Genomic DNA, 55,358 nt, shown 5'->3' on the forward strand with positions numbered 1-55,358 from the left:
GCGGCAAAGTTGCCCGGGTATTCAGCGAGCACTGCGTTGACCGCATAGCCGCCATACGATCCGCCCATCACCGCCGCGCGGTCTCCGTCGATCAAGCCATCGGCGGCAAGCGCATTCTTCATATCGACAAGATCACGAACCGAATCGAGCCGGTTCTCGCGGTCGTCGAGTGTCGTGTAGGTTCGCCCTAGCCCGGTGCTGCCCCGCACATTGGGCTCGAACACCGCAACGCCGCGCGCGACATGATATTGTGCGATGGGATCGTAGGTCGCCTGCGATTGTGCTGTCGGTCCGCCGTGTACCGAGAACACAACCGGAGGCGCGTTCTCGCCAATGCTTGCTCCGTCGGGCAGATAGAGCAGCCCCTGTAGCTCCACGCCATCACGCGCCCGATAACGCACCACTTTCGGGCGAACCAGACGGTCGGGATCGAGCCCGGCATAGTTGGCCGCAAACACCTTCTCCGCAGTACCGGCAATAGGATTGGTCATCCAGATTTCACCTGGCGTCTGCCAGCCGTTCACGCGTACCAACAATTGCCCATCGCCCTCGCAATCGAGCGCATAATTACCCTCAGGAAGCTCAGGCATGGTGATAGGGCGCTTTTCGACTGTGTGCCAACCGCGCAGGACGTCAAAGCCGTCTTCGTTCTGCGTCCAATAGAGATACTGGCCACCTGGTCCGCCGCCGCACAGTTCCAAGTTCTCGACGTCGCTTTCGGTTTCGAAGACACGCGCGAAGGTTTCGCTTCCCAGCCGATAGAATGAGAGCGTACCGTATTCGCGATCAACATTGGTCGAGAAGTAGAAGCCGGATGAATTCGGCATCCACTCAAACCCGCCCAGAGTATGGCTGGCGCGATCCTCTGCCGGCGGCTTGGAAATGGTGGTCATCGCTTTGGTCGCGAGATCAAGCAGGAAGAGATTGTCGGCATCTTCGCCCACCGTCTCGGTGACGAGTGCAAATTTGCCGTCGGGCGAGATCGAGCGGGGAGCGAGGCCAAGCTCCGCCTCGACGATCAACTCGCTTTCGCCGTTCAATGTGCCGCGATAGACATCGAACACGCCCGTTCCGCGTGCGGTAGAGGCATAGACGAAACTGCCATCAGCCGCGAAATCGCCAAACTGGCGAAAGTCGCCGCGCGCGGCGGGCAGCACCTCGATTTCGGCCTGACCGTCTGGCGTAATGGCAAAGTAGCCCGGCTGCTCATTGCCATCGCGATCTGCTGAGTAAAACAAGGCGGAGCCGTCAGGCGTCCAGACCGGAGCGCGCACTCCTGTCCTGAAAGTTACTTGCTTCGGCACGCCACCGCCGGATGGCATGACCCACAGCTCGGACTGGCCCGTAACATCCCAAGAAAAAGCAATCGTCTTGCCGTCGGGCGAAAGGTTGGCGGCGCCCGGACCGCTGGCGAGCAAATAGCGCGCAATGTCGGCAGGGTATTCGCCCGCGCGGCCAATCGTCACATCGCTGCCGTCGGGTTCCATTGCCTCGATTGAAAGATCAGCGCCCTTGGCTCCGCCGAAGCTTTCTTCTGTGTCCTGAGCAAGTGCAGCGACAGGCAGCGCCGCGAACGCAGCGGTAGCCAACCAAAGGGAGCGTGGGGTCATAGGATACCTCTGTAAGATCAGCGGGAGATGCGCTGAACCTTAGAGGATCGAAGAGTGCTTGCAATCCTGCGCAGCGCGGCAGGCGCAGCGAATTACTTGCCGGAGAGCTTGGCTTCCAGCTCCGCGACCTTGGCTTCAAGCGCATCAGCCTGTTCGCGCGCTTTTTGCGCCATGGCTTTGACGGTATCGAATTCTTCGCGGCTGACGAAATCCATGCCGCCCATCGCCGCACGCATGCGTTCACGGGCGCTCTCACGCGCCTCGCGGGTCATGCCCGCCATGGTGCCAGCGGCGCTGTTTGCGAGCTTGACGAAGTCGGCGATGATCGGGTTTTCGCTTTGCATGTTCTATATTTGGCAATGCTCACCCTGAAGGGCAAGCATCTTTGTTCCGCACTCGCATCCGCGAGCGCGATTTCCTCGCTCACGCGACCTAAAGGTCGCATCGCTGCGGGCGGCCGGTCGGCCTTGCGACGCCTATGGCGTCGAGCCAGTGCAACATGGCGATCGCTTCGCGGAGCACGGCTGCGCAGCAGCCGCAAGGGCGACCGCCCGCCCGCAGGCCCGATAGGGCCGAGGAAGTCGCAGCCCGGATGGGCTGCGCCAAACTAAAGCACCACTTCCACCGCAGCGCCGCTGTCGCCGGTCAATCCGCCGTCCGGATTTTCGACAATGAACATGTAGTTGAGCGCCCCGGCAAAACACAGCCATCCGAGATACGGCACGAGAAGCAATCCTGCGCTCCGCCTCACTCGCCAAAACGCCGCAATTACGACGAGCAGCGTCACAATCGCCGCGCCGATCACGATCAGTCCGCCTTGCATATTTTGCGCGCCGAAGAACACTGGCGTCCATGCCAGCGTGATCGGGAAATGCACCGCGAACACGACCAGGGCGAGCGGGCGTCCAAACGCTCCCCAAGCGCTGGCCACCAGCGCGACAGCAAACCCTATCATCGCAAAGAGAATGCCCCAGACAATACCGAACGCCGCGGTCGGCGGAAAGATCGACGGCTTTGTAAGGCTATCGAACCAGACCGTATCGGGGCTGCCGAAACGGCCGGACAGGAAGCCCAGCAAAACAATCAGGGGAACCAGAAACAGCGACCAACGCAGGAAGCTGGCGCGAAGTTGCGCCTTTGATGCCAGGAAATTCATTATCTCTCCCGATAGCACGAAACCACGCTTTGCGCGCATGATTCGCCTGAAGCAGCATTCGAGCGGCGAGATACACATTCCATGGCGCGGGACCAAACGCGCTGGCTTGGCTCACCCTCATTTCGGCGCAACAAACGCCAGAATCCCCAGCCAAATTCGAAAGTTCGGTAAATGGACGTGCGTTTTGCAATCATTGTGTTAGCTTCGCCACATTCTTGCCGCGATTCGGGACGCTACACGGCAAGGAATCATCCATTCGCGCGTCCTGCCCGATCAAGGGCCCAATTTGGGGAACGAGTTACATGAAAAAGACCAACTTCGCTTCGATGCTCGCAGTCGCTGGCGGTCTCGCTGTTGCAACCGCCGCTTGCTCGGCACCTGCTGAAGACGGCGCTACCGACGCCGATACCACTGCTGTCGCTGAATGCGCTGCAGGCTGCTGTGCAGCTGCATGCGAAGGCGCTGGCTGCTGCGCTGCTGCCTGTGAAGGTGCTGCATGTGCCGCTGCATGCGAAGGCGCTGGTTGCTGCGCTGCAGAAGGCTGCTGTGCCGCTGCTTGCGAAGCTGCCTAAGCTTTAACGCTTCAAAGAATGCTGACGGCCGATCGCAACTCCATGTTGCGGTCGGCCGTTTTGCTTTGCGGGCGGAGCCGCCTATAAAACTCGCTTTGACAGTAACCTTCCGTGCTTCGTCACAGTAACTGGATATTATGGACAAGCTTCAAGCCGCGCAGACCGTTATCGAGACAATCACGCAAATGGCGCAGGAGCAGCGCCCGCTGATGCTTCGTGTCGTGCCCGAAGATGGTGCGAATTTCTGGACTCACTATCCGGAAAAGGACGCCCGCGACGAGTTCTGCAAAGCGCGCTGGTATTACCATGTGCATGCTCCGGGAAACCGCGATGCCGATGAGCACGGCCATTTCCATCTGTTCCTGCACCGGACGCAGCTGCCCGATGGGTTGGAGCCGAAGGTTTGGCCGCCTCAGGGTGAAGAAGCGAAAGCTCACGTGACCCACCTGATCGCCCTGTCGATCGACACGCTCGGTATCCCGCGCTCGTGGTTCACCGTGAACCGCTATGTGACCAACGAATTCCTCTATCCCGCCGAGACGATGATCGAGCATCTCCCGGCATTCAACGTCGATCACACCAAGGAAGACGACCTCGTCAACCGCTTCGTCACTGCGATGGTGGCGCTTTACAGTGAAGAGATCGAAGACTTGCTGCGCCAACGCGATACAAGGCACGCTGCACTGGTCGAAGAGCATGGCGACAAGGCGTATGAGCTGGCCTCTGGTGAAGAGGTGCTGTCACAGATCCCAATCGATCTGGATGCCAAGATCAATTCGCTCGACTGGCCCGAGGAAGCAGAGGCGTAGCTCTCAATTCGTCATTGCGAGGAGCGCAGCGACGAAGCAATCCATGGCCTAACGGTTAAGCTCAAAGAACAGGTCTCGCCAATCCGGATCGGTGGCTTCGATCAACGCGATCTTGGCCTTTCTCGACCCACCTTTGATCTGTTTCTCTCGTTCAATAGCAGCTTCCATCGTTGAATGTAGCTCAAGCCAAACGAGAAGCTTGCATCGATACTTCTTCGTGAATCCTTCGACCAGGCTCTCGCGATGCTGCCACGCTCGCTTTGGCAGGTCAGACGTGACTCCGGTATAGATCGCGCCATTCTTCTGGTTCGCCATCATATAGACGGCTGGCTGAAAGTTGGATGATCGGTCCATGGATTGCTTCGCCTCCGGCTCGCAATGACGAGTTCCTTCTTAACCCCGCCTCGCCGAAATCAGGAATTCCACATTGCCTTGAGGTCCGGTGATCGGACTTTCAACAATTCCTTCGATATCCCAGCCAAGTCCCTCAAGCCATTCGCGAACTTCGCGGCACACGCGCTGATGCAGAACCGGATCGCGAACGACTCCGCCCTTGCCGACCTCTTCACGCGCAACATCGAATTGCGGCTTAATCAGCGCAACCAAACGGCATTCCGACGCGGCCAGTTCGAGCGGGCGCTCGAGCACTTTTGAAAGGCTGATAAAACTCGCATCGCACACAACCCAATTACTCGGGCGGTTTATCTGCTCGGGCGTCAGAATTCGTGCGCTGGTCTGTTCCAGCACTGTCACACGATCATCCTGGCGCAGTTTCCACGCAAGCTGATTAGTGCCGCTGTCGACCGCGAACACATGGGCAGCGCCCTTGGTGAGCAGCACATCGGTGAAACCGCCGGTCGAGCTCCCGATATCCATCGCCACCGCACCGCTCGGATCGAGTGCGAAGTGCTCGATTGCATGCGCCAGCTTGATCCCACCGCGACTGACCCAAGGGTGGTCGCGCCCGCGCACTTCAAGCGGCGCATCCTCGGCCAATTGCTGGCCCGGCTTGGCGATCTTGGATTCGCCCGAAAACACCGTTCCCGCCATGATGAGCGCCTGCGCACGCGTGCGGCTTTCGGCCAGTTCCCGCTCGACCAGCAGGTGATCCGCGCGGCGCTTAGCCATCGGTCGGATTTTCTGCGGAGAGCGGCGAATAGGTCATGGACGCACCCGCCGTTAGCGCGCATTTAGGCGACATGAAAGCAATCCATTTCAAGCTTGTCAGCGCCATGGCACTCGGCGTGTCAGCCTGCGCATGCGTTCCAACCGCAGAAGCGCCAGCCGCTCCATCCGCACCGATTGCAACCCCTGCACCGGCTCCGACACCCACTCCCGCTCCGCCGCCGCCTCCTCCTGCTGTGGAGGAGCCGCGCTTCGAAAACTATCTCGATGCGCCGCAGACGGTCGGAACTTGGGGTTACGGCGCCGACCCCGACACGACGATGGCGTTCTTCGGCACTGGAGAGAACGAACTTGCCGCGTCCTTCGTCGTACTCTGCCGCGTTGGTACTGGTGAAGTCTGGCTAGGACGGCGCGGGGCGAACTCCCCGCGTACGATGGAAATCAAGACCGAAACGGTGACGCGCGTGCTTCAAGCCGATTTGATGCGCCGCGAAGGCAGCATTGTCGTCGCCAAACTATCAGCGCGGGATCCGCTGCTTGATGCGATGGCAATTACGAAAGGGCGCTTTGCAGTCGGCGTGGAAGGTATGCGGACACTATACCTACCAGCTTGGGCCGAAGTGACGCGCGCGATTGAAGATTGCCGGTAAGATTCGTTTCCCGCTTTCCACAGCCATGCGATGATTGACATGCCTCAAAGGCACTAAAACAAGAAACGCCCAAGGTTTCCCCTGAGCGCGTTCCAATATCGTCTGAGCGAAGGCGCATTATTCTGACGTGGGAAAAGTTTTTTTCAAGTCTTGTCTTGGCACCTCTTCTGACTCAGATTGGTTGGTGAGGTTAGCGGTGAACGCGAACTTCGGCCCCCGGTGATACGGCGAGGTCTTGGCTTTCAAGCGCGAAAGGAGGTGATCCGATGTCTCATGGTTCAGTAGCGAGGTCGGTGAAGATCCCTACGGAGCATATTCGGTAATCTCCTTACCGAGTGAGGTTTCGTGAGCGGCACTTCCGGCCGCTGACCATGAAAGGGCGGTTCCCCGACGGGCGGAGCCGCCCTTTTCATTTGGTTTTTTTGTTTTGCGCACGCCATCCGGCGCGCGATTTCCTCGACCCTGACGGGTCTGCGGGCGGGCGGTCGCCCTTGCGGCTGCTGCGCAGCCGAGCTCCGCGACCAAGCCAGTACCTTGGAATGGTTCGGACCCGATAGGGTCCGCAAGCCCGACCGGGCGCCCGCAGCGACGCGCCCGAAGGGCGTATGAGCGAGGAAATCGCGCTCGCGGATGCGAGTGCGCAAAGAAAGACTCAAATCTTGCCCTTCGTTTCTTCCGATACTAATCGCTCCCCCATGCACTTCACCCGTATTCCCCACCCTGCCCCGACGCATGACAACGTCCGCAAAGCCGCCATCGCCGATCCCGGCTTCGGCACCGTGTTCACCGACCACATGGTCACGATCGACTATGATGAAGCCAAGGGCGGCTGGCATTCAGCCCGCATCGGCCCGCGCGAGGCGATCTCCCTCGATCCTGCCGCCAGCGTGCTGCACTACGCGCAGGAAATATTCGAGGGGATGAAGGCCTTCACGCATGAAGACGGCGGCCTGGCACTGTTCCGTCCGGAGGAGAACGCACGCCGCTTCAATGACAGCGCGCGGCGCATGGCGATGCCGGAAATCCCTGAGGAGCTGTTTCTCGATGCGGTGAAGCTGGCGGTCGAGACCGACGCCGACTGGATGCCTCCAGTTGAGGGCGGCTCGCTCTATATCCGCCCCTTCATGTTCGCTTCCGAAGCGTTTCTTGGTGTGCGCCCGGCCAAGCAATACAAGTTCGTCGTGATCGTTGTGTCGACCGGCAACTACTTCAAGAAGGGCGTGAACCCGGTCAAAATCTGGGTCAGTCAGGACTACGTTCGCGCGGCCCCCGGCGGCACCGGCGCGGCCAAAACCGGCGGCAACTATGCCGCCTCTCTGGTTCCGCAGGCCGAAGCCATTTCGCATGGCTGCGATCAGGTCGTCTTCCTCGACGCAATTGAGCACAAATGGGTCGAGGAATTGGGCGGCATGAACCTGTTCTTTATCCGCGACGATGGCAGCGTGATCACTCCGCCGCTGACCGGTACAATCCTGCCCGGCATTACCCGCGACTCGCTTGTAGCGATGCTGCGCGAGGAAGGGCTGGAAGTGCGGGAGGAACCGTACTCGATCGACCAATGGCGCGAGGAAGCGGAGAGCGGCAAACTGCTCGAAACCCTCGCCTGCGGCACGGCTGCGGTGGTGACCCCGGTGGGTACAGTCGCCTCACCCAACGGCGAGTTCACCATCGGCACCGGCGGCATCGGCCAAATGGCGCAGAAAATGCGCGAGCGACTGGTCGGCCTGCAACACGGCGCGGTCGAAGACAAACACGGCTGGGTGATGCGGGTTTGAGTGCGAGTATGCGAAGGTGATCCAATTGAGAAAGATCCTGGGCGATGTCGCTGTGATACTAGGTGATCGCTTGAAGCGGTGCCAAAAAGAGGCGTCCGAACAGCTTCCTCCAGTTGGCTGTTCGGACATTTTCACCTCCACTAGAGACGAACCTCAGGACAAGCTCAGCTCGGCGATGCGGGTTTAAGCGATGGCAGTTGATCCCTTTGCTCCCAGTCTGTCGGATAGGCTCCGCAGCGGATTGGGGCTCGCGGCGTTCCTATTGATTGCAGCTGTGCTGGCATTCGTTGTCTACTTCGCTCTGATTGCAGAAGAAAAGCCGGTACAGACCGAAACGGCTGAGGTGATCGGGTATGGGATGGGTGCGGGTTACTCCGGCAACAAGCCGCTGCTGAAAGTGATGACAGCGCGGGGCGACGAGCGATCCATTTCGGTCGAACCCGGCGTGTTGGAAAGCTGCCAGGTCGGCGATGAAGTTCTGCTACACCGCCAAGGTGTAAACCTGACCGTTGCCGCTCGGATGTGCGAATGATGGCGGCAGCTCCAACGATCCAAGTCGCCGCGCTCTATTGCTTCGCGCCTTTCGACGATCCGACCTCGCTGCAAGCGCCCTTGCAGGCGGAGTGTGAGGAAGCGGGAACCAAGGGCACCATCCTGCTGGCGCCAGAGGGCGTGAACGGCACCATTGCCGGCTCACCCGATGCGATCAGAGCGGTGCTCGACCATATCCGCAGCTTGCCCGGTTGCGCCGAGTTCGACGTCAAATATTCTCACGCCGACGAAATGCCCTTCAACCGCATGAAGGTGCGGCTCAAGCGCGAGATCGTCACGATGGGTGAGCCTGATATCGATCCGCGCGCCAGTGTGGGCCGCTATGTCGCGCCGCAGGATTGGAACGATCTGATCAGCGATCCCGACACCATCGTGATCGACACCCGCAACGATTACGAGGTTGCCATCGGCACTTTCGAAGGCGCGGTCGATCCCAAGACGCCCAGCTTTCGCGACTTCCCGGCATGGTTTCGCGCAAATCGCGACGAGTTGCTCGACGGCAAGAAGAAAGTCGCGATGTTCTGCACCGGCGGCATTCGCTGCGAGAAATCGACCAGCTTCCTGCGCTCCGAGGGTGTCGAGGACGTGTTCCACCTGAAAGGCGGCATCCTCAAATATCTCGAAACCGTCCCGCAGGATGAAAGCCTGTGGGATGGCGAGTGCTTCGTGTTCGATCAGCGTGTGTCGGTGAAGCACGGGCTGGAACTTGGCTCCTATGGCCAATGCTTCGCTTGCCGCATGCCGCTGAGCGAGGAAGAGATGGCCTCGCCCGACTATGCGCCGGGCGTCAGCTGTCCGCATTGCATCGATGAGCGCGATGAGGCGCAGCGGGCGCGCTATGCCGAGCGGCAAAGGCAACAGCAGCTCGCCAAGCAGCGCGGCGAAGCGCATGTCGGGGCGAGTATCGAGCGATCAGCCGACGATGCACCAAGCGTTCCCGATGGCGGTTGGGAAGCGAACTTTCCCGGCGGCCTGACGCCAGAGACAGACGAGAACGGCGAGTGAGCGATCTGCCGATCCTCTACAGTTTTCGCCGCTGCCCCTATGCGATGCGGGCACGCATGGCGCTTTGGTCGGCGGGCATCACGGTCGAACTGCGCGAGGTGAAACTCGCCGACAAACCGCCGGAATTGGCCGAAGCTTCACCCAAAGCGACCGTGCCTGTGCTGGTTCTTGCCGATGGGACCGTGCTCGAAGAAAGCATCGCGATCATGCGCTGGGCGCTAGATCAGAATGACCCTGAGAACTGGCTCGATGGCGATGACACCGCGCTGATCACCCGCAATGACGGGCCGTTCAAACACAGCCTTGATCGTTACAAATACCCGACCCGCTACCCGGACGAGGCCAAGGGTGATGAGGATACGTTCCGCCTCGACCATCGCACTCATGGGCTGGCTTTCCTGCAAGACCTGGATGAGCGACTGGGAAGCAGCGCGCAGCTGGGCGGCGACCATCGCGCCCTCGCCGATGTCGCGCTGTTCCCCTTCATCCGCCAATTCGCGAACACCGACCGTGATTGGTTCGACGCGCAAGGATTGCCGCATGTGCAGGAATGGCTCGAAAAGCACCTAGCCTCTGATCTCTTCAAGGCCATCATGCCTAAATATGCGCCGTGGAAAGCAGGCGACGAGCCGCTCGTTTTCGGTCCCTCCAAGTAGTTCAGCACGCACGCCCTTTTACCGGTGATTCACCATTTCAGGTCAGGATGGTGCGATGGATAGCTTTGATCCCTCCTTCAATGTCTCCATCGATCGCGTGCACTGCGTGGTGCGCTTCGCTGCGAGCGGCATGTGGGAGGAGAAGCAGATCAAGGAAGCCTCTGTAAAGATCGGCGAAGCCGCAGCGCCGTTCATCCTTGCAAAACAGCGGTTCTCCATGCTCGGCGACTATTCCGAAGCGATTACGCAGTCGCAACAGGCAGCGATCGTGATTCGCTCAAGCATCGAGACAGCGGTAAAACTGGGATTAGCTCGCATTGGAGTCGTCGGGGCGTCGGCGCTTGTAAAAATGCAATACAAGCGGATGGACGATATCGTCGAAATTGAATTCTTCGACACCAAAGTCGATGCGCTGCAGTGGCTGCGATCGAACGAACAGGCCGCCTAAACGGCCAGTTCCTCCCGGAATGCATCGATCAGCCAACTTGTCGCTGGGCCGAGCTTCGTATCGCGACGCCATAATGCGCTGAGGCGATAGGCTTCCTCTCCGGGTTTCTCTGGCAGATCGAGTTCAACCAGCCGCCCATCTTGCAGGTCACGCGTCACCATTTCGCGCGGCATATTTCCCCAACCCAGCCCTTCCTTAAGCAAACTGTGCTTGGCGCCGAGATCGCCGAGCCGCCAGCTTTCCGGGCTAAGCACCGAGAATTCCTGACCTTCGGTGAAAGAGGATCGGTCGGACAATACAAGTTGCATGTGCTTGCGGCTCTCGCCCGGAGCCACGTTGGGACTGGCGAGTGGATGATCGGGGGCTGCAACCGGCACCAGTTCGACCGCTCCGATGAATTGCCGCTCAAACGCGGGGTGGTCGACAATGGTCGGCCCACCAATCGCGAGATCGCCATCTTCGTCGAGCAGACATGCCGCGACTGCGCCCAGCCCTTCGATGTTGAGAGAAAGCGCGACTGTCGGGAACATGGCTCGGAATTCACGCAGAACCTTCGCGGTCACTTCGCCTGGCACCATGACGTCGATCACCAGCGAGACATTGCTTTCGAGCCCAGAATGGAGCGAGCGCGTCTTTGCCAGCAGCGCATCGACGCGGTCAGTCACGGACCGTGCCTCCGTGAGCAAGCCTTCCCCCGCTTCGGTCAATACAGGTCTGCGCGAGCCTTCTCGCTCGAACAGCGTTACCGCCAACTGTGCTTCAAGCTGCGCGATCCCATAACTGATCGCCGATACCGCCCTCCCCATCATCCGGGCAGCGCCGCCAAAGCTGCCTTCCTCTACCACGGCAAGGAAGATGCGGAGTTGATCGAGCGAAGGGTCGCCAAGTCTCATATGACCTATATGTTCGGATAATCCGAACATTTTGACAAGTTTTATCTCACTTATCCATTTATCAGATCACCCCTATCTCCAGTTTCAACAGAGCGCACTCATTCACGAGCCGCTCCGAGACAGGAGAAAAGCAATGATCGAACCCATTATCGAACTTCGTCCCTTCAATTCGCTCGGTGCCGCAAACCATGGCTGGCTCGATGCCCATCACCACTTCTCATTTGCCAGCTACCATGATCCGGACCGGGTCAACTGGGGCAGTCTCCGCGTCTGGAACGACGACACAATTCAGCCCGGCACCGGCTTCCCCACTCACCCGCATAACGACATGGAAATCATCACCTATGTCCGCAAAGGCGCCATCACCCACCGCGATTCCGTGGGCAATGAAGGCCGCACCGAAGCGGGCGACGTGCAGGTGATGAGCGCCGGTGACGGTATCCAGCATTCGGAATACAACCGCGAAGACGAGGATACCGAGATCTTCCAGATCTGGATCATCCCCGACGAGCGCGGTGGTAAGCCGACCTGGGGTGCACGTGAATTCCCCAAGGATGACCGTGCCGGACAGTTCGTGCCGCTCGCAGCCAGCACTGCCAACGACAATGACCTTGCCGATGGCGCGCTTCCGATCCGGACCGATGCCCGCGTGCTGGGTGCCACAATCAAGGCAGGTGAAAGCGTGACCTACATACCGCGCTCAGCCGACCGGCATCTCTATCTCGTCCCTGCCATCGGCAAGGTGCGGATCGACAATGGTGCCGACGGTGTTCGGGCCAATGCCCGTGACGGTGTCGCCATCACCCAGTTTGAGCAGGTGACTATCACCGCGCTCGAAGACAGCGAAGTTGTCCTGGTAGACGCCGCCTGACCCCCTTGAGCCAGCCGAGTTCCCCCTCTCGGCTGGCTCTCTTTCTTCCAGTCCATTTCAAAACCTTTTTCGGAGAACAGCCATGACCAATATCCTGCACATCTCAGCCAGCATTCGCTCTGGCGAAAGCATCTCTCGCGGCCTCGGCACGACCATTGTCGAAGGGTTAGCTGCCAAAACTGGCGCGACGATCACCGATCGCGATCTCAGCGCCAATGACATCCCCTTTGTCGATGAAGCGCGGTTCGAAGCCAACCTGACCCCGCCAGCGGACCGCACGCCAGAGCAAGCGGAACTTGCGGCCATTGCCGACACGCTGATTGCGGAACTGCACGCAGCAGACACAATCGTGTTCAGCGTGCCCGTCTACAATTTCGGCGTACCCGCCGTGGTCAAAGCCTGGGCCGATCTGGTCGCCCGCGCTGGCACCACTTTCAAATACACGGAAAACGGCCCCGTCGGCCTGCTGGAAGGCAAGAAGGTCTACATCGCCGCTGCATCCGGCGGGACGCCGATTGGCTCGGACATGGACTTCATGTCGAGTTGGCTTACGTTCTTCCTCGGCTTCCTTGGAATAACAGATGTCGAAATCGTCGCGGCCGACGGTATCATGAGCGTCGACGGCGAAGCCAAGATTGCCGCAGCAAAGGCCAAGGCGGCCGAACTGGCCGCTTGAAGCGGACTACTGATCCATAAGTCCAAAGGAGAAACCCCATGAACACTCTTGCACAAGACACCACGATCGGTTCAGCTTCTAACGGCAGCTCCGCGCAGAACGCACTGGCCCTCATCGCCCGGCTGCTGCTGGCCGCTCTCTTCATCCTGGCAGGCATCAACAAACTGACCGGGATGGAAGGCACCGTTGGATACATCGCCTCTGTCGGCATGCCCTTCCCCGAACTTGTCTATTTCGGCACGGTCGCAATCGAGATTGTCGGCGGCCTGATGCTCGCAGCTGGGTTCAAGGCTCGCTATGCTGCCGGCGCACTCGGAACCTTCACGCTGCTGACCGCGTTCATCTTCCACAATGACTTTGCGCAGCAGACCGAAGTGACGCTGTTTCTGAAGAACCTGGCGATCGCAGGCGGCATGTTTGCCATCGCCGCCTTCGGTCCGGGCCGCCTTTCGGTCGACCGCAACTAGGAATGAGCCCGATACAGGGTCGCAAGGGGCCGGAACGTCGCAGGGCGTTCCGGCCTTTCTTATGCGCCCGGTAAGCTCTCGCGCAGTTCCTCAAGCCACACATCGGCCACTGCATCGCTCGGCGCGCGCCAATCGCCGCGCGGGGATAGCGCCCCGCCCGAGCTGACTTTCGGGCCATTGGGCAGAGCGCTGCGTTTGAACTGGCTGAAGCCAAAGAAGCGTTTCAGGAAATTTTCCGACCACTTCGCAATCTCAGCGAGGTCGTATTGATTCTTGCGCTCTTCCGGGAACCCTGCAGGCCATAGACCCGCGCTGGCATCCTTCCACGCATGATAGGCAAGGAAAGCGACCTTGCTGGGCCGTTGGCCGTAGCGGATCGTGTGGTGCAGGAAAAAGTCGTTGAGTTCATAGGGGCCGATGATGCTCTCGGTCGACTGGATTTCACCATCTTCGCCGGCGGGCACAAGCTCGGGCGAAATCTCGGTGCCGAGGACTGCGTCCAGAACCTTCCCACAGGTATCGCTGAACTGCTCTGTCTGGATCGACCAGCGGATCAGGTATTGGATTAACGTCTTGGGCACACCCGCATTGACGCCGTAATGGCTCATGTGATCGCCGACGCCGTAGGTGCACCAACCGAGCGCCAATTCGGACAGGTCACCGGTCCCAACCACGAACCCGCCATGTTGGCCTGCGAGGCGGAACAGGTAGTCTGTGCGCAGACCTGCTTGCACATTCTCGAACGTCACATCGTAATGCGACTCACCCTTGGAGAAAGGGTGGCCCATGTCTTCGAGCATCCGTGTGGCCGCAGGCTTGATGTCGATCTCCTCCGCGGTGATCTCCATCGCTTCCATCAGCTTCCATGCGTTGGATTTGGTCGCGTCCGATGTCGCAAAGCCGGGCATGGTGTAGCCCCGGATGGTCGAGCGCGGCAGGCCGAGCCGGTCGCACGCCTTGGCGGCGACGATCAGCGCATGCGTGCTGTCTAGCCCGCCGGAAATGCCAATCACCAACGACTTGGCATGGGTCGCTTTGATCCGCCGCATCAGGGCATCGACCTGAATATTGAACGCCTCGTAGCAATCCTCATCCAGCGTGTGCTGATTATTTGGCACGAACGGGAAGCGGCGGATCGGACGTTTCAGACCGACATCGCCCTCACTGTAGGCGTGTTCGAAGACGATCCGGCGGAACTCATCTTCTGGTCGACCATGCGCTTCGGCGGCATCGGCGAAGGTCTGGTTGCGCATCCGTTCGCCTGCGATGCGGTCGGTGTCGATATCGACCACACACAGTTCCGGATCGAGATCGAACCGTTCGCTCTCTGCCAGCAATTCCCCCATTTCGTAGATGACGCCCTGCCCGTCCCACGCGAGATCGGTGGTGCTCTCCCCGTGCCCGCTCGCAGAATAGACGTAGGCGCAGATCGAACGCGAGGCGCTGGCGCGGCAATGCAGATGGCGATCATCCGCTCGCCCAATCGTGATCGGCGAGGCTGAGAGGTTGCACAGGATCTGCGCCCCGGCGAGCGCGGCCAACGTGCCCGGCGGGTTGGGTGCCCAGAAATCCTCGCAGATCTCTACGCCAAAAGCGAAACCCGGCAAGTTTCCAGCCGCAAAGACCAGGTCGGTGCCGAACGGCGCTTCTTCGCCATTCACGCCAATCCACAAATCCTGACACTCGCGGCCATGCGCAAACCAGCGCTTCTCGTAGAACTCGCGGTAGTTCGGCAGGTAGCTTTTCGGGATCACGCCGAGCAATTCCCCGCCCGCGATCACCAGCGCGCAATTGTAAAGCTTCCCAGTGCGACGCAATGGTGCGCCAACCACCAGCACCGGACTCAGATCTTTCGACGCCTCGACCACTTCGCCGATTGCGCGTTCGACGCGGTCGAGTAGCGCATTCTGCAAATGCAGGTCATCAATCGCGTAGGATGACAGGCACAGCTCCGGATACACAACCAGATCGACATTCTGTTCGTGCGCCTTGGTCGCTTCAGATAGCACACCCTTTGTGTTGTACGCGACGTCTCCGGTGCGCGAACAAGGCGTCGCTGTCGCCACCCGGACAAAGCCGTGCGCGTGCATGTCATAGAAGGCGTGGCCTGTGTCTGGCGTGCTTGCAGCCATATGCGGCGAACTCCTGAAAAGCGCGTGTTGCGGCGCACTTAGCGACTAAACCCTAAAGTTCCTAGAGATCGCGCTCGGCCAAGCAAATGCGACCCAAAGCTGCGCTTTGGCACTGGCAGCGAAAGCTTGGGGCCTGCATGGTTGCGCAAACTCGATCAAACCGCCACTTCACGCCGCAAGGGTCAGACGATTTTCCGTCCCAAGAATTTCCCTCCCGAGACAAGGAGACACGCATCATGGCCGATCCCACTTACACCCCGCCCGCAGTCTGGAGCGCCGATACCGAATCCGGCGGCCGCTTCGCCAACATCAACCGCCCGACGTCGGGCGCGCGCGAAGACCGCGAGCTGCCAAAGGGCGACAACCCGTTCCAGCTTCACTCGCTAGCCACGCCTAATGGCGTGAAGGTCACCATCATGCTCGAGGAACTTCTCGAGAAAGGCCACACTGGCGCGGAATACGACGCCTACACCGTCAATATCGGCGAAGGGCAGCAGTTCACCAGCGGCTTTGTGGACATCAATCCGAATTCAAAGATTCCGGCGCTGCTCGATCAAAGCGGAGATAAGCCCTTCCGAATTTTCGAATCCGGTGCGATCCTCGTCCATCTCGCCGAGAAGTTCGGTGAGTTTCTTCCAGCCGATCCCGCTGCGCGCGCTGAAGTGCTCAGCTGGGTGTTCTGGCAAGTCGGCACTGGCCCATTTATCGGCGGCGGTTTCGGCCACTTCTACGCCTACGCTCCCGAGAAATACGAGTATCCGATCAACCGCTATGCGATGGAAACCAAGCGGATTTTCGACGTTGCGGACAAGCGGCTGGGCCAATCACGCTTCCTCGGCGGCGAGGATTACTCGATCGCCGACATGGCAAATTTCCCATGGCTTGCCCCGTTTGTTGCGGGCACCATCTACAACGAAGCCAAGACTTTCCTGTCGATCGACGAATACACAAATGTCGCGCGTTGGGCGCGCGAGATTGCCGCCCGTCCCGGGGTACAGCGCGGTCGCCTCGTCAATAAGGTCTGGGGCGATGGAGATCAGCAACTTCTCGAACGCCACTCAGCCAAGGATTTCGACGGACTGAATCTCGACTTCACATTCTGACCCGCGAAACATCGCTTACAGGAATGGGCTGGAAACCAATTGGTTTTAGGCTCATTGTTGTTTGGAAGAGAGGGCCGCGGATTGACCGAAGCGTCGCATGAAGAAGTAGGCCTGGCGGAAAAGCTCGGTTACGGTATCGGAGATCTTGCGTCGGGGCTGATGCTAAATTTCTTTGGCGTCTTCCTGCTCTATTTCTTTGTCGACCTTGGTGGATTGGCTCCGGCGGCCATCGGGTTGATGCTGCTCCTCACAAAACTGGTCGATGCTTTTACCGACCCCGTGATGGGTATGGTGGCCGACCGCACTCGAACCCGCTGGGGTCGCTATCGCCCCTATTTGCTGCTTGGATCGGTGCCGCTTGGTCTGACCATGATCCTGATTTTCAGCGCACCCGATTCCCTTGGCGAAACGGGACTGCTTATTTGGGCCTATGTCACTTACACACTGTGCATGCTGGCATTTACTTCGGTCAACGTGCCCTACGGGGGGTTGTTGGGCGTGATCTCACCGTCATCGAAAACGCGCACCAGTGTGACTGCGTTTCGCATGTTCTTCTCTGCGCTAGGAGGGATATTGGTCGGCGCACTCGGCACAACTTTGGTGCGCGAGTTTGGCGCAGGTGACGAAGCGTTTGGCATCCTGCTGACCATATCTTGCATCGCGGCGGTCGCGGTGTTCTGTTTGATGACAACCTTTGCCACCACAAAGGAGCGCATCCCGCCTGCCACGACTAATGGCGCGCCGCTAGCCGACGTAGCTGTGCTCGTCCGGACCGGTCCATGGATCGCTGTCGCCATCGCAGCAATACTGGGTGTGACGGCGATCGCCTCGCGGGCAGGCAGCGCGTTGTTCTTCTTCAAGTATGTGGTGGGAGACGGCGGCGATCCGGCCTTCCTGTTTTTCGACCGCACTGCGTTGTTTCTGACGGCGCTCGCCGTTGGTCAAGTCACCGGAGTCATCGTAGGCAACATCTTGCAAAAGCGATTTGAAAAGTCGCACCTGCTCATGGCGGCCGGCATGCTCAAAGCCGTCATGATCGCTGTGTTCTACGTCCTCCCGCTCGACGCGATGTGGCCACAGACGTTTGTACAGTACCTGGTCGGCACCGGGTTCGGGATGCTGATGATACTGTCCTTTTCGATGTTCACGGACATCGCAGAGTTCATTGACTGGAAATCCAAGCGTCAAATGACCGCGTTAGTGATCGCTGCATCGGTATTCGCCGTGAAAGCAGGGATTGCATTCGGTTCGGCAATACCTGGCTTTATGCTGGATTTGACCGGATTCGCGAAAGATGCACAGCAATCGGAGACAGCATTGATGGGAATCCAGACCGCGTTCGCGGTCATCCCGGCCGCCATCATGATCCCGGCCATTATCGCGCTGCTGTTCTACAACATCAATCGCGATGTGATTGCGCGGATGGAGGTCGATCTATCGTCTCGCCGTATGACAGCAACGTAGAATTCACCCCCTTCACATATCCGACAAGCGCGTTATAGAGCGCCCCTCTGCTGGGGTGTAGCCAAGTGGTAAGGCACTGGTTTTTGGTACCGGCATGCGCAGGTTCGAATCCTGCCACCCCAGCCAACAATTCTCAAAGCATCAGATCACAGGATCGAGCCTGCTTCCGAAGGAACATGCAGGTTCGAAGGCGGAGCTGCGCGGAGCGTAGCGGAGACGGCCGTCAGGCCAATCCTGCCACCCCAGCCAGAATTCCTTAGAACTGATCTCGTACAGGATCGAACCTGCTCACGAAGGGGCACAGGTCAGTGCGTTACCCTGCAGCTCGTGGCGCTAGAAAAGTTGCCTGCCCGGCTCCTCGATCCAGGGCCGGGCCTGCTCGCGCCCAATCATTGTAATTCGGCCATGCCGGTTCAGGATAACCTGCGGCGTCGGCGGACCCCAGTGATAATCAACATGATAGGTATCCATTGAGACCGTGGTTGCCAGCGCCACCGTCTGGCTCTCACTGGAGCGATAAACCACAATCTTGTTGACCCGGTGGCTTTGGTTCATCCGCCTTGTTTGCTGAGGTTGCTCGCCAATGTCGGGATTGAGATGTCTTGCGACAGTCCTGCCAACCCTGTTCCATTGCTCGCCGCGGCCATCGGCACCAGCACTGGCTGCCCCTAACCCGGAAACTCTTGGATCCATGACCCAGCTTCGCCGCGTGATGCGATCAACCATTTCTGGTGGCGAGGTCGTGACGTGCCTGACCGGCATCCGGTTGCGTGAAATAATCACCTCTGCCGCGCGCCAGCGAGCGCTATCATCGCGCTCATCGCCATCGGACCATTCTTCACCTCGCGCATCAATTCCGGTCAGGCGGCCTACATCAGCCAGCGGATTGGTGATAAGATACGAAAGAACCGAATGCGCGCGCCTGTTGCTGAGCGCCAAGTTTACGTCAGGAGGGCCAAGCCTGCTCGCAAGCCCGCGCACATAGATCCACGAAGGGTTGGGTCTCCGCAGCTCACGGGCGGCGTGCCCGTCCAGCCAATCACAATGATCACCGTTGAGCCGGGCACTGTTTGTCGCAAAATCCGTCAAAATCACATGATTGGGATCAGATGGATGTGCGGGGTGCGGAATAACGGGCATTTGAACCTCTCAATCGTTTCCAGCGAGCTAGACAACTTTGGATCGAAATCATTGTTGGAAAGCGACTTTAAACAGTCCCCGCCACGCACAGGTTCTGACCAGTCACCCACTCGCCGGAGTTGCCCACGAGGTACAACACGCACGCGGCAATATCGCGCGGTGTGCCTAGCCGTCCGGCAGGCAGGTTCAGCTGCTCCAACAGCGGCCCGAAATCTTCATCGGTCATATCGAGCGCCTTCTTGACCGTGTCGGTCGGCACAAAGCCGGGAAGGATCGCATTCACGCGGATCTTTTGCGGGCCTAGCTCCAGCGCTAGCGTCTTGGTCAGCATGTTCACCCCTGCCTTGGCGGCGCTGTAATGGCCACTGCCGGGGAACGGATCGCGGCCCGCCATGGAAGATGTGTTCACGATCGAACCGCCATTGGTCATATGCTTGGCCGCCGCGCGCACGCCGTAGAACACCGACGACAGGTTGACCGCGAGCGTCTTGTCCCATTCTGCTGGGTCAAGCTCGGTCAAAGGCGCGGAGACCAGCGACCCGCCGGCATTGTTGATCCAGATGTCGAGCCGCCCGAACTCATCGACGGCGCGCTGCGCCAGGGCGTCCATATCCTCGGCGCTTGATACATCGGTGACCTGCGCGATCGCTCGGCCCGATGAATTGCTGGAATTGATGGCTTCGGCCACCCGCTCGATCTGGTCTGCCGAACGTGCGGCACACACCACATTCGCGCCCGCTTCGGACAGCAGCGAAGCGATGCCCTCGCCAATCCCGCGCCCCGCTCCGGTTACAACGGCGGTTTGTCCCGAAAGATCGAACAGGTCCTGCATTCACTTACTCCCTCTAATCAGAGAGCGAGCTAGGCCGGGCGAGGCCCCGGCGTCCACTAGCGCTTATGGGTGCGCCAGCACCTGAGCGGCGAGTGCGCGGCCCGAAACGAATGCTCCCTCGACGCGGGGAGAATGCAGATAGTCGCCAGCGATCCCGATGCGCGCTTCGGCATCGTATCGCGCCGGTTCGCCCGCGACCCTTTCCGGCATGGCATAGAGCCAGCGATGCGCGACACAATGGAGCGGCCCGACTGGGTCAATTCCAGTCTGGTCGAAAAAGTCGGCAAGGAGCAGCGCTGCTGCCTCTTCCTTTGGCACGTCGAGCACTTCACGGCTGCGCTTTGGTGAGGCGTGCAGCACCCAGGCTTCCGTGTCTTTGCGGCCCGGCTTCGCCGAATTGCGAGCGGCCCATGCAATCGCCGCCTCTGGATCGCGCATAGCGTCTTTGGCAATGAGCAGTGGTCGATCAAACGCAGCCATCACTGCCCAGCAAGGTTCCGACGTAACGCCACCTGCAATAGCCGCGAATTGCGGCGCAGTTGCAGACAGCAATTCGCGGGTTTGCTCTGCGGGGATAGCGACCAGAACCGTGGAGGCAGCGAAAACCCGTTCGCCCGCCTTCACTTTCCAGCGAGTGCCTTCGCACGCGATGCCTTCGGCCCGCGTGCCCCATTGCACATCGAGCGGCTCAGCCATCGCCCGGATCGGACCATTCATTCCGGGAGTACCAACCCACGCATCGCCGCCTGCGGCAGTCCAGCGCGCGACAGCTCCGGTCTCTTCCCATTTCGAAACAACCTCTTGGAATCCAGGATCACGAGCAGTGAAATATTGCGCGCCGTGATCGAAAGAGACCGTTTCGCCAGCAATTTCCGCTCTGCGTGCGGCCATGCGTCCGCCTGGCCCGCGCCCTTTGTCGAGCACGGTGACCGAATACCCCGCTGCGGCCAGCCGGGTCGCGCAGGTCAGCCCCGCCATGCCAGCACCGATGATCAGTATGTCGTTGTTGTGTGTATCCATGGCGCCCCAACGCACCGCGCCGACACTTGTTTCAAGGAATCAAGGAGCGCTGCGAGGTGGCTTCGCTTCGGCCAGCAAAAGCGAGAACTGGCCGCCCTTGTCGAGCCAGCGGGCTTGCGGCTCCCAGCCCCCGGCGAGCAGCAGCATATTGGCAGTGCGGCGGTTGAACTTATGGCTGTTCTCTGTGTGGATCGTCTCACCAGTCCTCATGGTGAAGTCTTGTCCATCGACGGAGAACGCAATGTCACCACCCGCAACGAGGTGCATTTCAATCCGCGCGTTGTCATCGTTCCAACGCGCCTCATGGCTGAGCGTATCGAGTGGAATGTCGCCGTTCAACTCGCGGTTGATCCGGCGCACGAGGTTATAGTTGAACTCGGCCGTCACTCCGGCGGCGTCGTCATAAGCGGCGACGAGCACTTCCTCATCCTTGATCAGATCCATCCCGATCAGCAATTGTGCGCCCACACCCAAAGTCTCGCGCATATTGCGCAGCAGATCGACCGCTGTGCGCGCGACCATGTTGCCGATGGTCGATCCGGGGAAAAAACCCAGCTTGGGTTGGTCCGCAACGGCAGTAGGCAATTCGACCTCCCGCATAAAGTCGGCCTCGACGGGATAGACCGGAAGGCCGGGAAACTTCTCCGCCAGATCGGCGGCAGCGGCACGCAGGAAATCGCCTGAGATATCGAGCGGGACGTAAGCGCTCGGCGCAATCGCCGATAGCAGCAGCGGCGTCTTTACCGAGGAGCCTGAGCCAAATTCGACTACGGCTCGTCCTTCCCCGATCAGCTCGGCAAATTCTCCGCTGCGTGTCTGCAGTATCTCTGTCTCCGCGCGGGTCGGATAGTATTCGGGGAGCTGCGTAATGTCCTCGAACAGCTGCGAACCGGCATCGTCATAGAGCCACCGCGCGGGGATCGCCTTTTGTGGCTGGGACAGGCCATCAAGCACATCGGCGCGGAATGCCGTATCAACACCATCATCATCGCGCTCGACCAGCTTCAGGCCCTTTTGCGTCGTCATACTAAAGGTCCTTCGCGAGCCGCAGCCCGGTAAATTGCCAGCGCTGATGCGGGTAGAAGAAATTGCGATACGAGGCGCGGGAATGGCCGCGCACCGTCGCGCAGCTGGCGCCTTTCAGCACGAACTGACCGCTCATGAATTTGCCGTTATATTCTCCCACTGCCCCCGCCGCCGGCTTGAAACGGGGATAGGGCAAATAGGCCGAGCGGGTGAACTGCCAGCAATCGCCGAACAGGCTTTCACCGCCTTGGGGATGCGGGGCGAAGGCACCGTCGAGCTGATTGCCGCTCTCGGCATTGTGCGCCGGTGGTTGACCTTCGTCGTCTTGGCCGCGCGCAATCGCTTCCCACTCGAACTCGGTCGGAAGCCGTGCGCCCGCCCATGTCGCGTAGGCATCAGCCTCGTAGTAGGAGATATGCGTGACCGGCGCATCGGGGTCGCGCTCTTGCCAGCCCTGATGCGTGAAGGTCCGCCCCTCGCGCCAGTAGAGCGGCGCTGTGATCGCGTTGTCCTTTACCCATGCCCAACCATCGGAAAGCCACATTGAAGCGGTTTCGTATCCCCGATCGGCTATGAATTCGTCCCACTGGCGATTGGACACAAGACGCCGGGACAGTGCGAAAGGCTCCAGCAGCACGCGGTGGCGCGGGCCTTCATTGTCGAACGCAAAACCGCTCTCGTCTGTGCCGATCAAAGCCACGCCGCCCGGATGCTCGTGCCAGCCGATTTCGCTCTGTCCCGGCGACATGGCCGGTTCGGGTGCGCCCTCGAACATCGCAGGGCCGAGTGGGTTCTGGAACAGCGCGTGTTTGATATCGGTCAGCAGCAATTCGATGTGCTGCTGTTCGTGCGCGATACCAAGTGCAATCAAGTCCGCATGGTGTGGATCAGCGAGCAGCGGCTCGATCGCCGCATCGACATGCGCTCGCCATTCCCGCACTTCATCCAGCGAAGGGCGAGACAGAAGGCCGCGCGAAAACCTCCCAATGCGCTCGCCTTCGGCCTCGTAATAGGAATTGAAGCAAAACGGCCATTCATCGTTGAGCAGCCTGTAGCCCGTAGCATGGTCGCGCAGCAGGAATGTTTCCCAGAACCACGTCGTATGCGCCAGGTGCCATTTGGCGGGCGATGCGTCCTCCATCGATTGGAGCGTCGCGTCGGCATCGGACAAAGGCGCGACCAAGGCTTCGGTCAGCGCGCGGGTGGCATGGAACCGCTCTTGCAGATCGCCAGACGCGGCAGGATCGCCGCTCGGCATTGATTGGGGCACGCTCGCCTCCCGTGCTTGCCCGGCCTACCGGCCTTCGAATGCCGGAGGCCATGCCTCAATGCCGTGACAATTGAAAGGCTTGGGCTGCGAAGCGCAGTCGCGTTCCGATAATTGTGCCGATTCGCGGCTAGGCGGCTATCCGAACCCGGTTCCTGCCCGCATGCTTCGCCTCATAGAGAGCTGCGTCCGCGCGCGCAAAAAGGGTCAGCGCCGTGTCCTGCCGCGAAAGCTCGGCAAAGCCAACGCTGGCGGTCACAGCTGGCACGTCGCCCACGGCGCTGCCTGAAGCAATTGCCTGGCGCAGGCGTTCGGCCATAATCCGGGCAAAGCCCTGGTCGGCTCCCGGTACGATCCACACGAATTCCTCGCCCCCGACCCGGCCGACTAGATCGCTGTCGCGGGCCTGACGTCGTGCGATCTGCGAAATCTGCTGAAGCACGCGGTCGCCCTGCGGATGGCCATAGGTGTCATTGACCGATTTGAAGTGATCGATGTCGAAGACGATCAAGGAAAGCGGCTGCGAATAGCGGTGCGCTTGAACGACAATCTTGTCCAACGCCGCCATCACCCGTCTGCGATTGGCGAGCCCGGTCAACGGGTCGGTTGCCGCCAGTTCGCGCGCCTGATGTGCTTCGGACAGAGCGATTTCCCGTGAATGTTCAAGACTGCGCTCTCTCGCGACCTGATCGGTGACATCGCGGACCACTGCGACAACCCGGCAGACACCGCCGCTGTGGTTGGGCAGATTGCAAGCCTGGACGGAGATCGATCGTTCAACGCCATCGTAGCCGACAATATCGTAGCGCAGCTCAAACGGCTCACGCGTTTCCCGGTGTTCGGTCACACAATCAATCAGGCTTATATCATTGGCGAACAGCAAGGTTTCGGCATCGCCATCGACGAAGGGGTCGTCGTGATCCACGCCGAACAGAGCGCGCAAGCCATCGGACCATTGCTGTTTCCCGGTGGCCGGATCGTACAGCCATACGCCGAGGTCGGCGATGCTTTCGGCCATGCGCACGGTGCGGAGCAATTCGCTCATCTTGCTGCCGCGTTCGCGAGCGATACGAGCGGCATATCGCGTTTCACGCCGCGCCATCATCACGCCGATCACGGCCGCAAATGCGACGAGGCCCAAAAGCAGACTGATGCCGGCCAGCGCCTCTGGCCCCAGCAAGGCGCCAAGTACCGGCGCGTCGGGTGCATTCGCGCCCACATCCAACCGGCTGTGCTGTAATCCGCGCATCATTCTCGCTTTCTTCTCAAGCGAGTGCGTTAGATGCGAGCGATCAAGGGCGGGCGCACAGCACCCCTGTGGACTCTACTTATGCCGGATTAGGGTTAAGCCGCGTCGGCCTGGCGCTCGTTCACTTCGGTGTTGAGCGTTTCGGCAATCAGGAACGCGAGTTCGAGCGACTGTTCGGCATTCAGGCGCGGATCGCAGTGGGTGTGATAACGATCGCCCAACGCATCGTCGGTGATGGCCACGGCCCCGCCGACGCATTCGGTCACATCCTGTCCCGTCATCTCGATATGGATGCCGCCCGGATGCGTGCCTTCGCCGCGGTGTACGGCGAAGAAGCCCTTCACCTCGGTGAGAATCCGGTCGAAGGGCCGTGTCTTGTAGCCGCTGTCCGACTTCACAACGTTGCCGTGCATTGGATCGCAGCTCCACACCACCGGATGCCCTTCGCGCTCGACCGCGCGGATGAGCTTGGGCAGGCCCTCTTCGACCTTGTCGTGACCGAACCGGCTGATCAGCGTGATGCGCCCCGCTTCGCGCGCCGGATTGAGCACATCGAGCAGTTCGATCAGCGCGTCTGGCTCCAGCGATGGGCCGCATTTCATACCAAGCGGATTGCCGATGCCTCGCGCAAATTCGATATGCGCACTACCCGGGAAGCGGGTGCGGTCGCCGATCCAGAGCATGTGCGCGCTGGTGGCGTACCAATCGCCGGTTAGCGAATCCTGCCGGGTCAGCGCTTCCTCGTATGGCAGCAGCAGCCCTTCGTGGCTGGTGTAGAAACTTGTCGCCTGAAGCTGCGGCACGGTTGCGGGATCGACCCCGCAGGCTTCCATGAAATCCAGCGCTTCGCCAATCCGGTCGGCGGTCTCGGCAAATTTGTCTGTCCATGGGGTCCGGCCCATGAAATCGAGCGTCCATTGGTGAACCTGACGCAGGTTTGCATAGCCACCGCCTGCAAAGGCACGCAGCAGGTTCAGCGTTGCCGCAGCCTGCGAATAGGCGCGGACCATCCGGCCCGGATCATTGCGGCGTGTCTCAGGATCAAACTCGATCCCATTGATATTGTCGCCGAAATAACTCGGCAACGTGACGTCGCCTTTGGTCTCTGTCGGCGCGGAACGTGGCTTGGCAAACTGGCCTGCCATGCGCCCAACCTTCACGACCGGATGCTTGCTGGCAAAGGTCATCACGACCGCCATCTGCAGCAACACGCGGAAGGTATCACGGATGTTGTTCGGGTGGAATTCGGCGAAGCTCTCAGCGCAATCCCCGCCTTGCAGCAGGAACGCATTGCCGTTGGCCACATCGGCCAAATCGGCCTTCAGAGCGCGCGCTTCACCGGCAAAGACCAGCGGCGGATAGGCTTGCAGCGTGGCTTCTGCCTCTGCCAGCTCGGCAGCATCTTCGTAATGCGGCAGGTGCCGCGCTTCATGGGCTTTCCAGCCGTCGGGGGTCCAGTTCTGAGCCACGTTCTAATCTCGTATCCGTCTTGAGTTGGGCCGCGCCGCTACGCAGCAATGTTTGATTTGTAAAGCAGCTTGGCACTTTGCAACAACATTATTTCACGGCCTAAGTGATCGCTGCGTTCGATCAGCGCCCGATAATTTCCTCGGCTGGCGGACCAACCGCTGCTGGCTGAGCCGCGCCTGTCGTCGCGCCAGTGTATCCGCCGGGACCCGTCGCTAGCGCCTGCCCCTCAGGGATCACAGCCAACCGCATGGGAGAGCGCTGACCAAAATAACGGTCCGCAAGGAACTGCATGATCTGCGGGTTCGTTTGCGAATAATCCTGCAGCAGACTGCGAAGAAGCGTCACCCGGCGGGGATCGGTGGTCGAGCCTTCGAGGTTGTAGAGCCAGAAAGTGTTCCCGGTCGACGCCCGGCGCACCAATTGTGCGAGCGGCTCGGTCACCCGTGACAGCTCATCGGCGGTGGGCGGATTCTCGGCCAAATCCTTCGCGATCTTGTCTGCCTCGGCAAAGAAGATCGGAACGAATTCGGGCTCCAGCTGAGCCAGCGCGGTGATCGTCCCGCCGCTTTCGATGTCGGTCGGCCAGTTCGAAAAGACCTGCGGCGCATAGCTTGCGCCAGCCCGTTCGCGCAGAGCCTCAAGCAGGCGGTTGTTGAACAGCTGGGTGAGGATTTCGAGCTGACGAGATTCGCGGATGCTGGTCACCCCGCCCCCACTTGGCCAAGCAATCACAGCCGCTGCCTGATTGCCGTCGCCGCGGTGAGTCAGCACGGTTGGCTGCGTTGAAGGAGCGGCGAAAGCCGGCACTTTAGCAGCGATTTCTGCGGGGATCGGCTCACGCGGAGGCAGCGCGCCGAATGTCTCGCGCAGTTTCTCGACGATCACGTCCCGGTCGAATTCGCCGAACACAAGTACCTCAACCGGCCCTTGTTTTAGCAACGGTTCCCAGACAGCGCGGAAGCCATCGGGCGTCACCTGCTGCAGCGTCTCGGGGGTCGGCGTAGCAAATCGCGGATCGCGATCTGTCACGAGAAACTCGAGGTCGCGGTTGATCATGCCTGCTGGGCTGGTTGAAAACGTGTTGTAGGCCAGTTCTGCCGCAGCCTTGGCGCGGACGACCGGATCCGGGTCCCAGCGCGGCATGCCAAGCTTGGCGGCGAACAGATAAAGCTGGTCGGCCACGTCATCGGAACGGGTTTGCGCCGTAAAGGTGAATACGCCATCGTCGACCTCGAATTCGAAGCCGAGCTTGCGCCCGGTTGCGAGGCGGTCAATCTCGTTCTGGCCGAGTTCCCCGATACCCGATCCAACCAGCGCCATTTCGCCCAGTGGCGCGTAGACAGCGCTGTTCGCGTCAAACGCGCGGTAGCCTGCGCCAAAGCGCACACGCACAGTCACACGGCCCGGCTCCGCATTGTTGGACCACAGCAGCGCCTTCGCACCGTTGGCGAAGTTGACTTGCTCAACATCGAGGATGCCTAGCGGCGCGGTGCTTTCGATTTGACCCGCAGGTCCGACCGGCGGGAGTTCATCGAAGGAGATGCTCTGAGCCGCGACCCGGGCTGTTGTGTCAACAGTGGCTTCGCTGGCCAGTGCCAGTTGCAATGCTTCGTCGCTTGCCTCGTCCACACCCGGTGTGACGTAGACCGAACGGACAACATCGCCTTCGAATAGCTTCTTGGTCCGGGCGAACACTTCGTCCGGCGTGAAGCGCTGGCTCATGCCGCGCCACACGGCCAGAACCGTTTCGGGCGAAGCGACCGTCTCACGAATATCGACCGCGTTGACGATGTTGTCGGCCAAGTCGGAGCCCGACTGCACGCTGCTCTGTTCGACCTGGTTGGCGAAGATCACGTCGAATTCGGCGACTTCGCGGTCGATCTCTTCCTGTGTCGGGGGCGTTGTGAGCGCATCGGCGATCACGCTTCGCACATTGGCGAGCGCAGTCTGCCAGTCGGCAGTGAGCGGTGCAAAGCTGACGAAGGTCGCATCGGTCGAACGCGAAATGTCGTCCTGCTGCACCTGAGCATAAAGGAAGCTGCCCCCTGCCCGCGCGCGCACTTCAAGGCGGCGGTTGATGATCGCTTGAGACAGCGCGTCGAGCAGCAGGCCTTCATTATAGACGATCGTATCGTCGACCTTCCGCCATGGACGCATAACGGCATAGGTAAGATTGCGCGGCAAATCCGCCTCAACCACGACGCCGATCTCGCCTAATGGCAAGCCAGTGCCAGCGGCCAGCTCAGCCCCGGCGGGCGCGACTGGATCACCGAAATCGGGTGCCTGACCGGCCGGGCCAGTGCCCTGCCAATCGCCAAACCATTGCTCGACCAGACCCGCGAGCACTTCAGCAGGCGCATCGCCAGCCACCACGATCACGGTGTTTTCGGGGCGATACCAGCGGTCGTAGAATGCCTGCACGGCAGCGGCTCTGGCTCCGTTGAGCGTTTCGACCGTGCCGATTGGGTTGCGCTCGGCCAGCCGTTGCCCTGCGAAGAAGGTACGCCGGGTGAAGTCGCTAACGCGCTGCGACGCCCCGCCCCGTTCGCGCTTTTCCGCCAACACGATTGGCCGCTCAGCGGAGACATTTTCCTCGCTCAGCACCGGCGCTTTGATCATACCGGAGAGCAGCTTGAAGCTTTCCGACAGCTTCGCGCGGTCAATGTTGGGAATGTCGAGTTTATAGGCAGTATGCGTCGGGCTGGTCTCCGCATTGGCATCGCTGCCGAAGGTCGCCCCCAGTCGCTGCCATGCGGCGATCGCTTCGGCCTGCCCCAGATACTCGCTCTCACGAAACAGCAAGTGTTCGAGAAGGTGCGCGAAACCCTGTTCACTGTCCTGTTCATGCAGCGAACCGGCATCCACGCGGACCCGGATCGAAACCTGACCTGGCGGCACACCATTGCGGCGCACAGCATAGCGCAGGCCGTTGTCCATCTTTCCGAACAGCCACTCCCGGTCGACCGGAACGTTGCTGCCTTCATACAGCCACGGCACTTCGTCGCCGGTCTGGACCGCTTGCGGAGCGGGGACCGGGGGTTGCGGCGCGGTCTCTTGAGCGACGGCAGGAAGGGCAAGCGCCGCAGGCGCTGCGATAAGGGCAATGGCGCGGAGCGCGCTGGAAAACAGATTCATATGTGCATCTATAAGCGGTCAGGGTCTGAAGGGATAGTGAATGCTTCACACGCATTCATCAGTTGTCGATAGCGCCGGCGCTTCCTAAGTGTGTGTCATGTTTATCGAGACAGAAACGACACCGAACCCGTCGAGCCTCAAATTCCTTCCCGGTCGCAGTGTTATGCAATCAGGAACGCGGGAATTCACCTCGCCCGAAGCTGCAGAGGCCAGCCCGCTTGCGCAGGCGATTTTCGACACCGGCGAAGTCGTGAATGTTTTTTACGGCTGGGACTTTGTCACGGTCACGGCAGCCCCTGGCAGCGATTGGGGCGCGCTCAAGCCGCAAGTCGTCGCGATTTTGCTCGATCACTTCGTATCCGAAGCACCTTTGTTCGCTGGCGGATCGGCGGACGGGATTTCGGTCCCTGCCGAAGATGCGGCCATGGCAGTCGAAGACAAGGCCGAAGATGCCGAAACCATCGCGGCGATCAACGAATTGCTCGAAACCCGCGTGCGCCCGGCTGTCGCAGGCGATGGCGGCGACATCGCCTATCGCGGGTTTGAAGACGGGGTCGTCTATCTCTCACTCCAGGGTGCATGCGCCGGTTGTCCATCGAGCACCGCTACGCTGAAGCACGGAATCGAAAGCCTGCTGAAACATTACGTGCCCGAAGTCGTTGAAGTTCGGGCCGCATAACAAAAACAGAAGAATTCTCGGGACGTACATGACCAAACAATTCCACGACACCGTCCTTTCGGACGAAGCACTCGCACAACTCTTCAACGAAGCACGCAGCTACAATGGCTGGCTCGATCGGCCTGTCAGCGATGAACAGATCGAAGCGATCTGGGACCTCACCAAGATGGCCCCAACCTCCGCCAATATGCAGCCGGTGCGCATCGTGTGGGTCAAAAGCGAAGAAGCCAAAGCCAAGCTCGCCGAGTGCGTGATGGAAGGCAACAAAGCAAAAGTCGTGGCCGCCCCTGTCACCGCTGTTCTTGGCTATGACATCGACTTTCACGAAGAATTGCCATGGCTCTTCCCTCACACCGACGCGAAAAGCTGGTTCGAAGGCGATGAAAAAGGCCGCGAAGAAGGCGCGTTTCGCAATTCATCGCTGCAGGGCGCCTATCTGATGCTCGCTGCCCGTGCGGTTGGGCTCGATTGTGGTCCAATGTCGGGTTTCGATGCCGATGCGGTCAACGCCGCATTCTTCGCCAGTCAGCCGCGCCACCGCGTCAACTTCATCTGTTCGATCGGCTACGGCGACCCGGACAGTATCTTCGACCGCAGCCCGCGCCCTGACTTCGAACGCTTCAACACGATCGTCTAAGCATTCGATGACCTTGCGAGCGCTGCCTCTCTGAGGCAGGGCGTTCTTACTATGCGTGTTCTCGCCATCGAAACTGCCACAGAGGCATGTTCCATTGCGCTTTTCGACTCCGCCGGCGAGGGCGGCGCCGATCTGCTTGCGCATGAACACCGGACCATCGGTCGCGGCCATGCGGAACACTTGATCCCGATGATTGCCGATCTTCCGGACAAAGGCCGCGCCGAGCGCATTCTCGTGTCGCTCGGCCCGGGCAGCTTCACCGGTGTTCGAATAGGCATTGCGGCTGCGCGTGCGCTAGGCGTCGCGTGGCAGGCCGAGGTCGTGGGTTACCCAACGCTAGCCCTGGTCGCCGCCATGGCGCGGTCAGAACACCAGGACGCCGTGACGGTCTGTATGAATGGCGGGCACGGCGAATGGTTCGTTCAAGACTTCGATGCGACCGGCAATCCTGAGGGGGAAATGGCATCGCTGACACCCGAGGCCGCGCTCAAGCGGGACAGCCACCACATAGTTGCTGGAAGCAAAGCCAAAGAACTCGCAACAATAGGTAATATTAACTACTTTACTCCGCTCGACATTTTGCCAGACGCGCGCGGCACGCCTCTTTTGCCTGCTACGCTGCTCCAGAGCACCATTTCGCCGATTTACGGCCGGGCTCCGGATGCAAAGCCGCAGGCACCAAAACCCTCGAAGCACCTGAACTCAAAAGAGACTTTTCCAAGGTGACGTGCCCACGCCTCATCGACCGGATCATGCAGGTAATGGAAACCGCATTCGATCCCAATTTTGGCGAAGCGTGGAATCGCCGGCAAATCGGCGATGCCCTTTCCATGCCAAGCACTCATGCGCTGATTGTCGATGCTGACGGGCAGACTGTCGAAAAGTCTGAATGCGATCCGGCGGGTTTCGTGCTCACTCGGGCCGCACCGGGAGAAGAGGAATTGCTGCTGATTGCGGTGGTACCGCAGCACCGTGGCAAGGGGCTTGCCCAGACACTGATCGACCAACTTTTTGCCGCCGCTCGCAGCCGCGGCGCGACGCGTATCTATCTGGAAATGCGGCGAGGAAACCCCGCGATCCATCTTTACGAGAAGGTCGGATTCGAACCGATTGGCGTTCGTCCGAACTATTACCGCATGGCTAGTGGTGAGAAGATTGACGCGATTACTTTCGGTCGGACAATCTAGACCGTTCTTACTCACAACTAATCTGACAACCGCCCGCGACACGGCTTGCAATCACTGCGCTGTTGGTTCATGGGCGAGTAATCGGAAATAATCCGAGTAAACAAAAAATTTGTGAGGGACTCATGCAAGACTTGGAAATCGAGATGAAGGAAACACTTATAACGCTGACAAGCGACATTGTCGCCGCTCACGTCAGCAACAATGACGTGGCCGTCGAGGACGTGCCGGAGCTTATCACCAATGTGTTTGGCGCGCTCCAGGGCCTTGGCCAAGATGCCGAGCCTGAAGAAGCCCCGCCCGAGCCTGCAGTCTCGATCCGCGCTTCGATCAAGCCGGACTACATCGTGTGCCTCGAAGATGGCAAAAAGCTGAAAATGCTGAAGCGCTATCTCCGCACCAACTACGATATGACGCCGGAAGAATATCGTGCGCGCTGGAACCTGCCCGCCGACTATCCGATGGTTGCACCGAACTACGCTGAGAAGCGCCGCGACCTCGCCAAGAAGATCGGCCTGGGCCGCAAGCCTGGCACCGGACGCGGTCGTCGTAAAAAGGCGGCGTAAGAGCCAGCCGGTAAACACGGTTGCCGCCAACTTGAGCTACCCGCCCCGTCTGGTTAAGGACGGGGCGGAACTCTGCTGGCGGAGCATGTTTTGACTCAGAAGATCGACCTCGAACAACTTTGCGCCGAAAAAGGGCTGCGCATTACAGAGCAGCGACGCGTGATCGCGAAAGTCCTGTCGGACAGCGACGATCACCCCGACGTTGAACTGCTGCACCAACGCGCCTCGTCTATCGATCCGAAGATTTCCATCGCCACGGTCTACCGGACAGTTCGCCTGTTCGAAGAGGCCGGCATTCTCGACCGCCACGATTTTGGCGACGGACGCTCGCGCTATGAGCCCGTGCCTGAGGCGCATCACGATCATTTGATCGACGTCGAAACCGGCAAGGTCGTCGAATTTGTCGATCCCGAAGTGGAATCGCTCCAACGCCAGATCGCCGAGAAGCTCGGCTATCGTCTGGTTGATCACCGGATGGAGCTTTACGGCGTGAGGCTTTCGCGGGATGACTGATCCCGCCAGCACCGATCGACCTATCTCAAATGGCGAATCTAGGGCGTGGGAAGACCGCGTTGCCGCCGCGCGCGGTGAAATCACGCCAATTTCGACCATCGGCTGGATGCGGATCTTCTGGCGCAGCCTTGGACTGATTGGCTTGCTGCTGATCTTCGTCCCGCTGCACTACATTTACCGCATCTTCGCCTATGGCTCACCCTTCCCGATGCTGTTCCTGCGCTATGCTGGGCGTGTTTCAGGCGCGAAGGTCAAGATTCACGGCACGCACCTGAAGCGTGACGTATTCTACATCGCCAATCACGTTTCGTGGATCGACATTCTCTCCATGGCGGGCGCCTGCGGCACCGCATTCGTCGCAAAGGCGGAGCTGGAGCAATCGCCCGTGGTGGGCTGGCTTGCTTCGCTAAACCGGACGGTCTTCGTGAAACGCGAGCATCGCCTCGGCGTCGCCGATCAGATCAACCTTTTGAAAGAAGCCCTGGCGGACAATTGGTCGGTCACGGTCTTCCCCGAAGGCACAACAACCGACGGGCAATCTCTGCTGCCGTTCAAGACCAGCATGCTCAGCGTGCTCGAACCGCCCCCGCCCGGCGTGCTCGTACAGCCTGTATTGCTGGACTACGGTTCTGTCGCCGAATGGATCGGGTGGATTGGTGACGAAAGCGGGCTGAACAATGCCAGGCGCGTCCTGTCACGCAAGGGGAACTTCACCCTGCACGTTCATTTCCTCGAACCGTTCAGCCCGGAAGATTTTCGCGGACGCAAGGCCATCGGTGCCGAAGCGCGTCGCAGGATCGAAGAGGCGCTGTGCGAGGCGCTGGGAAAGCCGCTGCGTGACTTCAGTCACGATGTCGCGCCTATCCGCTACCAGGCCCCACGTGAACCGGCGATCCCGACCGAAGTCGACTAGAGCCCTGCTCTGACCAGCCAATCGTGGAACAGCCGAACCGGGCGCGATTCCAGCGCCGTCGGCTTACACACAAACCAATAGCTGTACGGGCTTTCGACCTGCTTGTTCGATAGATCGGTGAGACGGTTATCCTGCGCCCGCCGCATGTGATCATCATGCATGATCGCGATACCCAGCCCTTGCGCGGCGGCCTCCAGCATCAGCTGGCCGGAATCGTAGTGATCGATCGCCGCCGGATCGAGTTCGTCCAGGTCATGCGCCTTCTTCCAGGCGACGAAGCTTTCGGGAAGTTCGTTGTGGATCAGGAAGGTTTGCTTGGGCAGTCCTTCACCTTGCAGATCATCCCCCACAGAATTCGCAATCTCTTTACTGCAGATCGCGTGGACGAGATTGTGATCAAGCCGCACCGCGTGCAGCCCCGATGCAGGGCCGCGCGACAGAATGATCGCTGCGTCCAGCGTGTCACCTACCCGGTCTTCAAGGTGCGGTCCGGTGTCGATGTCGATATGCAGCAGCGGATGACGTTTGCGCAATTCGCCGAGCCGCGGGAACAATCGCTGGCTGCCGAACAGCGGCAACACGCCAAGGCGCAGGCGCAGCAGCGAGATATTGTCCGATTGGCTTTCGACGGCGCGGGCGAGCGATTCCAGATGCGGATTCACCGCCTCGTAGAACGCTTGCCCTTCGTCGGTAAGCTGCATCGATTGCCGTGCGCGCGTGAACAGCTTCTTGCCGACAAATTCTTCAAGGTTGGTGATCCGCCGCGAAAGCGCGGACGGGCTCAGGCCAATTTCCTCAGCAGCTGCGCGCGCAGATCCGAGGCGAACTGTACGCATGAAAGCTTCGAGTGCACGAAGCGGTGGTAAACGACGGGTCGGCATCAAACTCTCCTTGCTTATAAGGAGATACGAATGGCGCGCTGGATGGATGCAAAAAATAGAAGAAAGATGTGAATTTTTTTCTCTAGCGTGAGATTATTGCACTTCATTCTCAACAGCGGGAGCGTGAAGGCGCAGCCTGGTGACATGCTTTTCGTCGCCCGCAGTTACTTCAATCCGCCAACCGCTCGGATGTTCCACAACCGCGCCAACCGGCGGAACTTGCTCAGCCAGAACAAAGGCTAAGCCGCCAAGAGTGTCGACCGATTCTTCGACCTCTTCGAGCCTTGGATCGACCATTTCGGCGACATCTTCCAGCTCGGCTCGGGCATCACAATCCCACATCCCTTCGCCAATCGGCACAATCAGCGCCTCGGGCGTTTCGTCATGCTCGTCTTCTATCTCACCGACAATTTCCTCGACGAGGTCTTCAATCGTGATGATCCCGTCGGTCCCGGAAAATTCATCGAGCACAATCGCCAGATGCACCCGCCGCGAGCGCATATCGGCCAGCACATCGAGCGCCCCGCGCACCTGCGGAACATAAAGCGGTTGCCGCATCAAGGTCGTCCAGTCAGCCGGCGGCGGTTTTCCGTTCGCTAGAAACGGAAACACATCCTTGATGTGGATCATCCCGATCACATCATCTAGCGTGCCGCGATAGACCGGTAGGCGCGAATGGCCGTTGTCACTGAAGGTCGCGACAAGTTCTTTCCAACTGAGTGCCGCATCGACCGCAATGATCTCGCCGCGCGGCACCGCGACATCGTCGGCATCGTGCTCGCTGAAGTGCAGCAGATTGCGCAGCATCTGCCGCTCAACGGGCGAAAGATCGCCATTGCCGCCATTGTCTTCGTGTTGATCGTCGTCGTTCTCGCCCTCGTGTTCGTCGATCGCTTCTTCAAGCTGCGCACGCAGCGAGCGATCGCCGTCACCGGCACCGACTAGTTTTTTGAGAGCATGACCCAAGGTGGACCAAGGGCCGCTGCTACTCTCCGCGTCTCCGGCGGGGGATTGGGAATCGGGCATCGTCAGTTTCGGGCCCAGCCCGGTTTCTCCTTAAACCTCACGGTCCCCATATGGGTCAGCGATACCCATTTTTGCAAGAGCGCGCGTTTCCAGAGCCTCCATTGCTTCGGCTTCTGCGTCGGAATGGACGTGGTCGTAGCCAGCCAGATGGAGCAGCCCGTGGATGATGAGATGGGCAGCATGGTGTTCAAGCGAGATGCCCTTTTCCTCGGCCTCCCGAGCGCAGGTCTCATAGGCAAGCGCAATATCCCCAAACATGACCGGAGGACCTTCAGGAGCGAGTTCAAGCAAATCGTCGCGTGTGAGCATGGGAAAACTCAGGACATTGGTCGGCTTGTCGCGCTGGCGCCACTCGCGGTTGAGTGTGTGAACCTCTGCGTCGGTGGTGAAGAGGATGCTAGTTTGGAGGCGAGGATTTGCAAGTTCGGCAGCGGCATGGGTGGCAGAGGTGGAAACGCGCTCAACCAGCGCTTCCCATTGGCCGCTAGGCCAGCCTTCGATGTCGAGTTCAATTTCCACTGGCTAGCACTCTAGTTTGCACTCACTGGCGACCTTAATGGGCTGATCGTCAGCGCGGACGTCGCGAGCTTGGGATCACGACGGCGCCGGGTCTTTGGTTTGGCTTACACCGGTCAATCTCGGGCTTTACAACACACGGATAGGTCACCCACTCACCATCCTTGCGCAATTGCAGCGCGAGAGGCCGGGCCTCTGCATAGGCAAACGGAACGACGACTTCGCCGGTGTCATGGCGAACCATGCCATAAAGGCCGTCCTTCTTCGCAATCATAAGCGGCAGGTCCTCCCTCGTTTCCGGGTCCCGGACCTCTCTGAAGCGCGAAATCTGATCTAGGGTGAAATCCGCGATCACGGTTTGGCCCGTGTCGATAAGTCCCCATTTGCCGTCCTTGCGCGCCCACAGCCGTCCCTTTCGCACAAGCTGGAGGTTTTCGTAGGCAAAAGGAATGATCGTGCGCCCCGCCTCATCCAAAAGGCCAAAGCGCTGTCCTTTCTGAGACCATCCCTCAACCGGCTTGGCTGCTGGCAGATAGCCCTCACTGAACTGATGAATCTGCGAATATTCGGCAGGTATGACAAATTTGCCGGACGAATCGATCACTCCGAAACGGCCATCCATGTCACTGACCGTAATGTAGGCTTTCTCGACCGACGGCGCGTAGTGAACATTCCATCCCTCGGGGCTGATCTGTTGCCCGTCATAATCAAAATAGGCCGTTTCCTTGTCGGACGTTGCATAGATCAGGCTGTGTTTTCCATGGGGCCAAAGTGAATCGAACTTCGCCGGAATGAGCGCATTCCCGCTTTGATCGATCAGTGACTCCGCGTCGCCAGCTTTGACGATGAACTTGTTTCCAGAGAGGCGGATGACGCGCGAATAGTTCCCGCCAAATGCCGGGGTCATGTCGCGGGTGAGGAAACGATGCACACCGTCGTTCTCAACAACGATCAGATTTGCGTCTTCGATAAAGTCGAGATCTTCGTAGCGCTCGCCCAGAAACGCGCGGCTTGCAGTGTCGTAGACTTGATAGCGTTCCTCGCCGTCAAACACTGACACGCGACCTTCACCCTTGTGCACGATGCTGTTGTACTCGACCGGCAAAATGGGTTTTCCATCGAGCGAGAACAGACCGTCCAAGCCATCCTCGGTCCGCGCGATGAAACCACCATCGATGAGTTCGACCTGATCGTAGATGGGAGGGATAATGATGTCCCCGTTGGCGCGTATGATACCTTCAAGGAACACTTCTTCAGGCGTACTGAACGTGTAGAGGGTGTCGCTCTCGCGTAGTGGAGACACCGACCGGTATTTGCCAATATGTTTTCGCCAACCGCGCGGAACGCGCACGTTGCGCGTGTTGATCTGCGCCGTCGCATCAAGAAAAGCCCGGGCAGCCGCCATCGATGAAGGGGTGGATTCAAACCAGACCGGCACCCCGTCGATCTTGCGCAGCGAGTTGGCCTTGATGCGCCGGCGTTCGTCGTTTGAAACAAGGACCTGCGCACGCTTCTTTGCGTAGACAGGCAAGGTAGCGCTATCCTTCGCTGGCTTCGGCAGTCTCTTGAGACCCGGCCGGGGGGTCGCGACGATGGCCAAGGGTTCGCGATTGTCATCGTAGACGACAGTGCATTTCAAAGGCGCAAACGTGTACGGACGCGCAAACGGATCATCGCTTGCCTCGCCATACCGTTTCACAATGTTTTCAATACTGAAAAGCTGACGCACGGCTTCTTCGCATGAGGCAAAAGAAGCTCTGCTTATTGACTCGTCCAGCTGCAACTGAGCACGCAGTTGCTCTATATTGTTCGATCCATTCTGCGCTTTCTCATCCGCAGCAGCGGGAGTGCCCATAACCGGCAAAAGCACGGCAGTGACCGTCAACGCGATGACGCGCAAATTCATAACGAAATCGCCTTAAGTTCAAAGAGTTGAGGCCTTGGAAAAGACCATAAGAAGAGCAATGAACGCTTAAGATCCCTCACCCTCATAGGCCTCAACGATCCGCCCCACAATCGGGTGGCGCACCACATCGGCGGCGGTGAAGCGGATCGTGCCAAAGCCGTCCACATCCTCCAGCTTGCCGACCGCATCGGCCAGTCCGCTCATCCGGTCGCCACCGGGGATATCGACTTGACGCGGGTCACCGCAGATCACCATCCGGCTGTTCTGGCCGAATCTGGTGAGGAACATCTTCATCTGCTCACGCGTCGTATTTTGCGCTTCGTCGAGGATCACAAAAGCGTCCGCCAGTGTCCGCCCGCGCATGAAGGCGATCGGCGCGATCTCAATCTCGCCGCTTTCGATCCGGCGCTCCACCTGTTCGGGCGGCATGCAATCATACAGCGCATCGTAGAGCGGCCGCAGATAGGGATCGACCTTGTCCTTCATATCGCCGGGCAGGAAGCCGAGCTTCTCGCCCGCCTCCACCGCAGGGCGCGACAGGATCAGGCGCTGCACGCTACCGGTGATCAACTGGCTGACCGCCTGAGCGACCGCGAGATAGGTCTTGCCAGTACCCGCCGGGCCGAGCGCGAAGATGATGTCGTCGCGCGCCAGACTGCGCATGTAGGTGACCTGCGTTGCGCTGCGCGGCACAATCGTTTTGCGCCGCGTGCGGATCATGATCGGCGGGGAATCCTTCTCGCCCGAAATGATCCCCTCCAGCGTCGGCTCGTTCGACATGGCAATCAGCGCCTCAATCGCGCCCGCATCGAGATCCTGCCCCAATGCCAGGCGATCATACATGGTGTTCAGCGTCTCACGGGCCCGCGCGACATTGTCCTCAGGCCCTTCGATCACGATCTTGTCACCGCGCGCGTGGATCATCACCGAAAGACGGTTCTCGACCTGCACCAGATTGGCATCGAACTGCCCGAATAGCGGTCCCAAAAGCGACTGATCTTCGAAGCTGATCTCAACGCTGGCGCGGCGGGATTCGCGAATGGGGGTGGGATCGGGTGAGATCACCGGATCGGCTGCGCGGGTTGGTCTGCGGCCCATAAGGTCCTTTGCTGTTGGCCAATTGCCTGAGTCGGAAAGGTAAGCAGCCCTTGGCGCAAAGCAAGCTAGGGGCACCCACGCAGCGGTGGAAAGTCATGCGGCTGAAACACCGCAAAAGTACGTCAGACTGCGTCGCCTGCCACCGGATCGCCTTCGCGGCGATCGAAGACGTACTCCTGATAATCGCCGTCTTTCAACACGTAGAACAGCATCAATTGCTTGTGCGATTTGGCTTTCAATTCTTCGCGCCAATGCGACACATCGCGGCCCAGATAGATGATGCCATCGCCGGGTTTGAGATCCGCGACCACTTCGTTGCCGCCGAAGTCTTCGACCATGATCGGCCAGTTTTGACCCGCGGGGTCGGAGGCGATGGATATCGACACCGCAATCTCGCTCGCCTTGCGATCCGTGTGAGGCACAAGGTCGGCGCCTTCGTAATAGACCCGCCAATAGGCATAGGCGCGCAACAGGTCGCGCCCGACCGCTTCTTCGATCCGCGCTTGGCATTGCTTGAGGATCAGCTCGCCGAGCACTGGAGAATACTCGTCTTCGGCCTTCTTGATGTAGCGGGCGCCGCGATCCTTGATCAGGCCATTGGCCTTGGACAGGTCCATCGCAGTCGACACGAAACCGACCAATGAAGGATCAATCAGATCCTCGATAATTGCATATCCGCGGTCCCAGAAAGTCTGTGTCATTACGCCCCGTCGTTTCAGGCCATCGCCTCGCCTCTCTCCTAGCCGCCCTTGCTGCAATCGCAAGATCGCTAAGGAACCATTGGTATCTGAAGGGCATTGCATGGTCAGCGACAGTTCATGAAATCCGAGCCAGATTTCAACCGATTGTGTCCGGTCGTGCGCAGAAGGTGGGAAAGCGATGGTATCCAGTCATATTCTTGGTCTCGTCTCCGCGCTGCTTGCGGTGCAACCGGCGGCCGCCTCCGAACCGCCCGAGCAAGAGATACAGGAGCCCGCCGAACAGGCAGCGCGTGACGAAATAATCGTCACCGCTCCGCCAGCTGAAGCGGAGCGTCGCACGCAGATCCGCCGGATGGCCCGCGAAGTGGTTCGCAAGCCGCGCCAGGGCTATCCGATTGCCCGGTTCTTCCTCCCGGTTTGTCCCAAAGTTGTCGGCCTCTCGCCTGTTGACGCAGAAACGATGGAATTTCGGATCAGGGAAAACGCCCGCAAGTATGGTCCTGGGGAACGGCATGGAAAAAACTGCGAACCAAATCTGAAAGTCGTCTTTCTGGCAGAGAGCGTCGGCCCCGCTAGTACCTGGCTCGACTTCGATTCTGAATCGATCAACCACCTGCTCAGTTATCAAAAGCTGCGTGTTATCAATGAAGAAGGCCCGGTTCGGGCGTGGAATGTCACCGCACTGCGCGACTCCGACGGCCGCCCGCTCGAAGCGCTCGCCGGTCTCAACAATGTCCGAATGAACAGCCGGCTGACCCACCCCGTCACCAGCGAGATCACCGCCGCGATGATGCTGATCGAATTCGAAGCAGCGAAGAGCAAGACCTTGATGCAACTGGCCGACTACGCGTCTATGCGGGCCTTTGTGGGCACGCAGAGCGTCGACGGCAACAGCACCATTCCAATCGACACGATACTGACCTTGTTCGGCGATCCAAGCGCGCCCGGCGAGTTAACCGAATTTGATCGCGCTTTGGTCGCGAAGCTCTACACCATGCCGCGCAACGCGTCTTCCGCGCGCATTTTCGGTGCCGTTTCTTCACGGGCGATCAGTCTCGAGAATGCCGCCTCCGGAGGCAGCGAATAAAGCAAGAACTGCCTTAGACCGGGTCGCGCGTTAGCGGATCACCATCCCGACCATCATAGAAAAGTTCGGTGAATTCGCCGTCTTTCAAAACGTAGAACAGCATCAGCTGCTTTTGTGATCCGGACTCCAGCTTCTCACGCCAATGCGGGATTTCGTGCCCGCGATACACGATCCCCGAACCCGGCTGCAGCACCACCGTTTGCTCGTTGCCTTCCGCGTCTTGCAGCTTGATCGGCCAGATGTCATCGGCGGGATCGGCCTCGATTGTGATCGTGACCGCGATCTCGCTTCCGGGGCGGTCCTTGTGTTTGAGCAATTCCGCGCCCGGTTTGTAAATCCGCCAATGCGCGTAGGATTCGACCAATTCCCGCCCCAGGACTTTTTCGATGGCAGGGCGGCAATGGCGCAGCAGCAATTCTCCCACGACCGGGCCGTACTCATCCTCTCCCCCATGGACATAGCCGCTGTCACGCGTGCGCATCACGCCTTGGCCGAACGCAACATCCATCGCCTTTGATGACATCGCGATATGCGCAGGCTCGATCAGGTTTTCGACAATCTCGTAACCAAGGTCCCAGAAGCGCGACATCACATGCGGTCCTATGCCGTAGCCTGCGCCTTCGCAGGCTGGACCGGGACACCGCGGACGGAACTGCCCCTCCCCTCGACCAAATCCACCGTGACCAAATCGCCTAGCTCAAAGTCGCCTTCGAAAAAGACACTTTGCAGCCATGGCGATTTGCCAAGCCATTGGCCGGGCAGCTTACCTTTGCGTTCAATCAGAACATCGCATGTTCTGCCAACGGTCGCGGCGTTGAAGGCCAGTTGATCGCGATTGATGCGAGCCTGCAGGCGCTGCAGTCGCTCGTCCATGATTTCAGGCGCAATCTGGTTGTCCATCGTCGCCGCCGGAGTGCCAGGACGCGGTGAGTATTTGAAGCTGTAAGCCTGCGCGTAGCGAACCTCATCGACAATGCTCAGCGTGTCCTCGAACTCCGCCTCGGTCTCACCGGGAAAGCCCACGATGAAATCGCCCGACAGCGCAATGTCGGGGCGCACTCCACGGAAACGCTCGAGCAACCTCAGGTAACTCTCGGCAGTGTGCGCGCGGTTCATCGCTTTCAGAATGCGGTCATTCCCAGACTGCACCGGTAAATGAAGATACGGCATCAACTGCTCGACCTCGCCATGGGCGGCGATCAGCGCGTCGTCCATATCGTTGGGGTGGCTGGTGGTGTAGCGAATGCGCTCCAACCCATCGAGCTTCGCCAGCGCATGGATCAGACCCGCTAGGCCTACGCTGTGTCCCTTTGTGTCCTCGCCGCCCCAAGCATTCACATTCTGCCCGAGCAGCGTGATTTCGCGCGCGCCAGCTTCGATCAACTTGCGAGCTTCGTCGATCAGGTCGCTGAACGGACGCGAGATTTCCGCGCCGCGCGTGTAGGGTACGACGCAATAAGTGCAGAACTTGTCGCAGCCTTCCTGCACGGTGAGAAACGCTGTTGGAGACCGACGCTTGCGCGCTGGCAGCGCTCCGAATTTCGCAATCGCCGGCATGTCGGTATCGGTCGCACGCTCGCCCTGCACAGCCTTGTCGAGCATGTCGGGCAGGCGGTGATAGGCCTGAGGTCCGACTACCATACTCACCGCCGGCGCACGCGCCATGATCTCTTCGCCTTCGGCCTGCGCCACGCAGCCCGCGACCGCGATCATCGGTGCCTTCGTCTGGGTCTTGCCTTTGGTCAGGCGGCCGATGTCGGAGTAGATCTTCTCCGCAGCCTTCTCGCGGATATGGCACGTGTTCAGCACCACCAGATCGGCGTCCTCGCCATCAGGAGCGGGCGCGAGGCCTTGCTCGTCGAGCATCTCGCCCATCCGCTCGCCATCATAGACGTTCATCTGGCAGCCGAAGCTCTTGACCCGGTAGGTCTTGGGATGCGTTTGCGGTTTCATGATGGGGCGCATTTAGCGGGGTTGGGCGGTGGGTTCAATCACGTACGAGCGTCGCCGCCCGCCGCAGGTCCTTCTCGCGCCCAAACATCTGCAGAATTGCGATTAGTTCCTCGCGCTCGGGCACGAAGACATGCGCTTTGCCGATCTGGATCGCTCGCCGGGTCTGCGGCTGCACTGGCAACCACTCGCCATCAACTTGAAGGGTAAGGCCAGCCATGAATTCAACGTCGAACTCAGGCTCTGACCAACGCCCGAACCGCTCCGAGCGAAACATCGGTTTACCCTCTTCCGGCGTGTTGGTCAGCGGCAGCTTTTCGTAAAGCCAATCAAGATCGCGGCGTGAGGTGATCACATCGATATCGGCAATCGCACCGGGATCGCCGCCATGCAGCGCGACGGCTGCACTGCCGATCACCCACCACGGATCGTCGGCAGCTTCAAGCAGGCGAGAAACGCGGCGGAGGGTGGCGAGAACCTCGTGGTCAATCTCAGCCATTTTGCCCACCTCGCTTGGTTGTGACTGAACTACCTCGGCTCAGCTCGCTGCTGGCCGCAGCCTTGCTCTAATCAGCCGGGCAACGATCCAGCCGACCAACCATGCAAGGTACCACGGCCAGAAATACACCAGCCCAATCCCCAGCCAAAGCCAATCTTCATCCACCGGTGCGCCATCGAAGAAGGCGAGGAAGACGGCGAAGAGCAGGCCGGGTGGAATCAGGACGAGGATCGCGGCCCGGATCTTCATCCGGGCCGGTATCAGCCAGTAGAGCAGGCTCGCCGCCGCCAATCCCAGCACACTGGCCAGGAAATACGATGCGACAATCTCCACCAAATCTTCCTGCTAGGTGTAGGAGGATTAGCCCACTGTCGCTTTGACGATCTTGCCAGGCTGCGCAGGCGGTTCGCCCTTGGGCAGAGCGTGGACATGTTCCATGCCGCTCTGCACCTGGCCCCAGACGGTGTATTGCCCGTCGAGGAACTCTGCGTCTTCAAAGCAGATGAAGAACTGGCTGTTCGCGCTGTCCGGCATTTGTGAACGCGCCATCGAGCAGGTGCCTTCGGTGTGCGGTTCTGCGTTGAATTCGGCCTTCAGGTCAGGTTTTTCGCTGCCGCCCATGCCGGTGCCGGTTGGGTCGCCGCCCTGCGCCATGAAGCCGGGGATGACGCGGTGGAAAACGACGCCGTCGTAAAAGCCTTCGCTGGCCAGTTCGGTGATGCGTTCAACGTGACCCGGTGCAAGATCGGGGCGCAGTTTGATCACCACATCCTTGCCATCGCCGTCCCCAGTGTCGAGCGTGAAAGTCAGCGTGTCGGCCATGAATTGTCTCCTTGAAGTTTGGCCGTCCCTATAACGCGTTGTGCGCCCAAGTCACCCTCCCCGCTTGCTTTTCATCGCGCCCTGCCTACACCTCGCGCCATGGCCGATGAACGCCCTCTCGATGATGATCTGCTGGTGATCGACACGCCAGAAGCGGCGGATGAGGTGCGCCCGGATGACCGCATCGACGATGAGCGGCACGACGAGGAAAACCGGCTGAAGCCCGAGTTCATCAGTTCGGTCAAAAACGCGCTCGAAGAACCGGACAAGAGCGCGGTCTACGAGCTGGTCGAACCGCTCCACCCAGCCGATATTGCCGACCTGATCGAACTGCTCGACAGCGACGAGCGGACCGAATTCGCTGCCTCGATCACCGATCTGATGAGCAGCGAAGTGGTCGCAGAGCTCAACGATCACGTCCGCGAAGTGATGATGGAAGCGCTGGAGCCAGAGGCCGTCGCGACCATCGCCGAACAGCTCGAAACCGATGACGCGGTCCAACTGCTCGAAGATCTCGACGAGGTCGACCAGAAGGCGATTATCGCCGAGCTGGAGCCTGAGACGCAGGCTGCGGTCGAAAGCGCGCTGTCCTATCCGGAGGAGACAGCCGGGCGATTGATGAACCGCCACTTCATGGCGGTGCCCGAGCATCTGACTGTCGGCGACCTGATCGACTACCTCCGGCAGGCGGGCGATCTGGAACATGATTTCTTTGAAGTCTTCGTTATCGACACATCGCATCATCCGGTCGGTACCTGTGCGCTCAACTGGATCCTGACGACACCGCGCAATATCAAGCTAACCGACGTAATGAAGCGCGATCAAACGCTGATCCCGGCCTCGATGGATCAGGAAGAAGTCGCGCTGATGTTCCAGAAATACGCTTTGATCTCGGCCGCTGTGGTCGACGATGAAGGCCGGTTAGTTGGTCAGGTCACGGTCGATGACATTGTGCACATCATCTCCGAAGAAGCGGGCGAAGATGCGCTGCTGCTCTCGGGTGCGGGCGATGGCGACATCAACGAGCCAATCCGCGAAGCCTATTCCAGCCGCGTGCGTTGGCTGATCGCGAATTTGGGCACTGCGGTGGTCGCGTCTGCGATCATCGCGTTTTTCGGCGCAGCGATTGAGAAGCTTGTGGCACTGGCGGTGCTGATGCCGATCGTGGCGAGTATTGGCGGCAATGCGGGCACGCAAACCATGGCAGTGGCGGTGCGCGCGATTGCGACCAATCAGCTCACGCGTTCGAACACCTGGCGGATAGTTTGGCGCGAATTGCGCGTCGCGATCCTGAATGGGGCAACGGTCGCGGTGCTGATCGGCATTGCCGCGTGGTTCCTGTTCAGCCCGATGATGGGCGTGGTCATCGCGGCGGCAATGGTGATCAATATTGTCGTCTCAGGCCTCGCGGGCGTGCTGGTGCCTGTCATGTTCGAGCGCCTGAACCAGGACCCAGCGGTGGCTTCGTCGGTGTTTGTGACGATGATTACCGACTCGATGGGCTTTTTCGCCTTCCTAGGTTTGGCAGTGGCGAGCGGGTTGACCGGCTGATAGCCCTTCCCTCGAAAGCGAACGAGGGAGAGACAAATGACCGACAAACCGGGACGCGTTTCAGGCAAAGTGGTGCTGCTGACCGGCGGCGCTATGGGATTGGGCAAAGCGGCAGCGAAAGCGCTGTTGGCCGAGGGCGCGACTGTCATCATCACCGATATTGACGAGGACGCCGGCACGGCGGCGGCTGACGAGCTTGGCGAGAACTGCACATTCATCGCGCAGGATGTGACCGATTGGGATCGCTGGCAGGAAATCATCGCCGGGATCGAGAAAACCGTCGGTCGGCTCGATGTGCTAGTCAACAATGCTGCGGTGACCGTGTTCGGATCGATTGCCGATATCAGCCCTGAGGATTTCCGCCGCTGCTACACGGTCGATGTCGACTCGATCTTCATGGGCTGCAAGGCCGCGATCCCGCTGATGGCGGCAAGTGGTGGCGGATCGATTATTAACTTCTCTTCCGCCGCTGCGAATAAGCCCAACGCCGATCTCGCCGCGTACAACAGTGCTAAGGCAGCGGTGCCGATGCTAACCAAATCGATCGCACTCTATTGCGCGCGTGAGCAGAACAATGTGCGCGTCAATTCCGTCCAGCCAGGCACGATCCTCACCCCCAACGTCGAAAGTGTCATCGCGGGCACACCCGACCCCGATGCGACCCGCGAGGCCTTCTCCATCGCCCAGCCAATCGGCCGCATGGGTGAGCCGGAGGATATCGCGCATCTGATCGTCTATCTCGCCAGTGATGAGAGCAAGTTTGCGACTGGCGCGCCGTTCATTGTGGATGGCGGACTCAGCATCGCTTGATTGCGGCACAGGAAACGCCAGATTGAAGCCATGCCCCTTCACATGACCAAGATCGCGTTCGGCGCGAAAAGCTATGATGACCTTGCCGGGTGGTACGAGAACAGCCCCAATCCCAAACGGCTGACCACCAAATATCGCCCGAAACGTCACGAGGAGATGGTCGGCGGTTCGCTCTATTGGATATTGAACCACGCGCTGGTCGCGCGCTCCGAAATACTGAGCTTCACCGAGACGGATGAAGGCCGCTGGCACATCAATCTCAAACCCGAGCTGGTGCGCGTGCACCAACAACGCAAACGCGCGCACCAAGGCTGGCGCTACCTCAAGGACGAAAACGCCCCGCGCGATGTGGCCGAAGGCGAAGACATTGGCGATGCGCTGCCGGGCAAGTTGGCGGCAAAGCTGGAGCGGCTTGGGTTGGTTTAGGGCCGAAAATGACTGCTCTCGTGAAGAGGGTCCACGTCAAACTCTTCACATCCCTTTAGATGCCTTCGCCAAATCGATGAACTCTCTGAGCCGCGCAGGCATCAAACGCTTGCTGCGATAATTGATGGAATAGCGCGGTAGGGAGGGCGTTTCTCTCTTGAACAAGTGGATCAGCCTGGCATCCGCGATCAAGTCCTTGGCAGACTCCGCATAGACATATGCCAGACCCAATCCGGCCTGAGCAAAACCAAGCATCGACTGCAGATCATTCGCGACTATGCGCGGTTTCGGCATGATCGTGACGACGCCCTGTTTGCTGGTGAAGTTCCAGGGTGCGAGTTGCCCTGTCTGGTCAAATGCAAAGCAAATGCCATCATGCGACAACACTTCTTCTGGCAAGCTGGGTTTGCCGCTCTGCCTAAGATACTCTGGCGAAGCGACGACTGCCATATCTAGATGAGGGCCAATCGGGATAGCATGGCTATCTTGCTCCAACATCGTCGCCGACCGAATGGCTGCATCAACGCCCGATGCGACCAGATCGACCTTGCTGTCATCATAGATCAGTTCAATTTTCACATCCGGAAACTTGAGCGCATAGTCCTCAATCAATTTGTCGAGGAAAAATCGACCTGCCGTGCGCGGAGCACTTAGACGCAAGTTTCCAGACACAGCGTCCTTTGAATCCTTCAATTCGCGAACCGCGCTTTCGAGGTCTGCAATCGCTGGCAGACTTTGCTCGTACAGCCGTTGTCCAGCAGCTGTGAGGGCAACAGACCGCGTCGATCGTTCGAATAGCCGCACCCCAAGCCGATATTCAAAACGCTGGACTGCCTCGCTGACCGAACCCGCCCCTAGGTTTAGGGCACTGGCTGCCGCCCGGAATCCTCGCGCACGCGCCACCTCGACAAAAACGCTCATGTCGCTGAGTTGGTGTCTTTCCATTGATCAATAATCCGAACACTGTGTTTCAATGATAGATGGTTATCCGATCAACCTATCATCGCTAGATCCGGTGACAAGAGGGGTGTTCAAACCAAAGGAGCGACAAAATGACCGAACGTGAAGAAATCGAAGCTGTCATTAACAGCTGGAACAACGGGCTAGACAATGGCGACATCGAAGCGATGGTCGCGACCTGTGATCCACATGCAATGACAGTGAATGAGCGCCAGCCCGTCACAATCGGGACTCAGGGTATTCGCGACAAATACGTGCCTCGCATTGCCGCGGCCGAGATCACTTCCCGCTACGATATCGAAGAATTACAGTTCTTTGGTGAAGTCGCTGTCGTGTCAGGGCGCTTTCATGGAACGATGAAAATGCGAGATAGCGGCGAGATCCGCAATCCAGAAGGCCGGCTCGTCTTGGTCTACAAGCGTGACGAAAATGGCGCGTGGAAGATGATCCTCGACATTGACAACAATGGCCCAGTTCTCGCGGTCAATTGACGGATGGACCTCTTAAGCATGACAGAACCACACAAACACATTGCGAACCAACCCCGCGAAATCGCTGATTGCGTCAGCGCTTATCTGCAAGAAGGTGATCTTGATGGGATCACGTCGTTGTTCCATCCCGATTGTCAGATATTTTTCCCTCCGGATCAGCCGCCGAGTGTGGGGATCGCCGGTGCTCGCGAAGCCTTTCAGGCGTTTGCCGACATTAGACCAGCGATCAAAAGTGAGGTGTTCAGCGAGGTCATAATTGGCGATATCGCGCTGCTCCGGGCGAACTGGAGTGTTGTTGCACCTGACGGCACAGTAATCGCTGAAGGGCAATCGACCGAGGTGGCCAAAAAGCTGGAAAACGGCGGCTGGGTTTATCTCATCGATTGCCCGAACGGACCGCCCGCGCTGGCGTGAATAGCCAGTTTGACCGATATCGGCTCCATAACGATTGAAGTTTCTACTTCGGCTTCGAAGCCCTCAGCTGCTCCATCACCAGCTGCACATCGTGGATAGCGTCATCCTCGGCGGGTAGCGCGTATTTAACGTAGCTTTCCGCCAATTCATCCATCCGCTCGGCTATACGAACCTCGTTGTAGCCGTGGCTCACGACGAAGCGGCGGCGCGCGAGTATCTGCGGCAGGATGATGTCGACATAGCGGTCGACCTCCATGCCGAACTTCATGAACTGCTCAGGGCCTAAAGGGGTGAACACCCAGCCGGGAATGATGAGGCCAGCATGGACGTGAGGCGGCAAGTCGCCGCGCAGGCTTTCGGTCATGCCCAACACCGCATGCTTGGCGGCGATATAAGCGGCGGTTTGCTGCACTGCGCAGAAGAAGCTGTTTTCGCTGCCTGTGTTGTAGATTGCGCTTGGCGTGTCTTGAGCGATCAAGCGCGGTGCGAAGGCTCGGCAACCGTTCCAGATACCCCAGAAATTGACGTCGAAATGCGCGCGCGCTTTGTCAGGATCGACTTCCCACAGTGGCCCACGCACGCCGCCCTGCCCGGCATTGTTGAAGACCAGATCGACGGTACCGAACTCGATGAAGGCCGCATCGGCAAGCGCTTCTACTTGCTCAAGGTCGGACACATCGCAGGCCCGGGCGGCCACGCCTGCGATCCTGCCAGCCGCATCCAGTGTGTCCCCTGGAAGATCGGCAATCATGACCTGCAAACCTTGCGCCGCAAGTCGCTTGGCTAGAGTCAGTCCGATCCCGCTCGCGCCGCCGGTAATCACTGCACTGCGCGGGACGAATTCGGTCATTGCCTAGCTCTCTACTTTTACGCGCTCGGCGGCATCGGAATGAGCGCGGGCGTGTTCTTGCGGTACTTCTGATACTCCGGATCATCGCCCCAGCGTTCTTTCGCCTGCTTGTTCTGCAGGTTCACACCGCTCACCTTGGTCAGCAGCAACGTCACGAAGATCGGTGAGATGACCACCAGCCAAGACCAGCCCGACAGCACCGGAATGGCCATGATCAGAATGCCGGTCCATAAAGTGATCTCGCCGAAATAATTCGGGTGACGCGACCACTTCCACAGACCGGCATCGATGAATTTGCCCTTGTTCGCGGGGTCTTTCTTGAAGGCGCTTTTCTGCGCATCCGCGATTGCCTCAAAGGTTATGCCAATCACCCAAACCGCAGCACCTAACCAGAAAAACAGATCGATCGGTGCGCGCTCGCTGCTAGTGATGGCGACAAGAGCGGCTGAAGCCGTCAACGTCACCCACAGCCCCTGAAGCGTCCATGCGACAAGGAAGCGCGCCGGATTGACCTTGATCTTCTCAAACCGGGAATCGGTCCCGCCCATCGCGTGAATGCGGATGAACAGGAACGAGCCGAGCCGGATGCACCAGATCGCCACCATGGCGGCGATCACAATGCTGCGGGTGTCGAGCGAACCGAACGCATTGTAGGCAGCCCAGCAGGCGAACGCTGTAACCGTCAGATAGGTGATCGCGCCGGTCGTATCGTAGAATTTGTCGGACTTTGCGGCAGCGGAAGGCAGAAAGACGAGCCAGTTCACCACCATCGCGATGACGACACATACAAAGAACGCCGAGTAACTCCCGACCTTCACGCTATCCCAGCCAGCGAAAATGCCGAAAGTGAATGCGATTGCGGTGACGACGAGGAATACGATGATGCTTTTCATGATGCTTTGAATACGTCCCCTACGCTCAAGCGGATGCAGCCTCCCGGCTTTTCATAACAACCCGGCGCAGCGCATTAACATATGTCTCTGGCGGCTGCGCGCCGGGGATCATGAACTTGCCATTCACGATCATGGCGGGCACACCGCTGATATTGAGATCCCATGCCTGCCGCTCTTCGGCGACAACGCGGGCTTCGAGGTCTTCGTCTTCCAGCGCCGCTTTGGCTGCTTCGCGGTGCAGGCCCACGCCCGCCGCAATATCGAGCAGCACTTCGCGTTCGCCGATCCGGCGGCGCTCATTGAAATGTGCCTTGAACAGCGCGAGCTTCAGCTCAGTCTGCACCTGAGACCCGGCCTGCTCCAGTGCCCAGCCGAGCAGCTTGTGCGCATCGCGGGTGTTCCACATCATCGCTGGCGGCGCTTCACCTTCTCCCTCGTAGGTCAAAGAAACACCTGCACTGTCGGCAATCGCTTTCATCTGGCCGCGCACTGCTGCGCCTTCTTCGGCGGAGCGACCATATTTGCGTTGCAGGTGCGCTTCCTGTCCTTCGCCTTCGGCAGGCATGTCCGGATTGAGTTCGAACGGACGCCAGCGCACTTCGGCTTCGATCTCGCCTTCCAATTCGCCAAGCGCCTTGGTTAGCTGGCCATATCCAATCGCGCACCACGGGCACATTACGTCGGAGTAGATGTCGATCGTGAGCTTTTCGGGCGCGCTCATTTGTCTTTCTCCAGCCACCATTTCAGCAGACTATGGGCGATAGCGGCAGGGGGCGGAGCGTTAAACGGACCTTCCTCGCTGCCAATCGTGTCCATTGCGTGCTGTACGTCTTCGCGCGTGAACCAGCGCGCTTCTTCCAGTTCTTCGACGTCGAGCGTGATCTCGGTTTCGTCGGTCTGGGAATAGCAGCCGATCATCAACTGGCTCGGAAACGGCCAAGGCTGCGTTGCGATATACTCTACGTAGCGGACGCGCAGGCCGGCTTCTTCCCAAACCTCACGCGCGACCGCTTCCTCGATAGTCTCGCCGGGTTCGACAAAACCTGCGAGTGCGGAGAAACTGCGCGGCGGGAAACGCGGTTGACGACCGAGCAGCAACCGCCCCTCGTTCTCGACCAGCATGATCGTGACCGGATCGGTGCGCGGGAAATGCTGCGCACCACAATTCTCACAATTCCGCTGCCAGCCGCCCTTGGCGAGCTTGGTCGGCGAACCGCATTTGGCGCAGAATTTATGGCGGGCGTGCCAATCGACGAGGCTGCGTGCGCCGCCATAGATCGCGAGATCGGGAGGCGAAAGCTGCTGGATCGCCTGCCACGCGCGCGGCATTGCGTAGGCTGGTCCGGTCGCTCCCTCGCCCGGCACCGCCACAAAACAAGCCTTCTCATCGAGCAGTCCGAGGAACACCAGCTCCGCCTCTGGATCGATGTCGGCGAGCGTGCCCCAGAGCAAACCGCCCGCATCGTCCATCTGTGGCAGCAAGCCGTCGAGCAGCAGAACCTTGGCCCGCCAGTTCATGTAACCCGCCAGCTTATCCGGATCGACCCGGATCAAATCGGCGCGGTCGATTGGCGAACCTGCAAAGGCAATCGGGCCGGTTCGTGGCAGCTCGGGATGCGCGGGGTGGCTCATCAAGCGGCTTGCTTGGCGCGCATTGATGCGAGGTCAGTCTCCAGCGCCGCGAGGAATTCATCGCGTACGGGATAGGCCTCAGTCGGCATATATTGCGTCCACAATGCAGAGCGCAGGCCCAGATTGAAATCGACCGCGCCCAGTGTTCCAGCCGCTCCGCCCCAACCGAACGTACCGTTGAGCGAACGACCGCCAGCGCCGTGGCCCTGACCTTCCATCCACGAACCGGTCATATCGACCGTATCGGGGATCAGATTGGATGTGCCGACACGCACCGCTTCTTCGCTCATCACGCGGGTGCCATCGAGCATCCCATAACCAAGCAGCATGCGCAGGAAGCGGTCGTAATCCTTGGGACTGGATACCAACCCGCCGCCACCGGAAGGCACGCCCGGCGCATCGAGAAAGATCGAATTGGAACCGGGATCGATGGGGAATGCGGTTCCGGCGACAATGCCATAATTGTCGGTCAGCCGGGCCATCTCACTGTCCGGCACGGTCATCCAGGTGCTGGTCATGCCGAGCGGTTCAAACATGCGCTTTTGCAGGAACGCCTCGAACTCCATGTCGGATGCGACTTCGATAATCCGGCCGAGCAGATCGATACTGGCTGAATAGATCCACTTGGTCCCCGGCTGCACCGTAAGCGGCACCTCTGCGAGCCGGTCAGCCCAAACCTCAAGACCCGGTGCCGGTGTCACAGGCGGAATGCCCGGAATGGGCATGCGGCTCACGCGTCCGCCAACCAGACCCTTCTCACGATAGGCTTCGAGCTGCGGCCCTTTGCTGGTGATCAGATAGCCGAGCCCGGCAGTGTGCGTCAGCAAATGGCGGATTGTGATTTCACGGACCGGAGCGACAGTGTCATCCAGCGATCCCTCCGGATCGACCAGAACCTGCGTGTCCTTGAATTTGGGCAGCACGTCGGAAAGAGGCTGGTCGAGCGTCAGCAAACCATCGTCGATCAGCATCATGATCGCCATGCCGGTAATCGGCTTGGTCATCGAATAGATGCGATAGAGCGAGTTCTCGTCAACCGTAGTGCTGCCTGCCAGAGACAGGTTGCCCCCGCCGACTGTGTGCGCGTGATCTTCCTGATTCCAGCCGAAGGTGAGGAACATGTTGGCGACCTTGCGCTCGCTTACATATTTCTGCGCCATCGCCGCGACATTGGGCCAGCTCTCGCTGACATCGTGCGCGAGCAGTTGCCGACCGAATGGCAGCGTCGCCAGCGCGGCACCAGCGGCCAGATAACCACCCCCGCGAAACAGCGAGCGACGCGACAGGTCGGGTTGTTCAAGGGTGTGAATGGCCATCAGGGCAGTCTCCGGAGATTTGTTTTGACAGGTCTGTGGGGGAGTTGAGCTAGAGCGTCAATCGCATGGCGGGCTGAACCGGCTTTGAACGCCCGAATGGGTCTTGAAAACGCGAGGTGTACTATCCATATAGTACACATGTTCAATATTCTCGCATTCCTCATTGGTCTCGTCTCGCTGGTGATTGTAATCCCGGCGCAAATCCCCTTCCTTGGTTGGGCCAACTGGCTCGCTTTGCCGCTCATCGCCATCGGCGTGATTGTGGGCGCCTTGTCTTCCAGCAATTCGGGGCGGAATTTCTGCCTGATCGTGATGCTAGTTGCGGGCGTGCGCCTGATGCTGGGCGGCGGTTTCGTTTAATCCGCAGCCAAAGCCAAGCGCGCAGCTTTGGCAAAAAGTGTCGGAAGACCAGCATTCTCGATCTGATCGATAGGCCACCAAACGCCTTCGCCATCCGGTTCGGCCTCAGCGCTCATGCGTTTCAAGCTCAGCGTAAGATGCGCATGCGTGAACGTGTGCCGCACGGCTCCTAGTTCCTCCCAATCACCCGGCAATGGTAGCTTGTCTGAGCCGTCCTCACGCGCTGTCCACCCGTCATCCGGTAGTCCGCGCATCCCGCCGAGCATCCCCGTGCCTCGTCGAGTGACAAGCCAAACATGCTTGTCCCGTTCTATCCAGAAGGCCGTGCCGCGCCGTTCCGGTTTGGCCTTCTTCGCAGGCTTGACCGGCAGCCGCTCGGGTTCGCCAGCCTTTTGACCTTCACAGACTTCACGGATCGGACACAGCAGACAGCGCGGCGATTTGCTGGTGCAGATACTCGATCCCAGATCCATCATCGCTTGCGCAAAATCGCCCGCCCGCGCTCCGGGAGTGATCGTCTCGGTCGCCTCCCGAATAGCCTTGCGCGATTTCGGCAGCGGCTCGGTGATGTTGAACAGACGCGAAACAACCCGCTCAACGTTGGCATCGACCACGACTGCGCGCCTGCCGAACGCAATCGCAGAGATCGCCGCAGCCGTGTAAGCACCCAGCCCCGGTAGCTCACGCAGCTGGACCTCACCTTTTGGAAAGCCGCCAAGCGCCACAACTTCGCGGGCGCACTTCACCAGATTGCGAGCGCGCGAGTAGTAGCCGAGCCCTGCCCACGCAGCCATTACCTCGTCATCGCTCGCCGCCGCGAGATCGTCGACGCTTGGCCATCGCTCGGTGAATTTCAGAAAGTAGGGCTTCACAGCCTCGACAGTGGTCTGCTGCAACATGACTTCGGACAGCCAGACGCGATAGGGCCATGCGGGATCAGACGGCTTGGATTTCTTCGGCGGGTTGCGCCAAGGCAGTTCGCGCGCATGGGCATCATACCACTTCAGCAGGGGGCTGGTGATGGACACCATCTCCTTGGAAATCGGTCGCCCCCTCGTAAGCCGGTCCGTGATGACGGGAGGCTCATTGCTGAGCTTCAACGGAGGGCCTTTTCCCAGTCTGTCGCGAGGAGGTCTAGCGGTCACTCCCCGCCTATGGCATGGCTGCGCACGCAATGGGAAGCGACAAGACCAAAGGCGGCAAAAAGCCCTTCAAGAGATACGAGCGCCCGCGTGGTCGCGGTGCGAAACCGATTGGCGAATTGATGCCAGAAATCGGTCGCGCCGCCTTTCGCCGCTTTGGCTTTGTGCAAAGCTCGGTCGTCACCCGCTGGCCTGAAATTGTCGGCCCTCAGCATGCGAAGGTTTGCAGTCCCGAGGCGATCCGTTTCCCGCCCGGTGAGAAATCCGAAGGTATCCTGCAACTGGTCGTAAAACCGGCCCACGCGCCGCTGATCCAGCAGGTCACCCCGGAGATTATGGAGCGGGTCAATCGCTTCTTCGGCTACAAGGCAGTGTCGCGGGTCAAAATTCGGCAAGGCGAGGTTAAGCCGACGCATGCTGATAAGCCCGTGA

The 55,358-nt window shown here is 59.6% G+C and carries 61 protein-coding genes and 1 tRNA gene (2 of these 62 running past the window's edge); 29 read left to right on the forward strand and 33 right to left on the reverse strand.

Translation table 11 applies throughout. The features are described 5' to 3' along the window. The 3 genes from Q0837_RS08340 to Q0837_RS08350 form a co-directional block, all read right to left on the reverse strand. A protein-coding gene (locus Q0837_RS08340; protein WP_298467502.1) for a prolyl oligopeptidase family serine peptidase crosses the window boundary here: on the reverse strand, positions 1–1,610 show its 5' portion. The gene continues 382 nt to the left of window position 1, outside the view; only the first 1,610 of its 1,992 coding nucleotides appear in the window; it begins with the start codon at positions 1,608–1,610; the stop codon falls past the left edge of the window. Between the two features lie 92 nt (positions 1,611–1,702). Continuing rightward, complete coding sequence (locus Q0837_RS08345) at positions 1,703–1,954, reverse strand: accessory factor UbiK family protein (protein WP_298467505.1); 252 nt, start codon at positions 1,952–1,954, stop codon at positions 1,703–1,705. 263 nt (positions 1,955–2,217) lie between these two features. Continuing rightward, complete coding sequence (locus Q0837_RS08350; protein ID WP_298467508.1) at positions 2,218–2,766, reverse strand: TspO/MBR family protein; 549 nt, start codon at positions 2,764–2,766, stop codon at positions 2,218–2,220. Positions 2,767–3,120: 354 nt separating this feature from the next. Between Q0837_RS08350 and Q0837_RS08355 the strand changes: the two genes are divergently transcribed. Further along, on the forward strand, positions 3,121–3,345 hold the full coding sequence (locus Q0837_RS08355) for a hypothetical protein (RefSeq protein WP_298467511.1): 225 nt from the start codon (positions 3,121–3,123) through the stop codon (positions 3,343–3,345). A 130-nt stretch (positions 3,346–3,475) separates the two neighbouring features. Then, on the forward strand, positions 3,476–4,147 hold the full coding sequence (locus Q0837_RS08360; protein ID WP_298467514.1) for a hypothetical protein: 672 nt from the start codon (positions 3,476–3,478) through the stop codon (positions 4,145–4,147). Between the two features lie 48 nt (positions 4,148–4,195). Here Q0837_RS08360 and Q0837_RS08365 read toward each other — a convergent pair whose 3' ends face one another. Continuing rightward, positions 4,196–4,501: a GIY-YIG nuclease family protein gene (locus Q0837_RS08365; RefSeq protein WP_298467517.1), complete on the reverse strand. Its 306-nt coding sequence runs from the start codon at positions 4,499–4,501 to the stop codon at positions 4,196–4,198. 39 nt (positions 4,502–4,540) lie between these two features. Beyond that, positions 4,541–5,275, reverse strand: coding sequence for a TlyA family RNA methyltransferase (locus Q0837_RS08370; protein ID WP_298467520.1), 735 nt, complete (start codon positions 5,273–5,275; stop codon positions 4,541–4,543). A 71-nt stretch (positions 5,276–5,346) separates the two neighbouring features. Between Q0837_RS08370 and Q0837_RS08375 the strand changes: the two genes are divergently transcribed. The 6 genes from Q0837_RS08375 (at position 5,347) to Q0837_RS08400 (ending at position 10,358) form a co-directional block, all read left to right on the forward strand. Then, positions 5,347–5,922, forward strand: a complete 576-nt coding sequence (locus Q0837_RS08375; protein ID WP_298467523.1) for a hypothetical protein — start codon at positions 5,347–5,349, stop codon at positions 5,920–5,922. A 695-nt stretch (positions 5,923–6,617) separates the two neighbouring features. Next, positions 6,618–7,697 carry a branched-chain amino acid aminotransferase gene (locus Q0837_RS08380; protein ID WP_298467526.1) on the forward strand — a complete coding sequence of 360 codons (1,080 nt, stop codon included), beginning with the start codon at positions 6,618–6,620 and terminating at the stop codon, positions 7,695–7,697. A 190-nt stretch (positions 7,698–7,887) separates the two neighbouring features. Then, positions 7,888–8,229 carry a hypothetical protein gene (locus tag Q0837_RS08385; protein ID WP_298467528.1) on the forward strand — a complete coding sequence of 114 codons (342 nt, stop codon included), beginning with the start codon at positions 7,888–7,890 and terminating at the stop codon, positions 8,227–8,229. Further along, a complete protein-coding gene (locus tag Q0837_RS08390) occupies positions 8,229–9,254 on the forward strand; it encodes a rhodanese-related sulfurtransferase (RefSeq protein WP_298469851.1) in 1,026 nt (341 codons plus the stop codon). The genes Q0837_RS08385 and Q0837_RS08390 overlap by 1 nt, the downstream gene beginning before the upstream one ends. Continuing rightward, complete coding sequence (locus Q0837_RS08395; RefSeq protein ID WP_298467531.1) at positions 9,251–9,910, forward strand: glutathione S-transferase; 660 nt, start codon at positions 9,251–9,253, stop codon at positions 9,908–9,910. Before Q0837_RS08390 ends, Q0837_RS08395 begins: the two co-directional genes overlap by 4 nt. Positions 9,911–9,965: 55 nt before the next feature. Then, positions 9,966–10,358, forward strand: coding sequence for a hypothetical protein (locus Q0837_RS08400; protein WP_298467533.1), 393 nt, complete (start codon positions 9,966–9,968; stop codon positions 10,356–10,358). On the opposite strand, the gene Q0837_RS08405 is transcribed toward Q0837_RS08400, so the two are convergent. Beyond that, the gene (locus Q0837_RS08405) at positions 10,355–11,251 is read right to left on the reverse strand and encodes a LysR family transcriptional regulator (RefSeq protein WP_298467535.1); all 897 of its coding nucleotides are present in this window, start codon (positions 11,249–11,251) and stop codon (positions 10,355–10,357) included. The two genes, Q0837_RS08400 and Q0837_RS08405, sit on opposite strands and share 4 nt — an antisense overlap. 145 nt (positions 11,252–11,396) lie before the next feature. Here Q0837_RS08405 and Q0837_RS08410 point away from each other — a divergent pair, with 145 nt between their 5' ends. From Q0837_RS08410 to Q0837_RS08420, 3 genes are all read left to right on the forward strand, one after another. After that, positions 11,397–12,122, forward strand: coding sequence for a pirin family protein (locus Q0837_RS08410; RefSeq protein WP_298469856.1), 726 nt, complete (start codon positions 11,397–11,399; stop codon positions 12,120–12,122). An 82-nt stretch (positions 12,123–12,204) separates the two neighbouring features. Continuing rightward, entirely contained in the window at positions 12,205–12,798 is a 594-nt protein-coding gene (locus Q0837_RS08415) for an NAD(P)H-dependent oxidoreductase (RefSeq protein WP_298467538.1), read from the forward strand. Between the two features lie 38 nt (positions 12,799–12,836). Continuing rightward, positions 12,837–13,265, forward strand: coding sequence for a DoxX family protein (locus Q0837_RS08420; RefSeq protein ID WP_298467541.1), 429 nt, complete (start codon positions 12,837–12,839; stop codon positions 13,263–13,265). Positions 13,266–13,324: 59 nt separating this feature from the next. Here Q0837_RS08420 and Q0837_RS08425 read toward each other — a convergent pair whose 3' ends face one another. Continuing rightward, the gene (locus tag Q0837_RS08425; protein WP_298467544.1) at positions 13,325–15,397 is read right to left on the reverse strand and encodes an NAD(+) synthase; all 2,073 of its coding nucleotides are present in this window, start codon (positions 15,395–15,397) and stop codon (positions 13,325–13,327) included. Positions 15,398–15,633: 236 nt separating this feature from the next. On the opposite strand from Q0837_RS08425, the gene yghU reads away from it, so the two are divergent. From yghU to Q0837_RS08440, 3 genes are all read left to right on the forward strand, one after another. Next, entirely contained in the window at positions 15,634–16,500 is an 867-nt protein-coding gene (gene yghU / locus Q0837_RS08430) for a glutathione-dependent disulfide-bond oxidoreductase (RefSeq protein WP_298467547.1), read from the forward strand. Positions 16,501–16,581: 81 nt separating this feature from the next. Further along, the gene (locus tag Q0837_RS08435; protein WP_298467550.1) at positions 16,582–17,964 is read left to right on the forward strand and encodes an MFS transporter; all 1,383 of its coding nucleotides are present in this window, start codon (positions 16,582–16,584) and stop codon (positions 17,962–17,964) included. A 51-nt stretch (positions 17,965–18,015) separates the two neighbouring features. Continuing rightward, a tRNA-Gln gene (locus tag Q0837_RS08440) sits at positions 18,016–18,090 on the forward strand. 207 nt (positions 18,091–18,297) lie between these two features. Here Q0837_RS08440 and Q0837_RS08445 read toward each other — a convergent pair. The 8 genes from Q0837_RS08445 to Q0837_RS08480 form a co-directional block, all read right to left on the reverse strand. After that, positions 18,298–19,104, reverse strand: a complete 807-nt coding sequence (locus Q0837_RS08445; RefSeq protein ID WP_298467553.1) for an OmpA family protein — start codon at positions 19,102–19,104, stop codon at positions 18,298–18,300. Between the two features lie 67 nt (positions 19,105–19,171). Continuing rightward, positions 19,172–19,936 (reverse strand): SDR family NAD(P)-dependent oxidoreductase, encoded by a 765-nt coding sequence (locus Q0837_RS08450; RefSeq protein ID WP_298467556.1) that lies wholly within the window; start codon positions 19,934–19,936, stop codon positions 19,172–19,174. Between the two features lie 63 nt (positions 19,937–19,999). Then, complete coding sequence (locus tag Q0837_RS08455) at positions 20,000–20,956, reverse strand: NAD(P)/FAD-dependent oxidoreductase (RefSeq protein ID WP_298467559.1); 957 nt, start codon at positions 20,954–20,956, stop codon at positions 20,000–20,002. A 39-nt stretch (positions 20,957–20,995) separates the two neighbouring features. Next, on the reverse strand, positions 20,996–21,982 hold the full coding sequence (gene egtD, locus Q0837_RS08460; protein ID WP_298467563.1) for an L-histidine N(alpha)-methyltransferase: 987 nt from the start codon (positions 21,980–21,982) through the stop codon (positions 20,996–20,998). 1 nt (position 21,983) lies between these two features. Beyond that, positions 21,984–23,240, reverse strand: a complete 1,257-nt coding sequence (gene egtB / locus Q0837_RS08465; protein ID WP_298469859.1) for an ergothioneine biosynthesis protein EgtB — start codon at positions 23,238–23,240, stop codon at positions 21,984–21,986. Positions 23,241–23,379: 139 nt separating this feature from the next. Further along, entirely contained in the window at positions 23,380–24,501 is a 1,122-nt protein-coding gene (locus tag Q0837_RS08470; RefSeq protein WP_298467566.1) for a diguanylate cyclase, read from the reverse strand. Positions 24,502–24,593: 92 nt separating this feature from the next. Further along, complete coding sequence (locus tag Q0837_RS08475) at positions 24,594–25,967, reverse strand: class II 3-deoxy-7-phosphoheptulonate synthase (RefSeq protein WP_298467568.1); 1,374 nt, start codon at positions 25,965–25,967, stop codon at positions 24,594–24,596. Positions 25,968–26,088: 121 nt separating this feature from the next. Next, positions 26,089–29,103 (reverse strand): pitrilysin family protein, encoded by a 3,015-nt coding sequence (locus Q0837_RS08480; RefSeq protein WP_298467570.1) that lies wholly within the window; start codon positions 29,101–29,103, stop codon positions 26,089–26,091. A 97-nt stretch (positions 29,104–29,200) separates the two neighbouring features. Between Q0837_RS08480 and Q0837_RS08485 the strand changes: the two genes are divergently transcribed. The 7 genes from Q0837_RS08485 to Q0837_RS08515 all read left to right on the forward strand — a co-directional run bounded on the left by Q0837_RS08485 (position 29,201) and on the right by Q0837_RS08515 (position 33,595). After that, on the forward strand, positions 29,201–29,782 hold the full coding sequence (locus Q0837_RS08485; RefSeq protein ID WP_298467572.1) for a NifU family protein: 582 nt from the start codon (positions 29,201–29,203) through the stop codon (positions 29,780–29,782). A 28-nt stretch (positions 29,783–29,810) separates the two neighbouring features. Next, on the forward strand, positions 29,811–30,419 hold the full coding sequence (locus Q0837_RS08490; RefSeq protein ID WP_298467575.1) for a malonic semialdehyde reductase: 609 nt from the start codon (positions 29,811–29,813) through the stop codon (positions 30,417–30,419). 51 nt (positions 30,420–30,470) lie between these two features. After that, entirely contained in the window at positions 30,471–31,145 is a 675-nt protein-coding gene (gene tsaB / locus Q0837_RS08495; protein WP_298467577.1) for a tRNA (adenosine(37)-N6)-threonylcarbamoyltransferase complex dimerization subunit type 1 TsaB, read from the forward strand. Then, complete coding sequence (locus Q0837_RS08500; RefSeq protein ID WP_366519693.1) at positions 31,142–31,606, forward strand: GNAT family N-acetyltransferase; 465 nt, start codon at positions 31,142–31,144, stop codon at positions 31,604–31,606. The genes tsaB and Q0837_RS08500 overlap by 4 nt, the downstream gene beginning before the upstream one ends. 122 nt (positions 31,607–31,728) lie before the next feature. Next, on the forward strand, positions 31,729–32,169 hold the full coding sequence (locus Q0837_RS08505) for a MucR family transcriptional regulator (RefSeq protein WP_298467579.1): 441 nt from the start codon (positions 31,729–31,731) through the stop codon (positions 32,167–32,169). Positions 32,170–32,259: 90 nt separating this feature from the next. Next, complete coding sequence (locus Q0837_RS08510; protein ID WP_298467581.1) at positions 32,260–32,682, forward strand: Fur family transcriptional regulator; 423 nt, start codon at positions 32,260–32,262, stop codon at positions 32,680–32,682. Next, positions 32,675–33,595: a 1-acyl-sn-glycerol-3-phosphate acyltransferase gene (locus Q0837_RS08515; RefSeq protein WP_298467584.1), complete on the forward strand. Its 921-nt coding sequence runs from the start codon at positions 32,675–32,677 to the stop codon at positions 33,593–33,595. Before Q0837_RS08510 ends, Q0837_RS08515 begins: the two co-directional genes overlap by 8 nt. Here the strand turns inward: Q0837_RS08515 and Q0837_RS08520 are convergent. The 6 genes from Q0837_RS08520 to Q0837_RS08545 all read right to left on the reverse strand — a co-directional run bounded on the left by Q0837_RS08520 (position 33,592) and on the right by Q0837_RS08545 (position 39,723). After that, a complete protein-coding gene (locus Q0837_RS08520) occupies positions 33,592–34,476 on the reverse strand; it encodes a LysR substrate-binding domain-containing protein (RefSeq protein WP_298467587.1) in 885 nt (294 codons plus the stop codon). The genes Q0837_RS08515 and Q0837_RS08520 overlap by 4 nt on opposite strands. A gap of 93 nt (positions 34,477–34,569) precedes the next feature. Then, entirely contained in the window at positions 34,570–35,502 is a 933-nt protein-coding gene (locus tag Q0837_RS08525) for a hemolysin family protein (RefSeq protein WP_298467591.1), read from the reverse strand. A 30-nt stretch (positions 35,503–35,532) separates the two neighbouring features. Further along, positions 35,533–36,021: an rRNA maturation RNase YbeY gene (gene ybeY / locus Q0837_RS08530; protein ID WP_298467594.1), complete on the reverse strand. Its 489-nt coding sequence runs from the start codon at positions 36,019–36,021 to the stop codon at positions 35,533–35,535. Positions 36,022–36,070: 49 nt separating this feature from the next. Then, complete coding sequence (locus Q0837_RS08535; protein ID WP_298467597.1) at positions 36,071–37,924, reverse strand: WG repeat-containing protein; 1,854 nt, start codon at positions 37,922–37,924, stop codon at positions 36,071–36,073. 66 nt (positions 37,925–37,990) lie between these two features. Beyond that, entirely contained in the window at positions 37,991–39,022 is a 1,032-nt protein-coding gene (locus Q0837_RS08540; RefSeq protein WP_298467600.1) for a PhoH family protein, read from the reverse strand. A 122-nt stretch (positions 39,023–39,144) separates the two neighbouring features. Continuing rightward, on the reverse strand, positions 39,145–39,723 hold the full coding sequence (locus Q0837_RS08545; RefSeq protein WP_298467604.1) for a hypothetical protein: 579 nt from the start codon (positions 39,721–39,723) through the stop codon (positions 39,145–39,147). 178 nt (positions 39,724–39,901) lie between these two features. Here Q0837_RS08545 and Q0837_RS08550 point away from each other — a divergent pair, with 178 nt between their 5' ends. Continuing rightward, positions 39,902–40,810, forward strand: a complete 909-nt coding sequence (locus tag Q0837_RS08550; protein WP_298467607.1) for a hypothetical protein — start codon at positions 39,902–39,904, stop codon at positions 40,808–40,810. A 13-nt stretch (positions 40,811–40,823) separates the two neighbouring features. Here Q0837_RS08550 and Q0837_RS08555 read toward each other — a convergent pair whose 3' ends face one another. Genes Q0837_RS08555 through Q0837_RS08575 form a run of 5 tightly spaced genes read right to left on the reverse strand, consistent with a single transcriptional unit; the run spans position 40,824 to position 44,081 of the window. Further along, positions 40,824–41,399, reverse strand: coding sequence for a hypothetical protein (locus Q0837_RS08555; RefSeq protein ID WP_298467610.1), 576 nt, complete (start codon positions 41,397–41,399; stop codon positions 40,824–40,826). 11 nt (positions 41,400–41,410) lie between these two features. Next, complete coding sequence (gene miaB / locus Q0837_RS08560; RefSeq protein ID WP_298467613.1) at positions 41,411–42,763, reverse strand: tRNA (N6-isopentenyl adenosine(37)-C2)-methylthiotransferase MiaB; 1,353 nt, start codon at positions 42,761–42,763, stop codon at positions 41,411–41,413. Positions 42,764–42,797: 34 nt separating this feature from the next. Further along, a complete protein-coding gene (locus Q0837_RS08565) occupies positions 42,798–43,259 on the reverse strand; it encodes a hypothetical protein (protein WP_298467616.1) in 462 nt (153 codons plus the stop codon). Between the two features lie 39 nt (positions 43,260–43,298). Further along, on the reverse strand, positions 43,299–43,592 hold the full coding sequence (locus tag Q0837_RS08570; protein WP_298467618.1) for a hypothetical protein: 294 nt from the start codon (positions 43,590–43,592) through the stop codon (positions 43,299–43,301). A gap of 27 nt (positions 43,593–43,619) precedes the next feature. Then, a complete protein-coding gene (locus Q0837_RS08575; RefSeq protein WP_298467621.1) occupies positions 43,620–44,081 on the reverse strand; it encodes a peptidylprolyl isomerase in 462 nt (153 codons plus the stop codon). 99 nt (positions 44,082–44,180) lie between these two features. Between Q0837_RS08575 and mgtE the strand changes: the two genes are divergently transcribed. Genes mgtE through Q0837_RS08590 form a run of 3 tightly spaced genes read left to right on the forward strand, consistent with a single transcriptional unit; the run spans position 44,181 to position 46,868 of the window. After that, entirely contained in the window at positions 44,181–45,632 is a 1,452-nt protein-coding gene (gene mgtE / locus Q0837_RS08580) for a magnesium transporter (RefSeq protein ID WP_298467624.1), read from the forward strand. A 36-nt stretch (positions 45,633–45,668) separates the two neighbouring features. After that, a complete protein-coding gene (locus Q0837_RS08585; protein WP_298467627.1) occupies positions 45,669–46,442 on the forward strand; it encodes a glucose 1-dehydrogenase in 774 nt (257 codons plus the stop codon). A gap of 30 nt (positions 46,443–46,472) precedes the next feature. Then, on the forward strand, positions 46,473–46,868 hold the full coding sequence (locus Q0837_RS08590; protein ID WP_298467630.1) for a DUF1489 domain-containing protein: 396 nt from the start codon (positions 46,473–46,475) through the stop codon (positions 46,866–46,868). 45 nt (positions 46,869–46,913) lie between these two features. Here the strand turns inward: Q0837_RS08590 and Q0837_RS08595 are convergent, their stop codons facing one another. After that, the gene (locus Q0837_RS08595; protein WP_298467633.1) at positions 46,914–47,789 is read right to left on the reverse strand and encodes a LysR substrate-binding domain-containing protein; all 876 of its coding nucleotides are present in this window, start codon (positions 47,787–47,789) and stop codon (positions 46,914–46,916) included. A gap of 131 nt (positions 47,790–47,920) precedes the next feature. On the opposite strand from Q0837_RS08595, the gene Q0837_RS08600 reads away from it, so the two are divergent. Together Q0837_RS08600 and Q0837_RS08605 are read left to right on the forward strand one after the other, a co-directional pair. Next, the gene (locus tag Q0837_RS08600; protein ID WP_298467636.1) at positions 47,921–48,319 is read left to right on the forward strand and encodes a DUF4440 domain-containing protein; all 399 of its coding nucleotides are present in this window, start codon (positions 47,921–47,923) and stop codon (positions 48,317–48,319) included. A gap of 18 nt (positions 48,320–48,337) precedes the next feature. Beyond that, positions 48,338–48,733: a DUF4440 domain-containing protein gene (locus Q0837_RS08605; RefSeq protein ID WP_298467639.1), complete on the forward strand. Its 396-nt coding sequence runs from the start codon at positions 48,338–48,340 to the stop codon at positions 48,731–48,733. 43 nt (positions 48,734–48,776) lie between these two features. On the opposite strand, the gene Q0837_RS08610 is transcribed toward Q0837_RS08605, so the two are convergent. Genes Q0837_RS08610 through Q0837_RS08630 form a run of 5 tightly spaced genes read right to left on the reverse strand, consistent with a single transcriptional unit; the run spans position 48,777 to position 53,424 of the window. After that, positions 48,777–49,583 (reverse strand): SDR family oxidoreductase, encoded by an 807-nt coding sequence (locus Q0837_RS08610; protein ID WP_298467643.1) that lies wholly within the window; start codon positions 49,581–49,583, stop codon positions 48,777–48,779. 17 nt (positions 49,584–49,600) lie between these two features. Next, complete coding sequence (locus tag Q0837_RS08615) at positions 49,601–50,476, reverse strand: DUF1295 domain-containing protein (RefSeq protein WP_298467646.1); 876 nt, start codon at positions 50,474–50,476, stop codon at positions 49,601–49,603. A gap of 25 nt (positions 50,477–50,501) precedes the next feature. After that, positions 50,502–51,197, reverse strand: coding sequence for a DsbA family oxidoreductase (locus tag Q0837_RS08620; protein WP_298467648.1), 696 nt, complete (start codon positions 51,195–51,197; stop codon positions 50,502–50,504). Next, a complete protein-coding gene (nudC, locus tag Q0837_RS08625; RefSeq protein ID WP_298467650.1) occupies positions 51,194–52,108 on the reverse strand; it encodes an NAD(+) diphosphatase in 915 nt (304 codons plus the stop codon). Before nudC ends, Q0837_RS08620 begins: the two co-directional genes overlap by 4 nt. Further along, positions 52,108–53,424, reverse strand: a complete 1,317-nt coding sequence (locus tag Q0837_RS08630) for a serine hydrolase (RefSeq protein WP_298467652.1) — start codon at positions 53,422–53,424, stop codon at positions 52,108–52,110. Before Q0837_RS08630 ends, nudC begins: the two co-directional genes overlap by 1 nt. Before the next feature lie 138 nt (positions 53,425–53,562). Between Q0837_RS08630 and Q0837_RS08635 the strand changes: the two genes are divergently transcribed. Beyond that, on the forward strand, positions 53,563–53,784 hold the full coding sequence (locus Q0837_RS08635; protein WP_298467655.1) for a hypothetical protein: 222 nt from the start codon (positions 53,563–53,565) through the stop codon (positions 53,782–53,784). On the opposite strand, the gene Q0837_RS08640 is transcribed toward Q0837_RS08635, so the two are convergent. Further along, positions 53,781–54,815: an A/G-specific adenine glycosylase gene (locus Q0837_RS08640; protein ID WP_298467658.1), complete on the reverse strand. Its 1,035-nt coding sequence runs from the start codon at positions 54,813–54,815 to the stop codon at positions 53,781–53,783. The genes Q0837_RS08635 and Q0837_RS08640 overlap by 4 nt on opposite strands. A gap of 128 nt (positions 54,816–54,943) precedes the next feature. Between Q0837_RS08640 and Q0837_RS08645 the strand changes: the two genes are divergently transcribed. Then, a protein-coding gene (locus Q0837_RS08645; protein WP_298467661.1) for a DUF721 domain-containing protein crosses the window boundary here: on the forward strand, positions 54,944–55,358 show its 5' portion. Its footprint extends 146 nt past the window's final position; only the first 415 of its 561 coding nucleotides appear in the window; it begins with the start codon at positions 54,944–54,946; its stop codon lies beyond the right edge, outside the window.

Source organism: uncultured Erythrobacter sp., from assembly GCF_947499705.1.
Taxonomy (GTDB): Bacteria; Pseudomonadota; Alphaproteobacteria; order Sphingomonadales; family Sphingomonadaceae; genus Erythrobacter.

Coding starts and splice junctions, on each gene's coding strand:
- Q0837_RS08535 (WP_298467597.1), bottom strand. CDS start 37,924: ATGAATTTGCGCGTCATCGCGTTGACGGTCACTGCCGTGCTTTTGCCG.
- Q0837_RS08400 (WP_298467533.1), top strand. CDS start 9,966: ATGGATAGCTTTGATCCCTCCTTCAATGTCTCCATCGATCGCGTGCAC.
- Q0837_RS08485 (WP_298467572.1), top strand. CDS start 29,201: ATGTTTATCGAGACAGAAACGACACCGAACCCGTCGAGCCTCAAATTC.
- Q0837_RS08375 (WP_298467523.1), top strand. CDS start 5,347: ATGAAAGCAATCCATTTCAAGCTTGTCAGCGCCATGGCACTCGGCGTG.
- egtD (WP_298467563.1), bottom strand. CDS start 21,982: ATGACGACGCAAAAGGGCCTGAAGCTGGTCGAGCGCGATGATGATGGT.
- Q0837_RS08525 (WP_298467591.1), bottom strand. CDS start 35,502: ATGCCCGATTCCCAATCCCCCGCCGGAGACGCGGAGAGTAGCAGCGGC.
- Q0837_RS08425 (WP_298467544.1), bottom strand. CDS start 15,397: ATGGCTGCAAGCACGCCAGACACAGGCCACGCCTTCTATGACATGCAC.
- Q0837_RS08615 (WP_298467646.1), bottom strand. CDS start 50,476: ATGAAAAGCATCATCGTATTCCTCGTCGTCACCGCAATCGCATTCACT.
- Q0837_RS08595 (WP_298467633.1), bottom strand. CDS start 47,789: ATGAGCGTTTTTGTCGAGGTGGCGCGTGCGCGAGGATTCCGGGCGGCA.
- Q0837_RS08585 (WP_298467627.1), top strand. CDS start 45,669: ATGACCGACAAACCGGGACGCGTTTCAGGCAAAGTGGTGCTGCTGACC.
- Q0837_RS08390 (WP_298469851.1), top strand. CDS start 8,229: ATGGCGGCAGCTCCAACGATCCAAGTCGCCGCGCTCTATTGCTTCGCG.
- Q0837_RS08350 (WP_298467508.1), bottom strand. CDS start 2,766: ATGAATTTCCTGGCATCAAAGGCGCAACTTCGCGCCAGCTTCCTGCGT.
- Q0837_RS08545 (WP_298467604.1), bottom strand. CDS start 39,723: ATGACACAGACTTTCTGGGACCGCGGATATGCAATTATCGAGGATCTG.
- Q0837_RS08470 (WP_298467566.1), bottom strand. CDS start 24,501: ATGATGCGCGGATTACAGCACAGCCGGTTGGATGTGGGCGCGAATGCA.
- Q0837_RS08345 (WP_298467505.1), bottom strand. CDS start 1,954: ATGCAAAGCGAAAACCCGATCATCGCCGACTTCGTCAAGCTCGCAAAC.
- mgtE (WP_298467624.1), top strand. CDS start 44,181: ATGGCCGATGAACGCCCTCTCGATGATGATCTGCTGGTGATCGACACG.
- yghU (WP_298467547.1), top strand. CDS start 15,634: ATGGCCGATCCCACTTACACCCCGCCCGCAGTCTGGAGCGCCGATACC.
- Q0837_RS08490 (WP_298467575.1), top strand. CDS start 29,811: ATGACCAAACAATTCCACGACACCGTCCTTTCGGACGAAGCACTCGCA.
- Q0837_RS08635 (WP_298467655.1), top strand. CDS start 53,563: ATGTTCAATATTCTCGCATTCCTCATTGGTCTCGTCTCGCTGGTGATT.
- Q0837_RS08605 (WP_298467639.1), top strand. CDS start 48,338: ATGACAGAACCACACAAACACATTGCGAACCAACCCCGCGAAATCGCT.
- Q0837_RS08640 (WP_298467658.1), bottom strand. CDS start 54,815: ATGGTGTCCATCACCAGCCCCCTGCTGAAGTGGTATGATGCCCATGCG.
- Q0837_RS08370 (WP_298467520.1), bottom strand. CDS start 5,275: ATGGCTAAGCGCCGCGCGGATCACCTGCTGGTCGAGCGGGAACTGGCC.
- Q0837_RS08575 (WP_298467621.1), bottom strand. CDS start 44,081: ATGGCCGACACGCTGACTTTCACGCTCGACACTGGGGACGGCGATGGC.
- Q0837_RS08620 (WP_298467648.1), bottom strand. CDS start 51,197: ATGAGCGCGCCCGAAAAGCTCACGATCGACATCTACTCCGACGTAATG.
- Q0837_RS08420 (WP_298467541.1), top strand. CDS start 12,837: ATGAACACTCTTGCACAAGACACCACGATCGGTTCAGCTTCTAACGGC.
- egtB (WP_298469859.1), bottom strand. CDS start 23,240: ATGCCGAGCGGCGATCCTGCCGCGTCTGGCGATCTGCAAGAGCGGTTC.
- Q0837_RS08385 (WP_298467528.1), top strand. CDS start 7,888: ATGGCAGTTGATCCCTTTGCTCCCAGTCTGTCGGATAGGCTCCGCAGC.
- Q0837_RS08550 (WP_298467607.1), top strand. CDS start 39,902: ATGGTATCCAGTCATATTCTTGGTCTCGTCTCCGCGCTGCTTGCGGTG.
- Q0837_RS08520 (WP_298467587.1), bottom strand. CDS start 34,476: ATGCCGACCCGTCGTTTACCACCGCTTCGTGCACTCGAAGCTTTCATG.
- Q0837_RS08455 (WP_298467559.1), bottom strand. CDS start 20,956: ATGGATACACACAACAACGACATACTGATCATCGGTGCTGGCATGGCG.
- Q0837_RS08445 (WP_298467553.1), bottom strand. CDS start 19,104: ATGCCCGTTATTCCGCACCCCGCACATCCATCTGATCCCAATCATGTG.
- Q0837_RS08630 (WP_298467652.1), bottom strand. CDS start 53,424: ATGGCCATTCACACCCTTGAACAACCCGACCTGTCGCGTCGCTCGCTG.
- Q0837_RS08590 (WP_298467630.1), top strand. CDS start 46,473: ATGCCCCTTCACATGACCAAGATCGCGTTCGGCGCGAAAAGCTATGAT.
- Q0837_RS08360 (WP_298467514.1), top strand. CDS start 3,476: ATGGACAAGCTTCAAGCCGCGCAGACCGTTATCGAGACAATCACGCAA.
- Q0837_RS08565 (WP_298467616.1), bottom strand. CDS start 43,259: ATGGCTGAGATTGACCACGAGGTTCTCGCCACCCTCCGCCGCGTTTCT.
- Q0837_RS08480 (WP_298467570.1), bottom strand. CDS start 29,103: ATGAATCTGTTTTCCAGCGCGCTCCGCGCCATTGCCCTTATCGCAGCG.
- tsaB (WP_298467577.1), top strand. CDS start 30,471: ATGCGTGTTCTCGCCATCGAAACTGCCACAGAGGCATGTTCCATTGCG.
- Q0837_RS08405 (WP_298467535.1), bottom strand. CDS start 11,251: ATGAGACTTGGCGACCCTTCGCTCGATCAACTCCGCATCTTCCTTGCC.
- Q0837_RS08555 (WP_298467610.1), bottom strand. CDS start 41,399: ATGTCGCGCTTCTGGGACCTTGGTTACGAGATTGTCGAAAACCTGATC.
- Q0837_RS08610 (WP_298467643.1), bottom strand. CDS start 49,583: ATGACCGAATTCGTCCCGCGCAGTGCAGTGATTACCGGCGGCGCGAGC.
- Q0837_RS08515 (WP_298467584.1), top strand. CDS start 32,675: ATGACTGATCCCGCCAGCACCGATCGACCTATCTCAAATGGCGAATCT.
- miaB (WP_298467613.1), bottom strand. CDS start 42,763: ATGAAACCGCAAACGCATCCCAAGACCTACCGGGTCAAGAGCTTCGGC.
- Q0837_RS08380 (WP_298467526.1), top strand. CDS start 6,618: ATGCACTTCACCCGTATTCCCCACCCTGCCCCGACGCATGACAACGTC.
- Q0837_RS08450 (WP_298467556.1), bottom strand. CDS start 19,936: ATGCAGGACCTGTTCGATCTTTCGGGACAAACCGCCGTTGTAACCGGA.
- Q0837_RS08600 (WP_298467636.1), top strand. CDS start 47,921: ATGACCGAACGTGAAGAAATCGAAGCTGTCATTAACAGCTGGAACAAC.
- Q0837_RS08505 (WP_298467579.1), top strand. CDS start 31,729: ATGCAAGACTTGGAAATCGAGATGAAGGAAACACTTATAACGCTGACA.
- Q0837_RS08365 (WP_298467517.1), bottom strand. CDS start 4,501: ATGGACCGATCATCCAACTTTCAGCCAGCCGTCTATATGATGGCGAAC.
- nudC (WP_298467650.1), bottom strand. CDS start 52,108: ATGAGCCACCCCGCGCATCCCGAGCTGCCACGAACCGGCCCGATTGCC.
- Q0837_RS08415 (WP_298467538.1), top strand. CDS start 12,205: ATGACCAATATCCTGCACATCTCAGCCAGCATTCGCTCTGGCGAAAGC.
- Q0837_RS08540 (WP_298467600.1), bottom strand. CDS start 39,022: ATGGGCCGCAGACCAACCCGCGCAGCCGATCCGGTGATCTCACCCGAT.